The organism is Paraburkholderia sp. UCT2, from assembly GCF_014397665.1.
Lineage (GTDB): Bacteria > Pseudomonadota > Gammaproteobacteria > Burkholderiales > Burkholderiaceae > Paraburkholderia > Paraburkholderia tuberum.
This window is the reverse complement of record NZ_VZQO01000002.1, coordinates 115,344-173,014: the sequence shown is the minus strand read 5'-3', so window position 1 is coordinate 173,014 and position 57,671 is coordinate 115,344. Positions and strand designations below refer to the sequence as shown.

Annotated in this window: 52 protein-coding genes (2 of these 52 cut by a window edge); 42 read left to right on the top strand and 10 right to left on the bottom strand. The window is 65.0% G+C overall.

Annotated features, from left to right (window positions below):
- The 3 genes from hscA to iscX all read left to right on the top strand — a co-directional run.
- Positions 1-1,494: the 3' portion of a Fe-S protein assembly chaperone HscA gene (gene hscA / locus F6X39_RS02480; protein ID WP_187615444.1), read on the top strand. 378 nt of this gene lie to the left of the window's left edge; the window shows 1,494 of its 1,872 coding nt (coding positions 379-1,872); its start codon lies beyond the left edge, outside the window; it ends in the stop codon at positions 1,492-1,494.
- Between the two features lie 188 nt (positions 1,495-1,682).
- Positions 1,683-2,024 carry an ISC system 2Fe-2S type ferredoxin gene (gene fdx / locus F6X39_RS02475; RefSeq protein WP_090800789.1) on the top strand — a complete coding sequence of 114 codons (342 nt, stop codon included), beginning with the start codon at positions 1,683-1,685 and terminating at the stop codon, positions 2,022-2,024.
- 15 nt (positions 2,025-2,039) lie between these two features.
- A complete protein-coding gene (gene iscX / locus F6X39_RS02470) occupies positions 2,040-2,237 on the top strand; it encodes a Fe-S cluster assembly protein IscX (RefSeq protein ID WP_027198111.1) in 198 nt (65 codons plus the stop codon).
- Between the two features lie 102 nt (positions 2,238-2,339).
- Here iscX and F6X39_RS02465 read toward each other — a convergent pair whose 3' ends face one another.
- The 5 genes from F6X39_RS02465 to F6X39_RS02445 form a co-directional block, all read right to left on the bottom strand.
- Positions 2,340-3,038, bottom strand: a complete 699-nt coding sequence (locus F6X39_RS02465; RefSeq protein WP_187615443.1) for a glycine zipper 2TM domain-containing protein — start codon at positions 3,036-3,038, stop codon at positions 2,340-2,342.
- A gap of 344 nt (positions 3,039-3,382) precedes the next feature.
- Complete coding sequence (gene lysS / locus F6X39_RS02460) at positions 3,383-4,909, bottom strand: lysine--tRNA ligase (RefSeq protein WP_187615442.1); 1,527 nt, start codon at positions 4,907-4,909, stop codon at positions 3,383-3,385.
- A gap of 174 nt (positions 4,910-5,083) precedes the next feature.
- Positions 5,084-6,188, bottom strand: a protein-coding gene (prfB, locus tag F6X39_RS02455; RefSeq protein ID WP_113061858.1) for a peptide chain release factor 2 whose coding sequence is annotated in 2 segments (ribosomal slippage) — positions 5,084-6,106 and positions 6,108-6,188 — 1,104 coding nt in all. Because the reading frame shifts where the segments join, the coding sequence is not laid out codon by codon here.
- Between the two features lie 109 nt (positions 6,189-6,297).
- Positions 6,298-8,004 carry a single-stranded-DNA-specific exonuclease RecJ gene (gene recJ / locus F6X39_RS02450; protein WP_187615441.1) on the bottom strand — a complete coding sequence of 569 codons (1,707 nt, stop codon included), beginning with the start codon at positions 8,002-8,004 and terminating at the stop codon, positions 6,298-6,300.
- Between the two features lie 16 nt (positions 8,005-8,020).
- Positions 8,021-9,130: a regulator gene (locus F6X39_RS02445; RefSeq protein ID WP_184022388.1), complete on the bottom strand. Its 1,110-nt coding sequence runs from the start codon at positions 9,128-9,130 to the stop codon at positions 8,021-8,023.
- A 306-nt stretch (positions 9,131-9,436) separates the two neighbouring features.
- Between F6X39_RS02445 and F6X39_RS02440 the strand changes: the two genes are divergently transcribed.
- The 9 genes from F6X39_RS02440 to ftsB all read left to right on the top strand — a co-directional run bounded on the left by F6X39_RS02440 (position 9,437) and on the right by ftsB (position 20,604).
- Positions 9,437-10,690, top strand: coding sequence for a lipoprotein-releasing ABC transporter permease subunit (locus F6X39_RS02440; protein ID WP_187615440.1), 1,254 nt, complete (start codon positions 9,437-9,439; stop codon positions 10,688-10,690).
- Between the two features lie 31 nt (positions 10,691-10,721).
- Entirely contained in the window at positions 10,722-11,438 is a 717-nt protein-coding gene (gene lolD / locus F6X39_RS02435; protein ID WP_409260126.1) for a lipoprotein-releasing ABC transporter ATP-binding protein LolD, read from the top strand.
- Positions 11,439-11,481: 43 nt separating this feature from the next.
- Complete coding sequence (locus F6X39_RS02430) at positions 11,482-12,270, top strand: TatD family hydrolase (protein WP_187615438.1); 789 nt, start codon at positions 11,482-11,484, stop codon at positions 12,268-12,270.
- Positions 12,271-12,385: 115 nt separating this feature from the next.
- On the top strand, positions 12,386-15,028 hold the full coding sequence (locus tag F6X39_RS02425) for a DNA internalization-related competence protein ComEC/Rec2 (RefSeq protein ID WP_187615437.1): 2,643 nt from the start codon (positions 12,386-12,388) through the stop codon (positions 15,026-15,028).
- Between the two features lie 116 nt (positions 15,029-15,144).
- Positions 15,145-15,948 (top strand): alpha/beta fold hydrolase, encoded by an 804-nt coding sequence (locus tag F6X39_RS02420; RefSeq protein WP_187615436.1) that lies wholly within the window; start codon positions 15,145-15,147, stop codon positions 15,946-15,948.
- A gap of 142 nt (positions 15,949-16,090) precedes the next feature.
- Positions 16,091-17,752, top strand: coding sequence for a CTP synthase (locus F6X39_RS02415; RefSeq protein WP_184022401.1), 1,662 nt, complete (start codon positions 16,091-16,093; stop codon positions 17,750-17,752).
- Complete coding sequence (gene kdsA, locus F6X39_RS02410; RefSeq protein WP_090800765.1) at positions 17,749-18,603, top strand: 3-deoxy-8-phosphooctulonate synthase; 855 nt, start codon at positions 17,749-17,751, stop codon at positions 18,601-18,603. The genes F6X39_RS02415 and kdsA overlap by 4 nt, the downstream gene beginning before the upstream one ends.
- A 165-nt stretch (positions 18,604-18,768) precedes the next feature.
- Positions 18,769-20,052: a phosphopyruvate hydratase gene (gene eno / locus F6X39_RS02405; RefSeq protein WP_018417543.1), complete on the top strand. Its 1,284-nt coding sequence runs from the start codon at positions 18,769-18,771 to the stop codon at positions 20,050-20,052.
- A gap of 114 nt (positions 20,053-20,166) precedes the next feature.
- Positions 20,167-20,604 carry a cell division protein FtsB gene (gene ftsB / locus F6X39_RS02400; RefSeq protein WP_090800763.1) on the top strand — a complete coding sequence of 146 codons (438 nt, stop codon included), beginning with the start codon at positions 20,167-20,169 and terminating at the stop codon, positions 20,602-20,604.
- 95 nt (positions 20,605-20,699) lie between these two features.
- Here the strand turns inward: ftsB and F6X39_RS02395 are convergent, their stop codons facing one another.
- The 3 genes from F6X39_RS02395 to F6X39_RS02385 all read right to left on the bottom strand — a co-directional run bounded on the left by F6X39_RS02395 (position 20,700) and on the right by F6X39_RS02385 (position 22,799).
- Positions 20,700-21,062, bottom strand: coding sequence for a hypothetical protein (locus F6X39_RS02395; protein ID WP_090800761.1), 363 nt, complete (start codon positions 21,060-21,062; stop codon positions 20,700-20,702).
- 198 nt (positions 21,063-21,260) lie between these two features.
- Positions 21,261-22,211, bottom strand: coding sequence for an Hsp33 family molecular chaperone HslO (hslO, locus tag F6X39_RS02390; RefSeq protein WP_187615435.1), 951 nt, complete (start codon positions 22,209-22,211; stop codon positions 21,261-21,263).
- 63 nt (positions 22,212-22,274) lie between these two features.
- Positions 22,275-22,799, bottom strand: coding sequence for a gamma carbonic anhydrase family protein (locus tag F6X39_RS02385; protein WP_187615434.1), 525 nt, complete (start codon positions 22,797-22,799; stop codon positions 22,275-22,277).
- 279 nt (positions 22,800-23,078) lie between these two features.
- Between F6X39_RS02385 and F6X39_RS02380 the strand changes: the two genes are divergently transcribed.
- The 10 genes from F6X39_RS02380 (at position 23,079) to F6X39_RS02335 (ending at position 32,262) form a co-directional block, all read left to right on the top strand.
- Positions 23,079-23,984, top strand: coding sequence for a ferritin-like domain-containing protein (locus tag F6X39_RS02380; RefSeq protein ID WP_187615534.1), 906 nt, complete (start codon positions 23,079-23,081; stop codon positions 23,982-23,984).
- Positions 23,985-24,054: 70 nt separating this feature from the next.
- Positions 24,055-24,939, top strand: coding sequence for an alpha/beta fold hydrolase (locus F6X39_RS02375; protein ID WP_187615433.1), 885 nt, complete (start codon positions 24,055-24,057; stop codon positions 24,937-24,939).
- A 178-nt stretch (positions 24,940-25,117) separates the two neighbouring features.
- Complete coding sequence (locus tag F6X39_RS02370) at positions 25,118-25,948, top strand: 3',5'-nucleoside bisphosphate phosphatase (RefSeq protein ID WP_184057307.1); 831 nt, start codon at positions 25,118-25,120, stop codon at positions 25,946-25,948.
- Positions 25,949-26,061: 113 nt separating this feature from the next.
- Entirely contained in the window at positions 26,062-26,697 is a 636-nt protein-coding gene (locus F6X39_RS02365) for an L-threonylcarbamoyladenylate synthase (protein ID WP_090800752.1), read from the top strand.
- Positions 26,698-26,753: 56 nt separating this feature from the next.
- Positions 26,754-27,416 (top strand): site-2 protease family protein, encoded by a 663-nt coding sequence (locus tag F6X39_RS02360; RefSeq protein ID WP_184067599.1) that lies wholly within the window; start codon positions 26,754-26,756, stop codon positions 27,414-27,416.
- 6 nt (positions 27,417-27,422) lie between these two features.
- The gene (locus tag F6X39_RS02355) at positions 27,423-28,625 is read left to right on the top strand and encodes a tryptophan--tRNA ligase (RefSeq protein WP_187615432.1); all 1,203 of its coding nucleotides are present in this window, start codon (positions 27,423-27,425) and stop codon (positions 28,623-28,625) included.
- A 28-nt stretch (positions 28,626-28,653) separates the two neighbouring features.
- Entirely contained in the window at positions 28,654-29,256 is a 603-nt protein-coding gene (locus F6X39_RS02350) for a class I SAM-dependent methyltransferase (RefSeq protein WP_187615431.1), read from the top strand.
- 43 nt (positions 29,257-29,299) lie between these two features.
- A complete protein-coding gene (gene dapA / locus F6X39_RS02345; protein WP_184004131.1) occupies positions 29,300-30,217 on the top strand; it encodes a 4-hydroxy-tetrahydrodipicolinate synthase in 918 nt (305 codons plus the stop codon).
- Positions 30,218-30,340: 123 nt separating this feature from the next.
- Positions 30,341-31,480: an outer membrane protein assembly factor BamC gene (bamC, locus tag F6X39_RS02340; protein WP_184022417.1), complete on the top strand. Its 1,140-nt coding sequence runs from the start codon at positions 30,341-30,343 to the stop codon at positions 31,478-31,480.
- Positions 31,481-31,488: 8 nt separating this feature from the next.
- On the top strand, positions 31,489-32,262 hold the full coding sequence (locus F6X39_RS02335; protein ID WP_090800741.1) for an MBL fold metallo-hydrolase: 774 nt from the start codon (positions 31,489-31,491) through the stop codon (positions 32,260-32,262).
- A gap of 145 nt (positions 32,263-32,407) precedes the next feature.
- Here the strand turns inward: F6X39_RS02335 and F6X39_RS02330 are convergent, their stop codons facing one another.
- Positions 32,408-33,106, bottom strand: a complete 699-nt coding sequence (locus tag F6X39_RS02330; protein ID WP_018417558.1) for a Bax inhibitor-1/YccA family protein — start codon at positions 33,104-33,106, stop codon at positions 32,408-32,410.
- 268 nt (positions 33,107-33,374) lie between these two features.
- On the opposite strand from F6X39_RS02330, the gene ndk reads away from it, so the two are divergent.
- From ndk to F6X39_RS02245, 17 genes are all read left to right on the top strand, one after another.
- On the top strand, positions 33,375-33,800 hold the full coding sequence (ndk, locus tag F6X39_RS02325; RefSeq protein WP_187615430.1) for a nucleoside-diphosphate kinase: 426 nt from the start codon (positions 33,375-33,377) through the stop codon (positions 33,798-33,800).
- Positions 33,801-34,010: 210 nt separating this feature from the next.
- Positions 34,011-35,162 carry a 23S rRNA (adenine(2503)-C(2))-methyltransferase RlmN gene (gene rlmN / locus F6X39_RS02320; protein ID WP_184067611.1) on the top strand — a complete coding sequence of 384 codons (1,152 nt, stop codon included), beginning with the start codon at positions 34,011-34,013 and terminating at the stop codon, positions 35,160-35,162.
- A 212-nt stretch (positions 35,163-35,374) separates the two neighbouring features.
- Entirely contained in the window at positions 35,375-36,499 is a 1,125-nt protein-coding gene (locus F6X39_RS02315; protein ID WP_187615429.1) for a helix-turn-helix domain-containing protein, read from the top strand.
- An 85-nt stretch (positions 36,500-36,584) separates the two neighbouring features.
- The gene (gene ispG, locus F6X39_RS02310) at positions 36,585-37,901 is read left to right on the top strand and encodes a flavodoxin-dependent (E)-4-hydroxy-3-methylbut-2-enyl-diphosphate synthase (protein ID WP_187615428.1); all 1,317 of its coding nucleotides are present in this window, start codon (positions 36,585-36,587) and stop codon (positions 37,899-37,901) included.
- 21 nt (positions 37,902-37,922) lie between these two features.
- Entirely contained in the window at positions 37,923-39,263 is a 1,341-nt protein-coding gene (gene hisS, locus F6X39_RS02305; RefSeq protein ID WP_090800731.1) for a histidine--tRNA ligase, read from the top strand.
- Between the two features lie 66 nt (positions 39,264-39,329).
- Positions 39,330-39,959, top strand: coding sequence for a YfgM family protein (locus F6X39_RS02300; protein ID WP_090800729.1), 630 nt, complete (start codon positions 39,330-39,332; stop codon positions 39,957-39,959).
- Between the two features lie 79 nt (positions 39,960-40,038).
- Positions 40,039-41,184 carry an outer membrane protein assembly factor BamB gene (bamB, locus tag F6X39_RS02295; protein ID WP_184067625.1) on the top strand — a complete coding sequence of 382 codons (1,146 nt, stop codon included), beginning with the start codon at positions 40,039-40,041 and terminating at the stop codon, positions 41,182-41,184.
- Positions 41,185-41,654: 470 nt separating this feature from the next.
- The gene (gene der, locus F6X39_RS02290) at positions 41,655-42,992 is read left to right on the top strand and encodes a ribosome biogenesis GTPase Der (protein ID WP_187615427.1); all 1,338 of its coding nucleotides are present in this window, start codon (positions 41,655-41,657) and stop codon (positions 42,990-42,992) included.
- Between the two features lie 175 nt (positions 42,993-43,167).
- The gene (gene hfq / locus F6X39_RS02285) at positions 43,168-43,404 is read left to right on the top strand and encodes an RNA chaperone Hfq (protein ID WP_006051315.1); all 237 of its coding nucleotides are present in this window, start codon (positions 43,168-43,170) and stop codon (positions 43,402-43,404) included.
- 30 nt (positions 43,405-43,434) lie between these two features.
- A complete protein-coding gene (gene hflX / locus F6X39_RS02280) occupies positions 43,435-44,649 on the top strand; it encodes a GTPase HflX (protein ID WP_410449873.1) in 1,215 nt (404 codons plus the stop codon).
- 51 nt (positions 44,650-44,700) lie between these two features.
- Positions 44,701-46,104, top strand: a complete 1,404-nt coding sequence (hflK, locus tag F6X39_RS02275; RefSeq protein ID WP_187615425.1) for an FtsH protease activity modulator HflK — start codon at positions 44,701-44,703, stop codon at positions 46,102-46,104.
- A 15-nt stretch (positions 46,105-46,119) separates the two neighbouring features.
- Positions 46,120-47,025, top strand: coding sequence for a protease modulator HflC (gene hflC / locus F6X39_RS02270; protein ID WP_187615424.1), 906 nt, complete (start codon positions 46,120-46,122; stop codon positions 47,023-47,025).
- 43 nt (positions 47,026-47,068) lie between these two features.
- Positions 47,069-47,260 (top strand): DUF2065 domain-containing protein, encoded by a 192-nt coding sequence (locus F6X39_RS02265; protein ID WP_090800720.1) that lies wholly within the window; start codon positions 47,069-47,071, stop codon positions 47,258-47,260.
- A gap of 217 nt (positions 47,261-47,477) precedes the next feature.
- Positions 47,478-48,629, top strand: a complete 1,152-nt coding sequence (locus F6X39_RS02260; protein ID WP_090800718.1) for an ATP phosphoribosyltransferase regulatory subunit — start codon at positions 47,478-47,480, stop codon at positions 48,627-48,629.
- 221 nt (positions 48,630-48,850) lie between these two features.
- Complete coding sequence (locus F6X39_RS02255; RefSeq protein ID WP_187615423.1) at positions 48,851-50,197, top strand: adenylosuccinate synthase; 1,347 nt, start codon at positions 48,851-48,853, stop codon at positions 50,195-50,197.
- Between the two features lie 18 nt (positions 50,198-50,215).
- Positions 50,216-50,788 carry a phosphoribosyltransferase gene (locus F6X39_RS02250; RefSeq protein WP_167368598.1) on the top strand — a complete coding sequence of 191 codons (573 nt, stop codon included), beginning with the start codon at positions 50,216-50,218 and terminating at the stop codon, positions 50,786-50,788.
- Positions 50,789-51,050: 262 nt separating this feature from the next.
- On the top strand, positions 51,051-52,937 hold the full coding sequence (locus F6X39_RS02245; RefSeq protein WP_187615422.1) for a potassium transporter Kup: 1,887 nt from the start codon (positions 51,051-51,053) through the stop codon (positions 52,935-52,937).
- A 149-nt stretch (positions 52,938-53,086) separates the two neighbouring features.
- Here the strand turns inward: F6X39_RS02245 and F6X39_RS02240 are convergent, their stop codons facing one another.
- Complete coding sequence (locus F6X39_RS02240; protein WP_187615421.1) at positions 53,087-55,441, bottom strand: Tex family protein; 2,355 nt, start codon at positions 55,439-55,441, stop codon at positions 53,087-53,089.
- A gap of 319 nt (positions 55,442-55,760) precedes the next feature.
- On the opposite strand from F6X39_RS02240, the gene F6X39_RS02235 reads away from it, so the two are divergent.
- The 3 genes from F6X39_RS02235 to F6X39_RS02225 form a co-directional block, all read left to right on the top strand.
- Positions 55,761-56,708 (top strand): hypothetical protein, encoded by a 948-nt coding sequence (locus tag F6X39_RS02235; RefSeq protein WP_187615420.1) that lies wholly within the window; start codon positions 55,761-55,763, stop codon positions 56,706-56,708.
- A 149-nt stretch (positions 56,709-56,857) separates the two neighbouring features.
- Positions 56,858-57,076 (top strand): DUF465 domain-containing protein, encoded by a 219-nt coding sequence (locus tag F6X39_RS02230; RefSeq protein WP_013089766.1) that lies wholly within the window; start codon positions 56,858-56,860, stop codon positions 57,074-57,076.
- A gap of 63 nt (positions 57,077-57,139) precedes the next feature.
- Positions 57,140-57,671 carry the 5' end (the start) of an ATP-dependent DNA helicase gene (locus F6X39_RS02225; protein WP_187615419.1) on the top strand. It continues 1,733 nt past the right edge of the window, so only the first 532 of its 2,265 coding nucleotides appear in the window; the start codon lies at positions 57,140-57,142; its stop codon lies beyond the right edge, outside the window.

The window sequence follows — 57,671 nt, the reverse complement described above, 5'->3', positions numbered from 1 at the left end:
GAGGTATCGGCTGAAATTCTCGCGACGCTGCGCCAGCGCGCCGAAGACACGCTCGGCGACGAGCTCGTCGGCGCGGTAATCACGGTGCCCGCTTACTTCGACGAAGCGCAGCGCCAGGCGACCAAGGACGCCGCGCGCCTCGCGGGGCTGAACGTGCTGCGTCTGCTCAACGAACCGACCGCTGCGGCGATCGCCTACGGTCTCGACAACGGCGCGGAAGGTTTGTACGCGGTCTACGACCTCGGCGGCGGCACCTTCGACCTGTCGATCCTGAAGCTCACCAAGGGCGTTTTCGAAGTGCTCGCGGCGGGCGGCGATTCCGCGCTCGGCGGCGACGACTTCGACCATGCGCTATATCGCCATGTGCTCGAACAGGCCGGCATCGCGTCTCAGACGCTCGCGCCGCACGACGTGCGCCTGCTGCTCGATAGCGTGCGCGAGGCCAAGGAGGCGCTGTCGAGCGCGTCGCAAACTACCCTCGAGCTCACGCTTGCCAACGGCACCGCGCTCGATCTGACGATCGACGAAGCCACTTTCGAGACCATCACGGCCGCGCTGGTGCAACGCACGCTGGGCCCGACAAAAAAGGCGCTGCGCGACGCGAAGGTCACCACGAAGGAAATCAAGGGCGTCGTGCTGGTCGGCGGCGCGACGCGCATGCCGGTGATCCGCCGCGCGGTCGAGGCGTTCTTCGGCCAGCCGCCGCTCGTCAATCTCGATCCGGATCAGGTCGTCGCACTCGGCGCCGCGATCCAGGCCGATCTGCTCGCCGGCAACCGCGGGGCGGAAGGCGACGAATGGCTACTGCTCGACGTGATTCCGCTGTCGCTCGGCGTCGAGACGATGGGTGGCCTCACCGAAAAGATCATTCCGCGCAACTCGACGATTCCAGTCGCGCGCGCGCAGGATTTCACGACCTTCAAGGACGGCCAGACTGCGATGGCGATTCACGTCGTCCAAGGCGAGCGCGAGCTCGTCAGTGATTGCCGTTCGCTCGCGCGCTTCGAGCTGCGCGGCATTCCGCCGATGGCCGCCGGCGCCGCGCGCATTCGCGTGACCTATCAGGTCGACGCCGACGGCCTGCTGTCGGTGTTTGCGCGCGAGCTGGCGTCGGGTGTGGAGGCATCGGTCGTCGTGAAGCCTTCGTATGGCCTCGCCGACGACGACATCGCGCGCATGCTCGAAGACAGCTTTTCGACCGCTGAAATCGACATGCGCGCGCGCGCATTGCGCGAGGCGCAGGTCGAAGCGCAGCGTCTCGTCGAAGCGACCGACGCAGCGCTCGCCGCCGACGCCGAGCTGCTCGACGACAGCGAACGCGCCGAACTCGACGCGCTGCTCGCCGCGCTGCGCAACGTCGCGCCAGGCGAAGACGTCGGCGCGATCGAAGCCGCGACGAAGGCGCTCGCCGAAGGCACCGACGAATTCGCCGCGCGCCGCATGAACAAGGGAATTCGCCGCGCGCTGTCGGGCCGCAAGCTCGACGAGATCTGAACGGGCGAGCGTAGCGACAGCAACGTGCACGCGACGCGCGCTCAGGCCACGCACGAACTGCGCTCCCCACGAACCACCGATCGCGCCCGCGCGGACTTAAAAAGTCCGCGCGGCGCCAGTAAAATGGCACGGAGCCTGCACCCGGCATTGCTGGCAGCCGCCGTGCCTCAGACCCAAACGGAAACTGTATGCCTCAAATCGTTGTGCTGCCTCACGTCGAACTGTGCCCGGAAGGCGCGGTGATCGACGCCGTTCCCGGCAAGAGCATCTGCGACAACCTGCTCGATAACGGTATCGAAATCGAGCATGCGTGCGAGAAGTCGTGCGCGTGTACGACCTGCCACGTAATCGTGCGTGAGGGTTTCGCCGCCTTGACGCCATCCGAGGAAGACGAGGACGATCTGTTGGACAAGGCATGGGGGCTGGAACCGGCTTCGCGCCTGTCGTGTCAGGCGGTCATGCCGGACGAGCAGGATCTGGTCGTCGAAATTCCGCGTTACTCGATCAATCACGCGAAGGAAAATCACTAACAGGAGGGTGCCGCCATGAAGTGGACCGATACGCAAGACATCGCGATGGCTCTGACGGACAAGCATCAGGACGTCGATCCACAGCAGGTGCGTTTCACCGACCTGCACCGCTGGGTGACCGAGCTCGAAGGCTTCGACGACGATCCGAACCGTTCGAGCGAAAAGATTCTCGAAGCGATTCAGGCGGCATGGATCGAAGACGCGGATTATTGAACGCGTGTTCGAACGGGTGCATTGAACTCCAAAGAAAAGGCGATTCCGATGGAATCGCCTTTTTTCATGGCGCGTCGACGAACGTTGGGCGCCGAGCTCAGCTCAGTCGGCGACGAGGCCGCCGTTCTGAACGCGCACGCGCTCGCCGTCGCGCAACGGCGGCGCCTCGCTATAGGTGAAGTAGCGCGTCTTGCCGTCTTCCATGTGCACGCGCACCGAATACGACGTCGTGCTGCGCAGATGTTTTTCGACCGAGTTGCCGGCGAACCCGCCGCCCAGCGCGCCGAGCAGCGTCATCGCGGTACGCCCGCCGCCGGCGCCGAATTGATTACCGACGACGCCCCCGGCCACCGCACCGCCGACCGCGCCAATGCCGGTGCCATGTCCTTCATGCCGAACCGCCGAGATCGCGACGACGGTGCCGCAAGTCGAGCAATAAGCGGCATGCGGCGCCGGCTGCTGCGCATACTGCGGCGCGGCCTGTGCCTGCTGTTGCTGCGCGTATTGCTGCTGGGTCGGAGCGGCGGCAGGGGCGGCCGGCACCGCTTGCTGAGCCTGATCCTGCCGCTGTTGCGCAGATGGCTGGACCGGCGCGGCCGAATCGACGACGCCCGGCGCTTGCGTGCTGACCTGCGCGGCCTGCGTCCGATCGTTCTGTGCGCCGTTACCCGACGCCTTCGGGAACACGCCGGTGATCGCCGCGGTAGCGACGAGACTCGCGACGAGCACCGCGCCGGCGGCCACCGCGATCAACGGATGAAGACGACGTGGCTGCGTGGGTTGATGAGTAGGGGTGTCCATGTAGGGCCTCCGTTTCTGACAGAGCCGACTTCTTGTGAGACTGAGTGTCGGGCAATTCGATCCGGCCAGCGTTTCTATTTGTAACCGCTCAGGTGGCGCCCTCGGGCGGTGGGTAGGCGCCCTTCACGCGGTGCGCTTTGGTGTCAACAAACTTCTAAGACCATCGAGTCCGCGGCGACTTGCGCGCGAACGAGCAGCTTTTACCGCTGGTTACAAACGATGAGAAGCAGAAAACGGTCCCGCAAAGCGAAAGCGCGCGCATAAGAAAACGCCCGGCATCAACCGGGCGCTCTTCAAACCATCGCATTGCGCGAAGCACAACGAGCGCTCGCGCCCAGCGTCGCTCAGTCTTCGCGACGCAGATGCGGGAACAGAATCACGTCGCGGATGCTCGGGCTATCGGTCAGCATCATGACCAGACGATCGATGCCGATACCGCAGCCGCCCGCCGGCGGCATGCCGTACTCGAGCGCGCGGATGTAGTCGGCGTCGTAGAACATCGCTTCCTCGTCGCCGGCGTCTTTCTGGTCGACCTGTTTCCTGAAGCGCGCGGCCTGATCTTCCGGATCGTTGAGCTCCGAGAACCCGTTGGCGATTTCGCGGCCGGTGATGAACAGCTCGAAACGCTCGGTGATGCCTGCCACCTTGTCCGACGCACGCGCGAGCGGCGACACCTCGATCGGGTAGTCGATGATGTAGGTCGGCTCCCACAGTTGCGACTCGGCGGTCTCTTCGAACAGCGCCAGTTGCAGCGAGCCGACGCCCGCGTTGAGGAACTGCGGCTGCGACGCATCGACGCCGAACTTCTTCAGCTCGGCGCGCAGGAACGTGCCGTCGGCGAGCTGCTCGTTCGTGTATTGCGGCGCGTATTTCTGGATCGCCTGCGTGATCGTGAGCCGATGGAACGGCTTCGACAGATCGAGTTCGCGACCCTGATAAGTGATGGTGGCCGTGCCGAGCGCATCGATCGCCGCCTGGCGAATCAGCTGCTCGGTGAAGTCCATCAGCCACTTGTAATCGGTGTAGGCCGCGTAGAACTCGATCATCGTGAATTCCGGGTTGTGGCGCACGGATACGCCCTCGTTGCGGAAATTACGATTGATCTCGAACACGCGCTCGAAGCCGCCCACCACCAGCCGCTTCAGGTACAGCTCCGGCGCGATGCGCAGGAACATCTGCATGTCGAGCGCGTTGTGGTGCGTCGAGAACGGCTTGGCCGCCGCGCCGCCCGGAATCGGGTGCAGCATCGGTGTTTCGACTTCCATGAAGTTCGCGTCGGCCATGTACTTGCGGATCGACGAAATCGCCTTCGTGCGCGCGACGAACGTGCGGCGCGTTTCCGGCGTGACGATCAGATCGACATAGCGCTGGCGGTACTTCATTTCCTGGTCGGCGAGACCGTGGAACTTGTCCGGCAGCGGACGCAGCGACTTCGACAGCAGACGCAGCTCCGTGCAGCGCACCGATAGCTCGCCCTTGTTGGTGCGGAACAGCACGCCGCGCGCGGCGACGATGTCGCCCATGTCCCACTTCTTGAACGCGTCGTAGGTCTCCTGACCGACGTCGGCCGGTGTGATGAAGAACTGGATCTGACCCGAGCCGTCGCGCACGGTCGCGAAACTTGCCTTGCCCATCACGCGTTTCAGCATCATGCGGCCAGCGATCGCGACTTCGAGCGAATGCGCTTCGAGCGCTTCCTTGTCGGCGTGCTCGTACTGCGCCTGCAGATCTTCGGCGTGGTGGGTGGGACGGAAATCGTTCGGATAGGCGACGCCTCGCTCACGCAGTTCGCGCAGCTTTTCGCGGCGCTCGGCGATGATCTTGTTGTCGTCCGCTTCGGGCACGACAGTCGGCTGGGTCGGTTCAGTCATGATGATTTGGTATTCGGTGGCCCGCCGCGGAGTGCTCCGCTGGCGGGAAGCCAGTCAGTGTAAAAACCTCAGGCGGTACTGGAAAAACGGCGAATAAATAGCGTGGAGGCAACGCAAAAGCAGCAATGAAGAAGGCGCGGTCCCGATCGGTGAACGGGGCCGCGCCGTGCGCGCCTAGACGCCCTGTTTCAGGCTCGCGCTGATGAACGGATCGAGGTCACCGTCGAGCACGCTCTTCGTATTGCTGATTTCGACGTTGGTGCGCAGATCCTTGATGCGGCTGTTGTCGAGCACGTACGAACGGATCTGATGGCCCCAACCCACATCGGTCTTGCCGGCTTCGAGCTTGTCCTGCTCGGCCTGACGCTTGCGGATTTCCGCTTCGTACAGGCGCGATTTCAGCATCGCCATGGCTTCGGCGCGGTTGCGGTGCTGCGAGCGGTCGTTCTGGCACTGCACGACGATGCCCGACGGCATGTGCGTGATACGCACCGCGGAGTCGGTCTTGTTGATGTGCTGACCGCCCGCGCCCGAAGCACGGTAAGTGTCGATGCGCAGGTCGGCCGGGTTGATGTCGACTTCGATCGAGTCGTCGATTTCCGGGTACACGAACACCGACGAGAACGACGTGTGACGACCGCCCGACGAGTCGAACGGCGACTTGCGCACGAGCCGGTGCACGCCGGTTTCGGTACGCAGGAAGCCGTACGCGTATTCGCCTTCGATCTTGATCGTAGCGTTCTTGATGCCGGCGACGTCGCCTTCGGTCTGCTCGAGCACTTCGGTCTTGAAGCCCTTGCGCTCGCAATAACGCAGATACTGGCGCAGCAGCATCGACGCCCAGTCGCACGCCTCGGTGCCGCCGGCGCCGGCCTGGATGTCGAGAAAGGCGTTGTTGGGGTCGGCCGGGTTCGCGAACATCCGGCGGAATTCCATGTCGGCGACGCGTGCCTCGATCGCCTGGGCGTCACCCTCGCAGGCGAGCAGCGTGTCGTCGTCGGCTTCTTCGCGTGCCATCTCGAACAGGTCTTGAGCGTCGCGCACGTCGTTCGTGATCGACGTGAGCTTGCCGACCGTGTCGTCGAGCAGCTTCTTTTCCTTACCGAGCGCCTGGGCGTGCTTCGAGTCGTTCCAGACGTCCGGGTCTTCGAGTTCCCGGTTGACTTCGATTAGACGCAGTGCTTTGTCGTCGTAGTCAAAGATACCCCCGTAGGTCGTCCGCGCGCTTGCGCAGGTCGGCCAGAGAGGCTTCGATCGCGTTGAGACGTTCCGCTTCCATGTCGATCTTCTATTCTGCGTAAAAAGCAGAAATTATAGCCGATCGGCACGCCGCGCCGGAGCCTCGCGGGCGATCCGGCGCGTGTTCGCGATTGATTTTGCGGAAGATTTCAGCTCACCGCGTGCTCGACGATCAGTTGCACGCGCGACACGCCGTTCCATGTATCGCTCGCGAGCCGGTAGGCGACGGTGGTGCGCGCGGGCAGCGTGTCGGTGTGATTGAACCAGATCGCGTTGAAGCGCTGGCGGCCGCGCAGCAGTTGCAGCTTCAGGTGCTTGTCCTTCACCAACGCCTGCGAGGCGACCTCGAATTCGCCGGAGAACACCGGCGCCGGAAATCCCTGGCCCCAGACGGCCGCGTCGAGCATTTCGACGAATTGCGGCGTGAAGTACGCGTCTTCCAGCTCGCCGTCGGTTTCGATCGTGCGCGCGAGCGCCTGCGCGGACAGCCACTCGCGGCCGACCGCCTCGAACGCGGCGGTGAAGCGCGGCACGTCGGCGGCGGCGATCGTCAGGCCCGCGGCCATCGCGTGGCCGCCGAATTTGACGATCAGGTCCGGCTCGCGCTTCGAGATCAGATCGAGCGCGTCGCGCAGGTGGAAGCCCGCGATCGAGCGCCCCGAGCCCTTGACGAGCACGCCGGTACCGTCGGCCGGCGCGAACGTGAACGACGGGCGGTGGAACTTCTCTTTCAGCCGTCCCGCGACGATGCCGATCACGCCCTGATGCCAGCCCGGATTGAACAACGTGATCGTGGTCGCGCCGTCGGGATCGACCGTCGACAGGTCGTCCAGCGCCTGCTGCTGCATGCCGGCCTCGATTTCGCGGCGCTCGCGGTTCATCGTGTCGAGCTGCTGCGCGAGTTCCCATGCACGGCCGACGTCGTCGGTGGTCAGGCATTCGATGCCGAGCGACATGTCCGACAGCCGACCCGCCGCGTTCAGGCGCGGTCCCAGCGCGAAGCCGAGGTCGAAGCCGGAGGCGTTGCGCGCATCGCGCGCGGCGGCGCGAAACAGCGCGGCGATGCCAGGCTGCATGCGGCCGCGGCGGATGCGCTGCAGACCTTGCGCGACCAGCACGCGGTTGTTGCCGTCGAGTTTGACGACATCGGCGACGGTGCCGAGCGCGACCAGATCGAGCAGGCCGTCGAGGCGCGGCTCGGGCAGCGCGTCGCCGAACGCCCCACGGCGGCGCAGTTCGGCGCGCAGCGCGAGCAGCACGTAGAACATCACGCCGACGCCGGCGAGGCACTTGCTCGGGAACGTGCAGCCCGGCTGGTTCGGATTGACGATTGCGCGCGCGGCGGGCAGTTCGTCGCCGGGCAGGTGGTGGTCGGTGACGAGCACGTCGATGCCAAGGGCGTTGGCCGCCGCGACGCCGTCGACGCTCGCGATGCCGTTGTCGACGGTGATCAGCAGATCGGGCTTGCCGGCCGCGCTACGCGCCGCCAGCTCGACGATGTCCGGCGTGAGCCCGTAGCCGTGCTCCATGCGGTTCGGCACCAGATAGTCGATGCGCGCGCCGAACATGCGCAGCCCGCGCACCGCGACCGCGCAGGCGGTCGCGCCGTCGCAGTCGTAGTCGGCGACGACCAGCATGCGGCGCTGCTGCTGGAGCGCGTCGGCGAGCAGCGCGGCGGCCGCGTCGCAGCCCTTCAGTTCGGCGGGCGGCACGAGCCGCGCGAGGCCGGTTTCGACGTCCTCGGGCAGGCACACGCCGCGCGCTGCGTACAGGCGCGCGAGCACCGGATGCAGGCCGCAGCGGGTCAGCACTTCGGCGTCGACGGGGGAGCAGGGGCGTGTAACGATTCGGGTCATGCGGAAGGGCCGTGGATCATTCGATGAAAAGCGAGGCCAGCACGCGCCGCCGCCAGAATTTGCGCAGATCGCCGCGCGTGACCGTCAGCGTCACCGAGCCGGTGTCGCCGCACAGCGTGAGGCCGAGCTCGGCGAGTTCGCCCGACTGCAATGCCGCGAGCGCGGGCGCGAACCAGTCGGTCTGCAGCGCGGCGAATGCCTGGTTCCAGCGCGCCCAGTCCTGTTCGATGTAGGGCGCGGAGAAGGGGTCGAGTTCGACGAGCGTTGCGCCGCTGCCGTTGGTGGTGCCGCGCAGCGCCGCGGCCAGTTCGCGATACGACGCCGGCGGCGCGCCTGTCGCGACCCCCGCGCTGAGCGCGAGACCGCGCGTTGCGGCGGCATCGGACAGCACCTGCGCGAACGGACTGCGCACGCTCCGCGCGGCGCCTTGCGCGTGAAACCAGATCGAGTTGACGGCCGGCAGCCCGCGCGCCTCCCGCGCTTCGTTGACCGGATGCTCGAACCACGCCATCTGCACTTCGTTCTGCAGCTTCATCCACGCGCGAGAGCGTTCGCCGGAATGCGCTTCGTGCGGCAACCAGATCTCGATGTTGCGGCCGCTCGCGCGCAACGGCGACGCGCCCGCGAGCGAGCCGAAAGCGTCGCTCGACAGATACCAGCGGATTGGCTTGGGCGCCTCGATGCGCACGCCGAGTTCCTCGATCAGCGGACGCGCAAGCGCGAGCAGCGTGCTCGCTTCGGCGTCCGACAGATTGAGCGACGCCGGGTCGATTAGCACCAGATGGTCGTGCGCGATGTGCACGTGTACCGGCTGCACGCAGGCCCACGTCGCGTTGCCGGGTTCGCCGCCGTCGGCGCGCAGCATGTAGGGCGCGAGCGGGGCTTCGTCGGCGGCGGCCGAGGCGCCGTCGGGCAGCGCGCCGAATTGTCGCGCGACCCAGCGCTCGTGCGGCAGCGTGCGCTGAAAATCCTCGCCGATCACGCGTTCGATCAGCGTCGCGCGCGCGATCAGCCGGTCGAGAGCGGGACACTGGATGTCGTGAAGCGCGGTGGAGGCGTCGGCCGCGGCAGGCAGCGCGAAGGGCAGCAGAAGATGGAGGCGGTCGGCAGGCATGATGCTGCGCATTGTAGGGCAAACGGTGCGAGTATTTCGACGAAGCGCGGCCGGTTCGTCGAGGGCGCGGCCGAGGCACGTCCTTTGCGCGAGCCGGCGGCATTGTGTGGCAAACTTCGCGCTTGATCGCCGGACCCGGCAGGGTGGCGCACCGCGGCGCGGCGCCTCTATGCGCCGGCAGTGCCGCACAGCGGCCGGGAGCGCGAGGAACGATCCGCGCCGCCGCGAGCCCAACGATCACGACGCTCGGGCCGCACGGCGGACGCTCGATGTCCGCCGGTCCCGACATACAGTCGAAGAACGCACAAAAGGATTCGCTTGAAATTTCCCTATGAATGGCAGATTGGCTGGCGCTACACACGCGCCGGCAAACGCACGACCGGTAACGGCTTCATTTCGTTCATCGCACTGGTGTCGATGTCTGGGATCGCGCTTGGCGTCGCGGCGCTGATCGTCGTGTTGTCGGTGATGAACGGCTTTCAGAAAGAGGTGCGCGACCGCATGCTGTCGGTGCTCGCGCACGTCGAGATCTTTTCGCCGACCGGTTCGATGCCCGACTGGCAACTGACCGCGAAGGAGGCGCGCCAGAACAAGGAGGTGATCGGCGCGGCGCCTTACGTCGAGGCCCAGGCGCTGCTGACGCGCCAGGACGCGGTGAGCGGCGTCGCGTTGCGTGGCATCGAGCCGACGCTCGAGCCTGAAGTGTCCGACATCGGCAAGGAAATGAAAGGCGGCAAGCTGGCCGACCTCGTGCCCGGCGGCTTCGGCATCGTGCTCGGCGCCGATCTGGCGGCCAATCTCGGCGTGCAGTTGAACGACAAGATCACGCTCGTCGCGCCCGAAGGCACGATCACGCCGGCCGGCATGCTGCCGCGCCTGAAGCAGTTCACGGTGGTCGGCATCTTCGAGTCGGGCCATTACGAATACGACAGCACGCTCGCGCTGATCAACATCAAGGACGCAGAGGCGCTGTTCCGGCTGCCCGCACCGACCGGCGTGCGGCTGCGCCTCACCGACATGCAGCGCGCGCCGGAAGTCGCGCATCAGCTCGCGCGCACGCTGTCGGGCGATCTGTACATCCGCGACTGGACCCAGCAGAACAAGACCTGGTTCTCGGCGGTGCAGATCGAGAAGCGCATGATGTTCATCATCCTGACGCTGATCATTGCGGTGGCCGCGTTCAATCTGGTGTCGTCGCTGGTGATGACGGTGACCAACAAGCAGGCCGATATCGCGATCCTGCGCACGCTCGGCGCGCAACCCGGCTCGATCATGAAGATCTTCGTCGTGCAAGGCGTGACGATCGGCTTCATCGGCACGGCGACCGGTGTCGTGCTCGGCTGTCTGATCGCGTGGAGCATTCCGTGGCTCGTGCCGATGATCGAGCATCTGCTCGGCGTGCAATTCCTGCCGCCGTCGGTGTACTTCATCAGCGAGCTGCCGTCGGAGCTGGTTCCGGCGGACGTCGCGCGCATCGGCATCATCGCGTTCGTGCTGTCGGCGCTCGCGACGCTCTATCCGAGCTGGCGCGGCGCGAAGGTCCGTCCGGCGGAGGCGCTGCGCTATGAATGACCGCCTCGTCCATCCCTCAATCGATTCATCCATGACCGCTCAGGACTCCGCGTCGCATCCGTTCGTGCTCGAAGCCACCGGCATTTCCAAAGCGTTCGTGCAGGGCGGGCTGAACGTGCAGGTGCTCAACAATGCGCAACTCGCCGTGCGGCGCGGCGAGAAGCTCGCGATCGTCGGCGCGTCGGGCTCCGGCAAGAGCACGCTGCTGCACGTGCTCGGCGGTCTCGACGATCCGAGCGCGGGCCACGTGTCGGTGCTCGGCAAGCCGTTCACGAAACTCTCCGAGCGCGAGCGCAACGTCCTGCGCAATCGCGCGCTGGGTTTCGTGTATCAGTTTCACCATCTGCTGCCGGAGTTTTCCGCCCTCGATAACGTCGCGATGCCGCTGCGGATTCGTCGCGAGACGACCGAAGTCGCGCGCCGCGAGGCCATGGCGGTGCTGGAGCGCGTCGGCATGGGGCATCGCGCGAAGCATCGGCCGGGCGAGCTGTCGGGCGGCGAGCGTCAGCGTGTCGCGATCGCGCGTGCGCTCGTCACGAAGCCCGCCTGCGTGCTCGCCGACGAGCCGACCGGTAACCTTGACGGCGGCACCGCCGACACGGTCTTCAACCTGATGCTCGAACTGTCGCGCACGCTCGAGACGAGCTTCGTGATCGTCACGCACGACCCGGAGCTGGCGGGCCGCTGTGATCGCATCATGCGGTTGCGCGACGGCGTGCTGCACGAAGAGCCGCCGGTGCCGGTCTGAGTGCGGGCCGGCACGGTCCGTCCTCTTGCCAGCGAGATAACCCATGTGGATCGACACGCACTGCCATCTCGACGCTTCGGAGTTCGACGCCGACCGTGATGCGGTTGCGGCGTCCGCGCGCCATGCGGGGGTGTCGCGCATCGTGATTCCGGCGATCGGGCGACAGAACTTCGCGGCGGTGCGCGAGCTCGCGCATCGCGTCGACGGCGGCGCGTACGCGCTCGGCATTCATCCGCTGTTCACGCCGCACGCCGTCGATGCCGACCTCGACCTGTTGCGCGTGGAGATCGAGGCGAGTCTCGACGATCCGCGCTTCGTCGGCATCGGCGAGATCGGACTCGACTATTTCGTCGACGGTCTCGACGATGCGCGCCAGCAGTTTTTCTACAACGGCCAGTTGCAGCTCGCGCGCGAATTCGATTTGCCGGTCATCTGCCATGTGCGCAAATCGCAGGATCAGGTGATCAAAGGGCTGCGCCGGCATCAGATTCATCGCGGCATCGCGCACGCATTCAATGGCAGTTTCCAGCAGGCGCAGGCGTACATCGATCAGGGCATGCATCTTGGGTTTGGCGGCAACCTCACGTTCGAGCGCGCCCGGCAGATCCGGCGACTCGCCGAACAGCTGCCGTTCGATGCGCTGGTCGTCGAGACCGACGCGCCGGATATCGCGCCGTCGTGGATGTACAGGCAGCGCAATTCACCCGAGCAGATTCCGGCGATCGGCGCGAGCCTCGCGCGACTGCGCGGTGTCACTTCCGACGCAGCCGCCCTTGGCACAACGGCTAACGCGCTCGCCGCTCTGCCGCGACTCGCGCTTTCCTCTGCATAATCGATTCCGTTGATCGAAAGGGTTCGCGTCGGGCGTTCCCCACGCCCGGCGGGCTCGCTGCTGCCCGTTCGCTGGCGCGGTGACGAGGCCCGGCGCCAGCGGGTACGGAGGGCGGATGCGGGCGGTCTGGTGTGGATTTGCGTTGGGGGTGGTCTGGCTGCAGCGACAGGCGGTGTTGCCGGATACAGGCGCATGGTGCGCGTTGATACTGGTCGGCTGCACGGCGGCCGGCGTTGCGGTGTGGGGTTTGCGTGGCGGCGGAGCGGCTGCGGCGGCGGGTGTGACAGGTGCGGCAGGTGCGGCGCTCCAGCGCGAATACGAACGGGGCTTCTCGCACCAGCTCGCTCGCCGCGTATGGCGCGACGCTCGCATGCGGCGGGTGGCCGGTTGGGGCGCGGTGTGGTGCGCGGCGATCTGCGTCGGCTTCGGCTACGCGGCCGTGCGCGCGCAAACGCGGCTCGCGGTGAGCCTGCCGCAGGAGTGGGAAGGGCGCGATATCGAGGTGGTCGGCACGATCAAGGGATTGCCGACGCGTGACGACAAAGGCGCGCGCTTCCTGTTCGACGTCGATACGAACGGTGCGCGGCTCGCCGCTTTCCCGCGCGTGATCCAGCTAGCCTGGATCGCGCGCGACGCCGCGGCGCCGCGGCTCGAACCGGGCGAACGCTGGCGTCTGACCGTGCGCCTGAAGCGCCCGCACGGCAACGCGAATTTCGGCGTGCGCGATGCAGAGGCGAGTCTGCTCGCGCGCAACGTCCGCGCGACCGGCTACGTGAGCGTGCCGGACCATGCGCGGCGCCTGACCGGTCACGCGCGCGGGCTCGCCGTGCTGGTCGACCGCTGGCGCGCCGGGTTGCGTGCGCGTATCGACACGGTGCTTGCCGATGCGCCGCATCGCGGCATCGTCGTCGCGCTCGCGATCGGCGCGCAGGACGAAGTGAGCCCCGCCGACTGGCAATTGATGCGCGGCACCGGCACGAGTCATCTGGTGGCGATTTCGGGCTTGCATCTCGGCCTGGTCGCGGGGCTGACCGGCTGGCTCGCGGCGGCAATCTGGAGACGGTCGGGGTGGCTCGGCAGCAACTGGCCGCTGCGCTTGCCCGCGCAGCTCGTCGGCGTGACGGCGGGTGCGATGTTCGCCGCACTGCATGCCGCGCTCGCGGGCTTCAACGTGCCAGCGCAACGCGCGCTGTGGATGGCCGCGCTCGTCGCGCTGGCGTTCGTCGGCGGCCGGCGGCTAGCGCGCTCCACGGTGCTCGCGTGGGCGCTCGGGCTCGTGCTGCTGGTCGATCCGTGGGCGGTCGTGTCGGCCGGATTCTGGCTGTCGTTTTGCGCAGTCGGCGCGATCCTGTTCGCAATGTCGGGGCGGCCGCGCATGCGGGTTCCACTGGCGTCCCGTCATCATGAAGACGAGGAGGGCAGCGCGGCGCGTCCCGTATCGATCCGGCGTCTGCGCGTGCTCGCCGAACGGTTGCGCAGCGCCGCTCACGCGCAGTTCGCGGTGACGGTCGCGCTGGCGCCGCTGACCGCCTACTGGTTCGCGCAAATTCCGCTCGCCGGTCCGCTCGCGAACGCGTTCGCGATTCCCTGGGTGAGCCTGCTCGTCACGCCGACGGTGCTCGCGGGCGTCGCATTGCCCGCGCCGCTCGATGCGTTCGCGTGGCGCGCCGCGCACACGCTGCTCGATGGTCTCGCGGCCGGCCTGCAACTGGCGTCGGGACCGCGCTGGACGCTGTGGTGGCTGCCGCAGCCGCATGCGTGGGCGCTGGCCGCGGCGGCGCTCGGTGTGCTGTGGTGTCTCGCGCCGCGCGGCTGGCCACTGCGCTGGGCGGCGCCGCTGTCGTGGCTGCCGCTGCTGATGCCCAGCGCAAGCGGCGCACTCGCCGAGCCATCAGGCGCGTTCCGTCTGACTGCGCTCGATGTCGGGCAGGGCTCGTCGGTGCTCGTGCAGACCGCGCATCACGCGTTGCTGTTCGATGCGGGTCCCGGTCCGGAATCGAGCCACGCTGGCGAGCGCGTGGTGGTGCCGTTCCTGCGGGCGCAAGGCGTGACAACGCTCGATACGCTGATGATCAGTCACGGCGACTCGGATCATGCGGGCGGCGCCCCTGCCGTTTTCGATGCGATCGAGGTGCGTCAGCTGGTGGCTGCTCTGGAGCCGGACAATCCGCTGTGGCCGAAGGCAAAACAGCATGGCACGCAGACGCTGCCGTGCGTGGCGGGGCAGCGCTGGCAGTGGGATGGTGTTGAGTTCGCCGTGCTGTGGCCTGACGTCGGGGCACTCACGGGCAAGGCGAACGAGCATTGCTGCGTGTTGAGGGTCAGCACGTTGCCGCCCACCAACGCAAGCCAGGCGGCGGCGTTCGTCGGTGCGAACGCGCCGCGTTTCACGGCCTTGCTGACCGCCGACATCGAAGCGCCGACCGAACGCGCGCTGCTCGCGCGCGATCCCGCTATGCTGCGCGCGCAAGTGTTGATGGTGCCGCATCATGGCAGCAAAACGTCGTCGACCGAGCCGTTCCTCGACTCTATCGATCCGTCCATCGCGTTATTTCAGGTAGGCTACGAGAATCGCTTCCATCATCCGAATGCGGGCGTGTTCGCGCGCTACGCGGCGCGTCATATCGAACTCGGGCGCAGCGATCGCGATGGCGCCGTGAGGGTCGACGTCGATCCGGGCGTGCGCGGTGAGGAGGGCGCCGCGCTCACGCTCGAGCGCTATCGGGACACGCAGCACCGCTACTGGATGGAGCCCTGAGCGCGTCGTGGCCCGATGAGTGCAACAGCGCAGACAACAGGCGCAAGCAGCGGTATAAGCAGCGGCACAGGCAAAGCACCGCCCACGCGTAAAAAACACAACGGAGATCGCCGCAGTTGAAAAACATCATCCATTTCTCGCATGCGAACGGCTTTCCGGCCTCGACTTACCGGACGATCTTCGCCGAGCTCTCCGACGACTACGACGTGCGCTCGATCGAGCGGATCGGCCATGATGCGCGCTTTCCGGTCACGCAGGACTGGCCCCATCTGGTCGAGCAACTGCTTGACGATATCGCCCGCAAGTACGAGCAGCCGGTGTGGCTCGTCGGGCATTCGCTCGGCGGTTATCTGTCGCTGATGGCGGCGCTGAAAAAGCCGCAGTGGGTGAGGGGCGTCGTGATGCTCGACTCGCCGGTGATCGCCGGCTGGCGCAGCAGCATGCTGCGCGTGTCGCAATGGACCGGGCTCGACGAGCGGCTGTCGCCCGCCGCCGCGACGCGCAAGCGGCGCACGCAATGGACGAGCCGTGACGAAGCATGGCGGCACTTCCATTCGAAGCCCGCGTTCGCGCGCTGGGACGAGCGCATGCTGTCCGACTACATCGACTTCGGCATTCCGCAGAGTTCGCCCGACGGCACCCGGGTGCTCGCGTTCGATCGTCGCATCGAATACTTGATCTACCGGACGCTGCCGCATACGCTCGGCGCGCGGCTCGCGCGCGGCGCGCCGGTGCCGGTCGGGTTCATCGCCGGGACACGCTCGAAGGAAATCCGCCAGGCCGGGCTCGACGCGACGCGACGCGCGACCGGCGGGCATGTCGAGTGGATCGAGGGCAGCCATCTGTATCCGATGGAAAAGCCGATCGAAACCGCGCGCGCGGTGCAACGCATGCTGCGTGAGCTGGAGCGAACCGCCTGACGTGCTGCGCGCACGAAGCGGGCCCCAAACCGCTGCGCCGGCTGCCACGCGAGGCGGCCTCGGCACGCGTGGGTCGGCCGTTTTTTGCTGGGTCGGGACCATCCTTTACGGTATAATCCGTTTTTCCCGCGAGCATCCAGCGATGACCAAATATGTTTTCGTCACCGGCGGCGTAGTATCTTCCCTCGGCAAGGGTATTGCCGCCGCTTCCCTCGCCGCGATCCTCGAATCGCGCGGTCTTAAAGTCACCCTCCTCAAACTCGATCCCTACATCAACGTCGACCCCGGCACGATGAGCCCGTTTCAGCACGGCGAAGTGTTCGTGACGGAAGACGGAGCGGAAACCGACCTCGACCTCGGCCACTACGAGCGCTTCATCAGCACGAAGATGCGCAAGGCCAACAACTTCACCACGGGCCAGATTTACGAGTCGGTAATCCGCAAGGAACGCCGCGGCGATTATCTCGGCAAGACCGTGCAGGTCATCCCGCACATCACGAACGAAATCCAGGCATTCGTCGAGCGCGGCGCAGCGTCTGCGACGTGCGGCGAGCCGGATGTCGCGATCGTCGAAGTGGGTGGCACGGTGGGTGACATCGAATCGCTGCCGTTCCTCGAAGCCGCGCGCCAGATGAGCCTGCGCCTCGGCCGCAACAGCGCGTGCTTCGTGCACCTGACGCTGGTGCCCTGGGTCGCCACGGCCGGCGAACTCAAAACCAAGCCCACCCAGCACAGCGTGCAGAAGCTGCGCGAAATCGGCATTTCGCCGCACGTGCTGCTGTGCCGTGCCGACCGCCGCATTCCGGACGACGAGCGCGCGAAGATCTCGCTGTTCTCGAACGTGCCCGAAGACGCGGTGATTTCCGTGTGGGACGCGGACAGCATCTACAAGATTCCGCAGATGCTGCACGACCAGGGTCTCGACGCGATCATCTGCGAAGAGCTGAAGCTCACGCCGAAGGCGGCGGACCTGTCCATGTGGTCGGACCTCGTCGAGAAGCTGCAGAACCCGAAGCACGAAGTGACGATCGGCATGGTCGGCAAGTACGTCGATCTGACCGAGTCGTACAAGTCGCTGATCGAAGCGCTGCGTCATGCGTCGATGCATACGTCGACGCGCGTGAATATCGAGTACATCGACTCCGAAGAAATCGAAACGCAAGGCGTCGGGAGCCTCAAGCATCTCGACGCAGTGCTCGTGCCGGGCGGCTTCGGCCGTCGCGGCACCGAAGGCAAGATCGCCGCGATCCGTTATGCGCGCGAAGCGAAGGTGCCGTATCTCGGCATCTGCCTCGGCATGCAGCTCGCCGTGATCGAATTCGCCCGCGACGTCGTCGGCCTGAAGGACGCGAACAGCACCGAATTCGATCAGGAAACGAAGAACCGCGTGGTCGCGCTGATCACCGAGTGGTACGACCGCGAAGGCCGAGTCGAGAAGCGTACCGAAGAGTCGGATCTCGGCGGCACGATGCGCCTCGGCTCGCAGCGCTGCCCGATCAAGCCCGGCACGCTCGCCGAAGAGATCTACGGCACCGATGTGAACGAACGCCACCGTCACCGTTATGAGGTGAATAACCGTTTCGTGCCCCAACTCGAAGGCGGTGGCCTCATCATTAGCGCCCGTACCCCGAGCGAGGATTTGCCGGAAATGATGGAGCTGCCGCGCAGCATGCACCCGTGGTTCGTCGGCGTCCAGTTCCACCCTGAATTCACGTCTACGCCGCGTGACGGTCATCCGCTGTTCAAGTCGTTCGTCGAAGCGGCGCTCGCGCATCAGCAGTCGAGGGTCGAGGAGAAAGCATGAAACTGGGCGATTTCGACGTCGGGCTCGACAAGCCGTTTTTTCTGATCGCCGGTACCTGTGTCGTCGAATCCGAACAGATGACGATCGACACGGCCGGCCGCCTGAAGGAAATCTGCGCGAAGCTGAACATTCCGTTCATCTACAAATCGTCGTACGACAAGGCCAATCGCAGCAGCGGCAAGTCGTTTCGCGGTCTGGGCATGGACGAAGGTCTGCGCATCCTGTCGGAAGTGAAGCGCCAGCTCGGTCTGCCGGTGCTGACCGACGTGCACGCCGAACACGAGATCGAGCAGGTGGCGTCGGTCGTCGACGTGCTGCAAACGCCCGCGTTCCTGTGCCGTCAGACCGACTTCATCCACGCGTGCGCGCGCTCGGGCAAGCCGGTCAACATCAAGAAGGGCCAATTTCTCGCGCCGCACGACATGAAGAACGTGATCGACAAGGCGCGCGACGCCGCGCGTGAAGCGGGTCTGTCCGAAGACCGCTTCATGGCGTGCGAGCGCGGCGTGTCGTTCGGCTATAACAACCTCGTGTCGGACATGCGTTCGCTCGCGATCATGCGCGAGACCAACGCGCCGGTCGTGTTCGACGCGACGCATTCGGTGCAGTTGCCGGGCGGTCAGGGCACGAGCTCGGGCGGCCAGCGCGAATTCGTGCCGGTGCTCGCGCGCGCCGCGGTCGCGGTCGGGGTCGCCGGTCTGTTCATGGAAACGCACCCGAATCCGGCGCAAGCGAAGTCGGACGGCCCGAACGCGGTGCCGCTCAATCGCATGGCCGACCTGCTCGAGACGCTCGTCACGCTCGACCGGGCCGTCAAGCGCGGGCCGTTCCTCGAAAGCGATTTCAACTGATTCAGGTGTGCGCCGCGTGTCACGATTGCCCTCGATAATCGACCCGCGGCGTTTTCGCATAATGGTCGTCGAACGTATCGGCGCGCGAGCTGTCTGTCGGGGAGACCGGCAGGCACGCGATGCAAGGTCACAGTAAAGAATTCAACGTCATCCTTTGAGGAAACCATGAGTGCTATCGTAGACATCATCGGTCGAGAGATTCTCGATTCGCGAGGCAACCCCACCGTCGAATGCGACGTGCTGCTCGAGTCAGGCACGATGGGGCGCGCGGCCGTGCCGTCGGGCGCGTCGACCGGCTCGCGCGAAGCGATCGAACTGCGCGACGGCGAAGCCGGCCGCTACGGCGGCAAGGGTGTGCTGAAGGCCGTCGAGCACATCAACACGGAAATCTCCGAAGCGATCATGGGTCTCGACGCTTCCGAGCAGGCGTTCCTCGACAAGACGCTGCTCGAGCTCGACGGCACCGACAACAAGTCGCGCCTCGGCGCGAACGCGATGCTGGCCGTGTCGATGGCCGTCGCGAAGGCCGCGGCCGAGGAGGCCGGTCTGCCGCTGTACCGCTACTTCGGCGGCTCGGGCGCCATGCAACTGCCGGTGCCGATGATGAACATCGTCAACGGCGGCGCGCATGCGAACAACAGCCTGGACATCCAGGAATTCATGATCGTGCCGGTCAGCCAGCCGAGCTTCCGCGAAGCACTGCGCTGCGGCGCCGAAGTGTTCCACGCGCTGAAGAAAATCCTGTCGGATCGCGGCATGAGCACGGCGGTCGGCGACGAAGGCGGCTTCGCACCGAACTTCGGCAGCAACGAGGAATGCCTGTCCACTATTTTGCAAGCCATCGAGAAAGCAGGCTACCGCGCCGGTGAAGACGTGCTGCTCGCGCTCGACTGCGCGGCCAGCGAGTTCTACCACGACGGCAAGTACCAGCTCGCGGGCGAAGGCCTGCAGCTGTCGTCGACGGAATTCGCGGACTACCTCGCGAACCTCGCCGACAAGTTCCCGATCGTGTCGATCGAAGACGGCATGCACGAGGGCGACTGGGAAGGCTGGAAGACGCTGACCGACAAGCTCGGCAACAAGGTCCAGCTGGTCGGCGACGACCTGTTCGTGACGAACACGCGCATCCTGAAGGAAGGCATCGAGAAGGGCATCGCGAACTCGATCCTGATCAAGATCAACCAGATCGGCACGCTGACGGAAACCTTCGCGGCGATCGAAATGGCCAAGCGCGCGGGCTACACGGCGGTGATTTCGCACCGTTCGGGCGAGACTGAAGACTCGACGATCGCGGACATCGCCGTCGGTCTGAACGCCGGCCAGATCAAGACAGGTTCGCTGTCGCGTTCCGACCGCATCTCGAAGTACAACCAGTTGCTGCGTATCGAGGAAGATCTCGGCGATATCGCGAGCTACCCGGGCAAGTCGGCCTTCTACAATCTGCGCTAAGCGGTCTTCGCCAGATTGTTCACGCCGATCGATGAGCCGGTTATCCTTCGTTTCTGATTGACCTCGCCGCCCTGCGTATAGCGCAGGGCGGCGCGTATTTATTGTGCTTACTTCATGCGGCTTGTCACTGCTGTCCTGATCGTTCTGCTGGCGTTGATCCAGTACCCGCTCTGGTGGGGGCACGGCGGCTGGCTGCGCGTGCATGAGTTGCAGGGACAACTCGCGCAGCAACTGCAGAAGAATGCCGACGCGAAGCTGCGCAACGAGCGCATCCAGGGCGAAGTGCAGGACCTGCAGAATGGCACGGCCGCGGTCGAAGAGCGGGCGCGCTACGAAATGGGCATGGTCAAGGACGGCGAAGTGTTCGTGCAGTTCGTGTCGCCGAACCAGCCGTTGCCGTTGGCGAATACGCCGTCGGCGAACACCTCGACGCGCGGTGAGGTGTCGGCCGCGCCGCTGCATGTGGTGCCGAATCCGGAGTCGCGCGCGAAGCCGGATCGCAAGCATGGCGGGAAGGCAGCGGCTGCGAAGGAGAAGAAGCCGGTGCACTGAGGTTCGATATTTCGCATCGGCCTCGCAGGAAGGCGCAAAAAAAGCGCGGTTCATCTTGAACCGCGCTTTTTTGTTTTTATGCTGCCGTGTTCGCCCTACCAGCCCCAATACGGCCCGAACCCGACGCCGATCCCGGTTCCCCAGCCACGTCCCCAGCCGCCGCTCGAGAAGCCCGCGGAAAACCTCACGGGCGGCGAACGCGAGTAATAGCGCGACCAGGCTTGCGCGGCGGCGTCCGCGGCCATCGTCTGATTCTGTTCGAACATGACCTGTTGCTCGATCGCGTCATAGCGCGCGCGTTCCTCTGGTGTCAGCGTCTGCGTATGACTGATGGCTTCGGCCTGATCGGGCGGCAGACGGCTCAGAATCGGCGCTGGGCCACGCGGATCGATCGAGCAGCCGGCCAGCACCGCGCTGCCGGTGAGGACGGCAAGGATCAACGAAAGCGTGTGCTTCATGGTCGAATCTCCATCGGTCCGAGGCTCGAGCAAGCGTCTTCCAACGCGCGGCGCCGCATCCTTCCAAAGTATCAACGCCGCGCTCAAAAGCAACGCGCCGCCCGAGCCGTGACGAGGCATGGGGCGGCGCGGTCAGGACTTGCGTTGAAGAGCGCGATCAGTTCACGGGCACGTACTCCGCTTCGGCGAAAGCGCGGTCTAGTGCCGCTGCGTGGCCGCCGGCGTCACACCCTGTGAGAGTCCACCGGCCACGAAAAGTTGCGCGACGTCGACCGGGTCGAACTCGTAGCGCTGATTACAAAACTCGCAGTGAATCTCGACGTGGCCGCGTTCCTCGATCACGCTGTCGACTTCATCGCGGCCAAGCATCTTCAGCATCGCGCCGACTTTTTCGCGCGAGCACGTGCATTCGAAGCGCGCGGTAACCGGCTCGAAATGCTGGACGTTTTCCTGCCAGAACAGGCGTCGGAACACCGTCTCAGGTTCTTCCTTCAGCAGTTCGTCGTGCGACAGCGTGCCGCCGAGCGTGCACACGCGTTCCCACGTATCCGCGTCGAGCTCGCCCGGATGCGGGACGATGCCGCCGTCGCCCGGCAGTTTCTGCAGCAGCATGCCGACCGCGCGCTCGGTGTTCGCCGCGAGCCACATGCGCGTGTCGAGCTGCTCGGAGTGATGCATATAGTGCTCGAGCACCTCGGCGATCGACTTCAGCGCTCCGTCCACGCCCGACAGCGGCACGATACTCTGGTACGGCTGCTGGCCGGGCTGCTTGGCGGCCGGGTCGAGCGTGATCACGCAGCGGCCGTAGCCGCTCGCGTTCACCAGATCGATGAGCGAGGTCGTGTCGTCGATCGTATGGGCGGCTTCGCCGGACAGCTTCGCGGTGGCGCGCATCGTCAGGTTCGAGCTGCACTGCACGACCAGCATCTTGACCGGGCCATCGCCGAAAATCTGCATGACGAGCGTGCCGTCGAACTTCAGGTTCGCCGACAGCAGCGCGCACGCGGCCATCATTTCGCCCAGAATCGTTCGCACGGGCGCCGGATAATCGCGGCGCGTCAGCACGTCCTGCCAGGTATTGCGCAGGGAAACGATCTCGCCGCGCACCGGCGCCGCGCTGAACATGAATTTTTGCAACTGGTCGCTCACAACTTTTCCTCGCTGGAATGACGCGGCATGACGCCGCGCCTTTGCGCACCGCGCGCCGGCCGTCTAGCCGATGCGTACGAGCTGCGCCTTGAAATACTCGCGGCGCCCGGCATAGCTTGCCGCGCCGCGCTGCATGTTGGCGATATCCGCTTCCGTCAGTTCGCGCACCGCCTTCGCGGGCGCGCCGAGGATCAGCGTATTGTCGGGAAACACCTTGCCCTCGGTGACGATGGCGCCCGCTCCGACCAGACAGTTGCGGCCGATCACCGCGCCATTCAAGACCACCGCCTGAATTCCGATCAACGCGCCTTCCTTGATCGTGCAGCCGTGCAGCATCGCCTGATGGCCGATCGTCACGTTCGACTCGACCGTCAGCGGATAGCCGGGGTCGGTGTGCAGCACCGCGCTTTCCTGCACGTTGCTGCCGGCGCCGATCGTGATCGGCTCGTTGTCGCCGCGCAGTGTCGCGCCGAACCACACGCTCGCGTTCTCCTCGAGCGTTACGTTGCCAATGATGTTCGCCGAATCCGCGACGAACACGCTTTCATGAATGATCGGGGCGGCTTCGGCCAGCTTGTAAATCGTCACAATGTCTCCTTGTTGGTCAGAGCCGGGCCTTCGGTGACTCCGATCCTGTGCACGATGATGGTCTGATCGGTTGCCACGCAACGGCGGGGCGGCGCGCAGCCGGCGCGGTGCGAGGTTGGCGGTCTTGCGTCGCCGACTGATGGGCGTGCCCGAAAGCGCGCCGGTTGGTCGAATCGGGTATTGTAAACGGTTGTGTGCATGAGCCGCTTGGCCGCTCGCGCGCGGCTCAGCCGCCGTCTGTCCGCCGTCTTTACCGCTTCCAACGCCGATCCGTTTGTCATGACGTCCGCCGCTTCGCCCGTTTCTGTCGCTTCTCCCGCATCGAATTCTCACGACGAGCCGCCGTGCGCGCGCCGCGCCGCGCTCGCCGCGTTGCGCGAGCGGGATCCGGCCGCGAAGGCCGCGGCTGCCCGCGAGCTGTACGCTGCGGTACTCGACGGTCGCGCGCTCTGTGACTCCGGCCTCGATCTCGCCGAGCCCGCTGGCCTGCCGGGCCGCCCCGAACGGCCCGAACTGGTCGAACCGCGCCAACTCGGTCGACGCAGCATGCAGTCGCCGCAGGGCCGCGCGGTGCTGCTCCACGCGCTCGCGCACATCGAGTTCAATGCGATCAATCTGGCGCTCGACGCCGTCTGGCGTTTCCCCGGCATGCCCGCCGGGTTCTATACCGACTGGCTCAAAGTCGCCGCCGAAGAGGCGTATCACTACTCGCTGCTCGCCGCGCGTCTTGCCGAATATGGCCACGCGTACGGCGACTTCCCGGCGCACGGCGGCCTATGGGACATGTGCGAGCGCACCCGTGGCGACGTGCTCGCGCGCATGGCGCTCGTGCCGCGTACGCTCGAAGCGCGCGGCCTCGACGCGTCGCCGCCGATCCGCGCGCGTTTGCAGCAGGCCGGCGATCACGCGTCGGCGGCGATTCTCGACGTGATCCTGCGCGATGAAATCGGCCATGTGCTGATCGGCAACCGCTGGTTTCGTCACCTGTGCGACGCGGACGGCCTCGATCCGCACCACACCTATCTGCGTCTCGCCGACCAGTATCACGCGCCGAAACTGCGTGGCCCGTTCAATTTCGAAGCGCGCCGCGACGCTGGTTTCGACGATGCCGAACTCGCCGCGCTCGCGAGTCAGGATGCGCAGCAAGCCATGCAGGCAACGGACGACCGAGCATCGCGTCAATAAACCGTTACCACTTCTTGCGCCGCTGTTCCTATAATCGAACGACCATTCTTTTTTTACGGGTGCGCCGTTCATGAATACATCCCGCTCCGAGTTCGTTGCCGCGCGCGGCGTCCGGCTGCACGTGCGGCGCTGGGGCCATCCCGATGCGCGGATACTGTTCATGCTGCACGGCTGGATGGACGTCGGCGCGTCGTTCCAGTTCGTCGTCGATGCGCTCGGCGGCGACTGGCAGGTGATCGCGCCCGACATGCGCGGCTTCGGTCTGTCCGACTGGCCGGTCGCCGAGCGCGGCGGCGGCAGCTACCGGGTGCAGGACTATCTCGGCGATCTCGATGCGCTGATCGACCACTACGCGCCCGACGGCCAGGTGAACCTCGTCGGTCACAGCATGGGCGCGAACGTCGTGTGCCTGTATGCGGGCGTGCGGCCGCAGCGGGTACGGCGCGTGGTCGATCTGGAAGGCTTCGGGCTCGCGCCATCGCATTCGGCGCAGGCGCCGAAGCGCCTGCTCAATTGGCTCGACGACTTGCGCGATCCACCGCAGCTCAAGCGCTACGCGTCGCTCGACGAGGTCGCCGCGCGCCTGATCAAAACCAATCCGCGCCTCGATCCGCGGCGTGCGCAGTTTCTCGCGCAGCACTGGTCGAAGCCGGATGGCGAAGGGCGCTTCATGCTGCTCGCCGATCCGGCGCACAAGGTCCGCGGCCCGACGCTGTATCGCCTCGACGAGGTGATGGCGGTGTGGCGTAAGGTCAGCGCGAAGGTGCTGCACGTCGAGGCCGCCGGCTCGCCGACGCTCGCGCAGATCGCCGGCGACATTCCGCTCGACGAATTCAAGGCGCGTTTCCAGGCGTTTCCCGATTGGCGCGAGAAGATCATCAACGGCGCGGGGCACATGGTGCATCACGACCAGCCGGAGCAGATCGCCGCGTTGATCGAGGGGTTCTGCGCCTGACACCGCGCCTGAAGCGCCGTTTGAAACGGCGCTCGTGGGTCGCCCGGAGGTCGCGGGATCGGCGCTGACTGGTCTTGACCTCGCGGCACGCCGGCAACCGGCACTGGCGTCGCGAGATACCCCTGCGGCCCCTTACTGCATTGCAGTAAAATGCCCCCAGAACCCTTCCAGGACCACGATGAACGCCGATCTTCACTGCCACTCCACCGTTTCCGACGGCCAGTTCGCGCCGGCCGACGTCGCGCGCCGCGCGCACGCTAACGGCGTGACGCTGTGGGCGCTCACCGATCACGACGAAGTGGGCGGCCAGCACGAGGCGCGCACCGCGGCCGAGGCTCTCGGCATGGATTACCTGAGCGGCGTCGAGATTTCGGTCACGTGGGCGGGGCGCACCGTGCACATCGTCGGACTCGGTATCGATCCGGGCAGCCAGATCCTGATCGACGGTCTCGCCCGCACGCGCGACGGCCGCGCCGCGCGCGCCGAAGCAATCGGCGAGCAACTGGCCACGCTCGGCATTCCGGACGCGTACGAGGGCGCGCTGCATTACGTATCGAATCCCGACATGATGTCGCGCACGCATTTCGCGCGCTTCCTGGTCGAGCACGGCCACTGCGCAAACACCCAGGAAGTGTTCGACCGCTATCTCGGCGACGGCAAGCCGGCTTACGTCGCGCACCGCTGGGCCAGGCTCGCCGACGCACTCGGCTGGATCCAGGCCGCGGGCGGCGTCGCGATCGTCGCGCATCCCGGTCGCTACGCATATTCGCAACTCGAATTCGATGCGTTCTTTGGCGAATTCATCGACCTCGGCGGCGAGGCGATCGAGGTCGTGACTGGCAGCCACACGCCCGACCAGTACCGCGAATATGCGGACGTCGCGCGTCGCTATGGCTTCGAGGCCTCGCGCGGTTCCGACTTCCATGCGCCTGGCGAAGGCCGCATCGAACTCGGTGCACTGCCGCCGCTACCCGCCGATCTGAAGCCCGTTTGGGAACGCTGGCTGTGACCGCGCGCCGTGCCGGAGCGGCACGGCGCGCGCGCGGGCCGGCTGGATGCGGCACGCGCTCTGCTCGCCGCAGCCCATCCGCCGCAGTTCGTCTGCCGCCATCGTGAGTCTCCATGTCCCAATACTTTCGGCTTCACCCCGACAATCCGCAACCGCGTCTCGTCAAGCAGGCCGTGCAGATCATCAACGGCGGCGGCGTGGTCGCCTTGCCGACCGATTCGACCTACGCGCTCGCCTGCCGTCTCGACGACAAGGATGCGGTCGAACGCCTGCGGCGCATCCGCGGACTCGACGAAAAGCAACTACTGTCGCTGCTCGTGCGCGATCTGTCGGAGCTCGCCAATTTTGCTATGGTGGACAACTGGCAGTACAGGCTGCTTAAGTCGGTGACCCCGGGTCCGTACGTGTTCGTGCTGCAGGCCACCAAGGAAGTGCCGCGGCGCGTGTCGCATCCGTCGCGCAAGACGATCGGCCTGCGCGTGCCGGATCACGCGATCACGCTCGCGATTCTCGAGGAGCTCGGCCAGCCGCTGCTCGGCTCGACACTGATCATGCCCGGCGAAACCGAGCCGCTGAACGACCCCGAGGAAATCCGCGCGCGGCTCGAAAAGCAGCTCGATCTGGTGATCGACGGCGGCGCGTGTGTGTGCGAGCCGTCCACAGTAATCGATCTGACCGGCTCGGAGCCGGTGCTGGTGCGGGCAGGGCGCGGCTCGCTCGCGCCGTTCGGTCTCGAGGAAACGGCGTGAGCGTCGTGAGCGAAAGCGGACAGACGCGCGCGAGCGCGTTGTTACAATAGCGAGTTATGGATTCTTCCCTGATACAAACCATTGCGGTGTACGCGCTGCCGGTGATCTTCGCGATTACGCTGCACGAGGCTGCGCATGGCTACGTCGCGCGCTGGCTCGGCGACAACACCGCGTACGTGCTCGGCCGCGTGTCGCTGAACCCGATGCGGCACATCGATCCGCTCGGCACGATCGCCATTCCGCTGCTGCTGTACTTCGCGACGAGCGGCGCGTTCGTGTTCGGCTATGCGAAGCCGGTGCCGGTCGCGTTCGGCAATCTGCGCAACCCGCGCTGGGGCAGCCTATGGGTCGCGGCGGCCGGGCCCGTGTGCAATTTCATCCAGGCGCTGTTCTGGGGCGTGTTCGGCGTTGCGCTCGCGGGGCTCAATGTCAACGAACCGTTTTTCACGCGCATGGCGGGCGCGGGCGTCGGCGTCAATCTCGTGCTCGGCGTGCTGAACCTGTTTCCACTGCCGCCGCTCGATGGCGGCCGCGTGGTGATGGCCCTGTTGCCGCCGAAGCAATCGATCGCGTTGTCGCGGCTCGAGCCGTACGGCTTTTTCATCGTGATGGCGCTGGTGATGACGGGTACGCTCACGCGTTTCTGGTTGAGGCCACTCGTGACGCTCGGGTATAGCGCGATCACCGCAATTCTGACTCCACTTGTTTCGCTTTTCTAAATAACCATGTTCCCAGACCGTATCTTCTCCGGCATGCGGCCCACCGGGTCGCTGCACCTCGGCCACTATCATGGCGTGCTGAAAAACTGGGTGCGGCTGCAGTCCGAATACCCGTGCTTCTTCTGCGTGGTCGACTGGCATGCACTGACGACGCACTACGAAACGCCCGAAGTGATCGAAAAGAACGTGTGGGACGTGCTGATCGACTGGCTCGCTTCCGGCATCGATCCGGCGCAGGCGACGCTGTTCATCCAGAGCAAGGTGCCCGAGCATGCCGAGCTGGCGCTGCTGCTCGGCATGAGCACGCCGCTCGGCTGGCTCGAACGCGTGCCGACCTACAAGGAGCAGATGGAAAAGCTGAAGGACAAGGACCTGTCCACCTACGGCTTCCTCGGCTATCCGGTGCTGATGGCGGCGGACATTCTGCTGTATCGCGGCTCGCTCGTGCCGGTCGGTGAAGACCAGGTGCCGCACGTCGAGATGACGCGCGAAATCGCCCGTCGTTTCAACTACTTGTACGGCCGTGAGCCGGGCTTCGAGGAGAAGGCGAACGAAGCCGCGAAGAAGCTCGGCGGCAAGCGCTCGAAGCTGTATCACGAGTTGCGCAACGCGTATCAGCAGGAAGGCGACGACGAAGCGCTCGAACGTGCGCGGGCGATGCTGCAGGAATCGCAAAGCCTGTCGATGAGCGATCGCGAGCGCCTGTTCGGCTATCTCGAAGGTTCGCGCAAGATCATCCTCGTCGAGCCGCAGGCGATGCTGACCGAGGCGTCGCGCATGCCGGGTCTCGACGGCCAGAAGATGTCGAAGTCGTACGGCAACACGATCGGCCTGCGCGAAGACGCGGAAACCATCACGAAGAAGGTCCGCACGATGCCGACCGACCCCGCGCGCGTGCGCCGCACCGATCCGGGCGATCCCGACAAGTGCCCGGTGTGGCAGTTGCATCAGGTCTATACCGACGAAGCGACCCACGAGTGGGTGCAGAAGGGCTGCCGCTCGGCAGGCATCGGTTGCCTCGATTGCAAGCAGCCGGTCATCGAAGGGATTCTGCGCGAGCAGCAGCCGATGCTCGAGCGCGCGCAGAAGTACATGGACGACCCGTCGCTGTTGCGCGCGATCGTCGCCGATGGCTGCGACAAGGCACGCCGGTTCGCGACCGAAACGATGCGCGACGTCCGTGAGGCGATGGGGCTGTCGTACAACTGATGCGCACCCGACGCACCGCGGTGCAGCGATGAGCACGCCCGTTACCAGTGGCTTGCATGGCCTCGGTGAACCGTCGCGCTGGGTGCGTCACTGGGCGCACCTGATCGCGCCGGGCGGCGCGGTGCTCGACGTCGCGTCGGGGGCCGGGCGGCATGCGCGCTTTTTTGCGTCGCTCGGCCATCCGGTCACCGCGATCGATCGCGACGCGGCTGCTCTCGACCTGCTGCGCGACGCGCCGCTCGTCACACCGCTCGTGGCTGATCTCGAAGGCGCGACGTGGCCACTACCGGCCGATGCGGCGTTCGCCGCCGTCGTGGTCACCAACTACCTGCACCGGCCGCTTTTTCCGCGGTTGCTGCGCGCGCTCGCGCCCGGCGGCGTACTGGTTTACGAGACCTTCGCGCAAGGAAACGAAAGCGTCGGCAAACCCTCCAATCCGGCGTTTTTGCTCGCGCCTGGCGAGCTGCTCGACACCGTGCGGGGCCACCTGCGGGTGATCGCATTTCAGGACGGATTTCTCGCCGAGCCGCGTCCGGCCTACGTTCAGCGCATCTGCGCGGTTCGGGAAACGGCCCGGGCGCATGATCCCGCACGGGCAACAGCGCCACCTTGTTACGAGTTGGCTGGCTAATCCGCTACAATCGCGGTTTACCTGATCATATTCATGGCGTTTCATGACTAACGGCAACCACAGCGGTCACCAGGACGGCGTTCAGATCCGCGGCAGCATTCCTGCCATCATCACTCCGATGCTCGAAGACGGCAGCCTCGATCTGCCGGCGTTTCGCAAACTGATCGACTGGCACGTCGAGGAAGGCACGAATGCGCTCGTCGTGGTCGGCACGAGCGGCGAGTCGGCCACGCTGTCGGTCGAAGAACACGTGCTGATGGTCAAGACCGCGGTTGAGCACACCGCTGGACGCATTCCTGTCATCGCGGGCGCGGGTGCCAATTCCACCGCTGAGGCGATCGAACTCACGCAACACGCGAAGGACGTCGGCGCGGATGCCACGCTGCAGGTCGTGCCGTACTACAACAAGCCGACCCAGGAAGGCATCTACCGCCATTTCGCGAAGATCGCCGAAACCGTCGATCTGCCAGTGATTCTGTACAACGTGCCGGGCCGCACCGTCGCCGACATGAGCAACGAGACCATCCTGCGCTGCGCACAGGTGCCGGGCATCGTCGGCGTGAAGGAGGCCACGGGCAACATCGACCGCGCCGCGCATCTGATCAAGTCGGCGCCGGCGCATTTCGGCATCTATAGCGGCGACGACCCCACCGCGATCGCGCTGATGCTGCTCGGCGGTCACGGCAATATTTCAGTCACCGCGAACGTCGCGCCGCGCGCAATGAGCGAACTGTGCAAGGCCGCGCTCGCCGCGGACGTGAAGACCGCGCGCGACATTCATCTGAAACTCCTGTCACTGCACAAGTACCTGTTTGCCGAAGCGAATCCGATTCCGGCGAAGTGGGCGCTGCAGCAACTGGGGCGTGTGCAGGGCGGCATCCGCCTGCCGCTCACGCCGCTCGACGCGCAATACCACGAAGTGGTGCGCGGCGCGCTGCGCGAAGCGGGCCTGCTCGGCTGAACGGGCCGACCGTCCCGCCGCCCACGCAAGACCGCCACCGGCATTTCATTAACCGACGTCGCTTCAGCCCACGTTCCCGGCAGATCGAACGAGGCATCGCGTTCCAGCATCACGAAGGACCTCATGAAACGTTCCGCACTTTCCCTCCACGCAACCCGCATGGCGGCGCTGGCGCTTGCCCTGTCGACGCTCGCCGGCTGTGACACGCTGAACGACTGGTTCGCTTCCGACCGCGTCAACTACAAGGCGACCTCGAGCGCGCCGCCGCTCGCCGTGCCGAGCGATCTGAGCACGTCGCCGAACGACCAGCGCTATGTGGCACCGCCGGCCAATCTGGCGCTTGGTGGCACGCCGACGCGCGCTGTCACGGCGGCCGGCAACGCGACCGAAGGTCAGCCGAACGCGCAGGATCCGCTCGGCATGCATATCGAGCGCGACGGCGACCGTCGCTGGCTGGTGGTAGACGGCCGTTCCCCGGAACAGCTCTGGCCGCAGCTGCAGGAGTTCTGGCAGGAAAACGGCTTCGTGCTGAAGACCGATGCGCCAGCCACCGGCATCATGACGACCGACTGGGCGGAAAACCGCGCGAACATTCCGGACGACTGGTTCCGCCGCACGATCGGCAAAGTCATCGACTTCGCCTATTCGTCGGGCACCCGCGACAGTTTCCGCACGCTGGTATCGCGCGGTCCGGACAGCGCGACCGATATCTCGATCACGCACAGCGCGATGGAAGAGGTGATGACCGGGCAGGACAAGACGTCTTCGCGCTGGGAAGAGCGTCCGCGTGATCCGGCGCTCGAGGCGCTGTTTCTCGCCAAGCTGATGCAGAAGTTCGGCCTGACTGAAGCACAATCGAAGCAGCTGCTGACTGACGCGCGCACCGCCGCCGCGCCGACCACGATCGAGCAGAACGCGGGTGCGTCGACGCTCGATCTGCAGGAGTCGTTCGACCGTGCCTGGCTGCGTGTGGGCCTCGCGCTCGATCGCACCAACTTTACGGTCGACAACCGCGATCGCGAGAAGGGCATCTACTACGTGCGCTACGCGGATTCGATGCAGGAACTGAAGAAGGAAGGCCTGTTCGGCAAACTGTTCTACAGCGGCAATTCGACGCGCAAGCCGGGCCAGGAATTCCTCGTCAACGTGCGCGCGAAGGGCGACGCGGTGACGCAGGTCGCGGTCGTCGACGCGAATGGGCAGATCGACACGTCGTCGGACGCGCAGCGCATCGTGTCGCTGCTGCACGCGCAACTGAACTAAGGCGGGTCGTGCGCTTCGCAAGTCTCGGCAGCGGCAGTGAAGGCAATGCGCTGCTGGTGGAGGCGCGCAGCGGTGCGGTCACCACGCGTGTGCTGCTCGATTGCGGTTTTTCCGCGCGCGAAGTCGAGCGGCGTCTGACGCGGCTCGGCGCGAGTGCCGAGCACCTCGACGCGATCCTGATTACGCATGAACATAGCGATCACATCGGCAGCGCATTGACGCTGGCGCGCAAGTGGTCGATTCCGCTGTACATGAGCTGGGGCACCGCGCGCGCGGTGGGCGCCGACGAAGCCGATGTTGACCTGCAGGTGCTGTGGGGCGACGAGGCGGTATCGATCGGAGAGCTCAGCGTTCTCCCTTATACCGTTCCGCACGACGCCCGCGAACCGCTCCAATACGTGTTCTCGAACGGCGCGAGCCGGCTTGGCGTGCTCACCGACGTGGGCACGTCCACGCCGCATATCAGCGCGGTGCTGAGTGGCTGCGACGCGCTCGTGCTCGAATGCAATCATGACGTGCAGATGCTCGCGGGCAGTCGTTATCCGCCGTCGCTGAAGGCGCGTATCGGCGGCAATCACGGGCATCTGAACAATCACGCGGCAGCTGAAATCCTGGCGTCGCTCGACCGCTCGCGCTTGCGGCATCTGGTCGCAGCGCATCTGAGCCAGCAGAACAATCTGCCGGAACTTGCGCAGGCGGCGCTGGCGGGCGTGCTTGACGCGGCTCCCACGGAGGTGGTGGTTGCGTCGCAGAGCGAAGGTTTCGCGTGGTTGACGGTGTGACTGTGGCGCCCGGTTGGCGTCCAGTCGCGCTGCACGCCATGCGCCGGGTGGTCAGGTAATGAAAAAGCCCATAACGAGCAATCGTTATGGGCTTCTAATTTGAGCGTCGAGTGCGGCGTGGGGCGCGCCGCACGACCGGGCAAACTTAATTGCGGTTGCCGCCAAAAATGCCGAGCAGCGCAAGCAGATTGACGAACACGTTGTACAGATCCAGGTAGATCGCCAGCGTCGCCGTGATGTAATTCGTCTCGCCGCCGTTCACGACGCGCTGCACGTCGAACATGATGTAGGCGGAAAAGATCACGATTGCCATGACTGAAACCGTCAGCATCAGCGCCGGCAGTTGCAGGAACACGTTCGCGACCGAAGCCAGCAGGATCACGATCACGCCCATGAAGAGCCACTTGCCGAGGCCCGAGAAGTCGCGTTTGCTGACCGTGGCGATGGTCGCCATGGCCGCGAAGATCACACCGGTGCCACCAAAAGCGAGCATGATCAGCGACGGGCCGTTCGAGAAGCCGAGCACGAACGCGAGAATGCGCGACAGCATCAGCCCCATGAAGAACGTGAAGCCGAGCAGTACGAAGACGCCGACGGCGCTGTCCTTGGTGCGCTGGATCGCGAACATGAAACCGAAGGCGATCGCGAAGAATGCCAGCATGCTCATGGCGGGGCTGGTGGCGGCGAACAGTGAGAAGCCGGTGGCAAGACCCACCCACGCGCCGAGCACGGTCGGAATCATGGACAGCGCGAGCAGCCAGTAGGTATTCCGTAGCACGCGGTTGCGTGTTTCGACCGTGCTGACCGCGCCGTTGCGGCCAAACATATACGGATGTTCGTTCATGATCTCTCCTTACCTCGGAAGCGTGTTTCGTGATGGTGATACGGCAATTTGCGAAGCGCCGGCGGGCGCACCGTTCATCCGTAAGATTAGCGCGGCAGCACGGAGTTTCAATACCTCCAGTCACCCACATGGCCTACGCTACCAGTATTTCGCGCCCTTTGCTTTGATCCTTTCAGTGTTGTAAGGGTTCAATCGCAATGATGCACGGGAACATGCTACAATAGCGGATTCATTTGAATCTGTAACTTCTTAATTTTTTGGAGTTTTTATGGCGATCGAGCGCACCCTGTCGATTATCAAGCCGGACGCAGTGGCCAAGAACGTGATCGGCCAGATCTATACCCGTTTTGAAAGCGCTGGTCTGAAGATCGTGGCATCGCGCATGGTTCATCTGTCGCGTGCTGACGCCGAGAAGTTCTACGCCGTGCACGCAGCACGACCGTTCTTCAAGGACCTCGTCGAATTCATGATCTCGGGTCCGGTGGTCGTGCAGGCGCTGGAAGGCGAAAACGCGATCCTGAAACACCGTGATTTGATGGGGGCGACTGACCCGAAAAAGGCAGAAAAGGGCACGATCCGTGCCGACTTCGCGGACAGCATCGACGCCAACGCGGTGCACGGCTCGGACGCAGCGGAAACGGCCGCGATTGAAATCGCATTCTTCTTCCCCCAAGTCAACGTCTACTCGCGTTGAGCGCCTCGCGCTGAGGTCAGGCACTGGCCTCGGTCGTAAGCCGTGTCCGCCTGGCGCGTTTCGTGCAGCCGAATTGTTTTATCGCATGAATCGCGCGCGTTGCACGGCAAAGTAGTAAGGTAAAAGCAGCAGGAATGGGCGCGAACGGGCACGGCGTTCATGCAGCTTGTTGCATGAACGTAGTCTCGCAATGAAATGGCAGGATTCGATATGACGAGCAGTCCCTCCGTCAACCTTCTCGACCTCGACGCCCAAGGGCTCGTCGCCTATTGCGACAGCCTGGGCGAGAAACCGTTTCGCGCCAAGCAATTGCAGCGCTGGATTCATCAATACAACGCTGCCGACTTCGACGGCATGACCGATCTCGCGAAGTCCTTGCGCGAAAAGCTCAAAGGGCGCGCCGCGATCACGATGCCGGACGTCGTCAGCGACCACGTTTCGTCGGACGGCACACGCAAGTGGCTGATCGACGTCGGAAACGGCAACGCCGTTGAAACCGTCTACATCCCCGAAGAAACGCGCGGCACGCTGTGTGTGTCGTCACAGGCTGGGTGTGCGGTCAACTGCCGGTTCTGCTCGACCGGCAAGCAGGGGTTCTCCCGCAATCTCACCACCGGCGAAATCATCGGCCAGTTGCGCATGGCTGAGTTTGCGCTGCGCGCGTCGCGCGGTGATGCCGGCGGCCGCGCGATGGGGGGCGACGGCAAGGGCGAGCGCGTCGTCACGAACGTCGTGATGATGGGGATGGGCGAGCCGCTGCTCAATTACGACGCGGTCGTGCCGGCCATGCGCCTGATGCTCGACGACAATGCGTACGGCCTGTCGCGCCGGCGCGTCACGTTGTCCACTTCGGGCGTCGTACCGATGATGGACCGGCTCGGCGCGGATCTGCCCGTGGCGCTCGCGGTGTCGCTGCATGCCTCGAACGACGCGCTGCGCGACGTGCTGGTGCCGCTCAACAAAAAGTACCCGCTGCGCGAGCTGATGGCGGCGTGCGAGCGCTATCTGAAAGTCGCGCCGCGAGATTTCATTACGTTCGAATACTGCATGCTCGATGGCGTGAACGACAGCGAGGCGCACGCGCGCGAGTTGCTCGCCGTCACGCGTAACGTGCCGTGCAAGTTCAATCTGATTCCGTTCAATCCGTTCCCCGAATCGGGCCTTATCCGTTCGAAGCCGGAACAGATCAAGCGGTTTGCGCAGGTGTTGATGGACGCTGGCGTGGTCACCACTGTGCGCAAGACCCGCGGCGACGATATCGATGCTGCCTGCGGTCAGCTGGCCGGCGCGGTGAAAGACCGCACGCGTCTTGCTGAGCGCACCGGGAAGGCGGCGAAGGTGATCGAGGTTCGCGCCGTGTAATCGCGAGGGGCGGCAGGGCGTCGGCGTTCGGCGGAAAGCACCGCGAGCGCAAAAATGCTCCCATGCCACCGGCGATTAAAAGAAAGTTTGCAGAATCGATCGGGAGCGGTACACAAAGCCGCACATTTTGTTATAAACGGTCTGCGATTTGGACGTGACGCTCGAGCCCGTCCGGTCGCACGATTAAAAGAATCGACGCGAAAGGATTTGGGATGAGTGAGCCGCAGCACCCGCAGCCGCACGAGACAGACACGAGCGATGGCCATCCGGCACCCGTTGCAAGGGCGGTGGTCCAGCCTGTCGTGCAGCCGGCCCTTGATTCGTTGGCAGCGGTTGGCGCGCGCTTGACCCAGTTGCGCGAGTCGAAAGGCTGGACTATCGAGGACGTGTCGGCGCGGCTGAAGGTGTCGGTCGTCAAGCTGAGCGCGCTCGAGGCGGGCGACGTCAGCCATCTGCCGGACACGACGTTCGCACTCGGCGTCGTGCGCAGCTACGCGAAAATGCTGGGCGCCGATCCGGCGCCTTTTACGGCGGCGCTGCGTCGCGAGAAGGGCGTGCCGGCGCCGAATCTGTCGATGCCGGCGTCATCGGGCAAGGATCTGCCGCGCGGCAAGGTTTCGCTGTCGCTCGGCGACAGCGGGCATAAGAGCCGTTCGTGGCTGTGGGGCATTGCGGCGATCGTCGTCGCGGTCATCGCACTCGGGATGTGGCGCACTAACGGCGGTGATTCGTCCGCGTGGCTCGCGCGCCTGAAGGCAAGCGCGAATAGTTCGACTATCAGCGACACGGCGGCTTCGGGCGCGGTCGCTCAGGGTCCGGCGACGGCGGCGGAAGGGGCATCGGCGCCGGACGCGGCGGCCACGGCTGACAACGCGGCGAGCGCGGATAATGCGGTGTCTGCGTCGGCAACGCCGATGCCGGCTCCGCTTGCCACTGGCACCGCGCCGGGCTCGGCCCCGGCAGCGAATACAGCGGCAACGCCGGCACCGAAGGCCGGCTCGCAGGCTCAGGCACAGGCCGCCATGGAGAGCGCAAATGCACCGGCGGTCGTGGCGAACGCGTCGGCACCGGCGGTCACGCCAGCGCTCGGCGAGGCGGTCGTCGCGCTGCGCGTGACGCAGGACAGCTGGTTCAGCGTGCGAGACAAGAACGGCAAGGAACTGTTCTCCGGCCTCGTGCATGCCGGCGATCCGAAGCAAGTGACGGGTGTCGGTCCGTTCAAGGTCACGGTCGGCAACAAGGCGGGTCTCGAGTCGGTGACGCTCGACGGCCAGCCGGTCGATCCGTCGAAATATGCGACAGCCAAGGGCAACGTGGCGCGCTTTGCGCTGCCTTGACAGATACGGTATGCGCCGCGGTCAACCGGTCCGCGGCGCTTTTTCAATTCAGGCGCTGCGTTTTTGCATAGCGCGTGCGGCGTAAATGGGTTTTTCGATGCAAACCGAAGCTCAATCCCAATCCTGTAGCAAGATCGTTTCAGACGAGCCGGTGTTCGGCGGCCCCGCGATGCGGCGCAAGTCGCATGCGGTCAACGTCCGCTGGGGCGGTCAGCTCGTGACCGTCGGCGGCGATGCGCCGGTGCGCGTGCAGTCGATGACCAACACCGACACCGCCGACGCGATCGGCACCGCTATCCAGATCAAGGAACTGGCGCAAGCCGGGTCCGAACTGGTGCGTATCACCGTGAATACGCCGGAAGCGGCGGCGGCCGTGCCGGCGATCCGCGAGCAACTCGACCGCATGGGCGTGATGGTGCCGCTCGTCGGCGACTTCCATTACAACGGCCACCTGCTGCTGCGCGACTATCCGGGCTGCGCGGAATCGCTGTCGAAGTACCGGATCAATCCGGGCAACGTCGGGCACGGCGCGAAGCGCGACACGCAGTTCGCGCAGATGATCGAGACGGCGGTCAAATACGACAAGCCGGTGCGCATCGGCGTGAACTGGGGCAGCCTCGACCAGGACCTGCTCGCGAAGATGATGGACGAAAACGGCTCGCGCGCCACTCCGTGGGAAGCGCAAAGCGTGATGTACGAAGCGCTGATCCAGTCGGCGATCGGCTCGGCGGAACGTGCGGTCGAACTCGGCCTCGGGCGCGACCAGATCATCCTGTCGTGCAAGGTCAGCGGCGTGCAGGATCTGATTGCCGTGTACCGCGAACTCGCGCGCCGTTGCGATTTCGCGCTGCATCTTGGCCTGACCGAAGCGGGCATGGGCTCGAAGGGCATCGTCGCGTCAACCGCGGCGCTGTCGGTTCTGCTGCAGCAGGGCATCGGCGATACGATCCGTATTTCGCTGACGCCGGAACCGGGCGCGTCGCGCACAGGCGAAGTGATCGTCGGTCAGGAGATTTTGCAGACCATGGGCCTCCGGTCGTTCACGCCGATGGTGATCGCGTGCCCCGGCTGCGGCCGCACCACGAGCACGCTGTTCCAGGAACTCGCGTCGCAGATCCAGACCTACCTGCGTCAGCAGATGCCGGTGTGGCGCGACCAGTATCCCGGCGTCGAGCAGATGCACGTCGCGGTGATGGGCTGCATCGTCAATGGTCCGGGCGAATCGAAGCAGGCGAATATCGGCATCAGCCTGCCGGGCTCGGGCGAGAATCCGGCCGCGCCGGTGTTCATCGACGGCGAAAAGGTGAAGACGCTGCGCGGCGAGAATATCGCGCAAGAATTCCAGCAAATCGTGAGCGACTACGTCGAGCGCCGCTATGGCCGCGCCGACGCGCTCAACTAAAAACCGGCTATCGAAACACAGATGACTGAACAGAAGAAAAAGCTCGAGAAGCTGTCTGGCGTGAAGGGCATGAACGACATCCTTCCGCAGGAAGCCGGGCTCTGGGAATTTTTCGAAACCACCGTCAAGTCGATGCTGCGTTCGTACGGATACCAGAATATCCGCACGCCGATCGTCGAGCATACGCAGCTGTTCACACGCGGTATCGGCGAAGTGACCGACATCGTCGAAAAAGAGATGTACAGCTTCACCGACGCACTGAACGGCGAAAACCTGACGATGCGCCCGGAAAACACCGCGGCCGTGGTGCGCGCGTCGATCGAACACAACATGCTGTACGATGGCCCGAAGCGTCTGTGGTATATCGGTCCGATGTTCCGTCACGAGCGTCCGCAGCGCGGCCGTTATCGCCAGTTCCACCAGGTCGGTGTCGAGGCGCTCGGTTTCGCGGGTCCGGATGCGGACGCGGAAATCATCATGATGTGCCAGCGTCTGTGGGACGACCTCGGCCTGACTGGCATCAAGCTCGAAATCAACTCGTTGGGCCTCGCTGAAGAGCGCGCCGCGCATCGTGTCGAACTGATCGCGTATCTCGAAAAGCACATGGACGTGCTCGACGAAGACGCGAAGCGCCGTCTCTATACGAACCCGCTGCGCGTGCTCGATACGAAGAATCCTGCGCTGCAGGAAGTTGCGCGGAACGCGCCGAAGCTGATCGATTTTCTTGGGGAAGAATCGCGCGCGCACTTCGAAGCTCTGCAGCGTCTGCTGAAGGCGAACAACCTTCCGTTCACGATCAATCCGCGTCTCGTGCGCGGTCTCGATTACTACAATCTGACCGTGTTCGAGTGGGTGACCGACAAACTCGGCGCGCAAGGCACGGTCGCGGCGGGCGGCCGCTACGATCCGCTGATCGAACAGCTCGGCGGCAAGCCGACGGCTGCGTGCGGCTGGGCAATGGGCGTCGAGCGGATTCTCGAGCTGCTGAAGGAGGAACAGCTCGTGCCGGAAGACGAAGGTTGCGACGTGTACGTGGTCCATCAGGGCGACACCGCGCGCGAGCAGGCGTTCATCATCGCCGAGCGTCTGCGCGATACCGGTCTCGACGTGATCCTGCATTGCAGCGCGGACGGTCAGTCGGCAAGCTTCAAGTCGCAGATGAAGCGCGCCGACGCGAGCGGCGCCGCGTTCGCGGTCGTGCTCGGCGAAGATGAGATCGCCAACGGCACGGTCGGCGTGAAACCGCTGCGCGATACGCAAGCCCACGGCGGTAAGAACGAGCAACAGAACGTGCCCGCCGAAGACTTGACCGAATATCTAATCAATGCGATGGTTGCATCCGCCGAAGACGGCGACGACTGATCGCGATGTCGTTGGGCCGGCTGGCTCGACACGCACACGTAGCAAGAATGAGGAAATCGCCGGGCAATGAGTTACCACGACGAACAAGAATCGATTGAAAGTCTGAAGGCATGGTGGACGCAGTGGGGCAATGCGACCACGTGGATCGTGCTGGTGGTGTTGCTGGCAGGCGCGAGCTGGAACGGTTGGAATTTCTGGCAGCGTCGTCAGGCCGCGGAAGCCGCGGTGCTGTATGACCAGGTTCAGCAAGCCGCGGCATCGGGCGATAAGGCGCAGATTGCGCGCGTCGCCGCCGACATGGAAGACAAGTTCGGCCGTACTGCCTACGCGCAGATGACCGCGCTGGGCGCCGCCAAGGCGCTGTACGCCGCTGGCGACGAAGCCGGCGCGAAAGCGCAGCTGCAATGGACGATCGATCACGCGAAGGACGACGAGTTCAAGCAGATCGCGAAGCTGCGCATGGCATCGCTGCTGCTCGACGACAAGGCATACGACCAGGGCCTCGCGCTCCTGGCCGAGCCACAATCCGATGCCTTCAAGGGCGTCGTGGCGGACCGCCGCGGCGACCTGCTCGCCGCCCAGGGCAAGCGCGACGACGCGCGCGCGGCCTACAAGCTCGCGCTCGACTCGCTGTCGAACAGCGACAGTTCGGCGCGCCAGCTGATCCAGTTCAAGCTGGATGCGCTTGGCGGCTGAGCGTCCCGCGCAGCGCGCCGCGAGCCACGACCGCAAGGCGGTCTCCTTTAATCCAATTTCCTGAATGCTTCGTCCACCGATGAATCTGCTGAAACGTTACGCCGTGCCCGTTATCTGTGCGATGACCGTTCTCACGCTGGCGGCTTGCTCATCCACGAAAGACGAGCGCCGTGTGCCGACGCCGCTCACCGAGTTCAAACCCGTGCTCGACGTGCAGCAGTCCTGGTCGGCAAGCGTCGGCAAGGCGGGCCGCTACCTGTTCTCGCCGGTTGCGGTCGGCAATGCCGTGTATGCTGCCGGCACGAATGGCACGGTCGCCAAGATCGACGCGCAAACGGGCAAGGACGTGTGGCGCGTCAAGTTGCACGATGATCTGTCGGCGGGCGTCGGCAGCGATGGCACGCTCACCGCGGTCGGTGGCTTGAAGGGCGACGTGTACGTGCTAGGCGCGGACGGCAAGCAGCTGTGGACCGCGAAGGCGCCGGGCGAGATCATTACGCCGCCGCTCGTCGGCAACGGCCTCGTGATCGTGCGCACTATCGACGGCCAGATCGTCGCGTTCAACGCGCAAACCGGCGAGCAGAAGTGGAACTTCCGCAACCGCGCCGTGCCGCTGAACCTGCGCGTGTCGTCGGGCATGACGTTCGCAGGTGACGCGGCCGTGCTGGCCGGCTTCCCGGGCGGCTCGTTCGCCGCGATCAACTTGCAGACGGGCGACGCCTACTGGCAGACGCCGGTGTCGTATCCGAAGGGCGTGACCGAGGTCGAGCGTATCAACGACGTGACCGGCCCGCCCACGCTGGTAGGTTCGGAGACCTGCGCGGTGACGTTCCAGGGCCAGATTGGCTGTTTCGACGCCAACTCGGGCCGCGCGCTGTGGGGCAAGCCGTTCTCGAGCACGAGCGGCCTCGCGCAGGATGAGCGCAGCGTGGTCGCCGCCGACGACTGGTCGGTCGTGTCCGCATTCGACGTGAGCAACGGCTCGGTGCTGTGGAAGAACGACACGCTGAAGAACCGCGACCTGAGCGTGCCGACGCTGCTCGGCCGCGCGGCCGTGTTCGGCGACTACAAGGGCTTCGTGCATTTCCTATCGACCGTCGACGGCACGCTCGTCGCACGAGTGAAGACCGACGGCAGCGCGATTACCGCGGCGCCGGTGCTGGCTGGCGACACGCTGGTCGTACAGACGCGCGACGGCGGCCTGTTCGGCTATCGTCCGCGCTGATCGCTATAAATGATGTCAGGCGCGCAGGCCGGCTTTGCCGGCCGCGCGCTTTTTAATTGAAGTCTGCGCCGGCTTTGGCGTGCGGCTCCTGCGTCGGGTTGCCATGCTGCCCGTCGCGTGATCGGGCAGGCTCAATAGAAAAAATCGCCGGACGGGCTGGTCCGGCAAGTCGGATCGAGGCTGTGGCCGCCGGCATGCAAGGCGGCGCGTGCGCTTCGTCGACGGCCTTGCAAATTAAAGACGACCTCGAACACGAGCGCGTCAGCCGTCGAGCAGCCCGGTCTGAAGCAGGCGCCCCCGGCGGCGTCTGTGCAGCCCACGCCCGTCCGCCTGGATGCGCATATCGATCGCGCATCCGGAGCAGGCTGAATTCGTGATAATTTCGTCAGAACGCCACCCCGTGGCGGCCGCCTGGCGTCGCTACGCGCGCGATCGATTGCGATCCCGCGTTTCACCGTGAACAACATCAGATGAAACCCGTTATTGCCCTCGTTGGGCGCCCCAATGTGGGGAAATCCACGCTGTTCAACCGCCTTACGCGTTCGCGTGATGCGCTGGTTGCCGACCTGCCCGGTCTCACGCGCGATCGCCATTATGGCGAAGGACGCGCCGGCGAGCGGCCGTATCTGGTCGTCGACACCGGCGGCTTCGAGCCGGTCGCGAAAGACGGCATCCTGCACGAGATGGCGCGCCAGACCCGCCAGGCGGTCGAGGAGTCGGACGTCGTCGTGTTCATCGTCGATGGGCGCAACGGTCTCGCGCCGCAGGACAAGTCGATCGCCGACTATCTGCGCAAGGTCGGCCGGCCGATCTTCCTCGTCGTGAACAAGGCCGAGGGTATGAAGTACGCCAACGTCGCGGCCGACTTCTACGAACTCGGTCTCGGCGATCCGCGCGCGATTTCGGCCGCGCACGGCGACGGCGTCACCGACATGATCAACGAGGCGCTCGAAGTCGCGTATGCCGGTCAGCCGGAGGAGAGCGAGGAAGAAAAGGAAGCGCGCGGCGTGAAGATCGCCATCGTCGGCCGGCCGAACGTTGGTAAGTCGACGCTGATCAATGCGCTGGTCGGCGAAGAGCGCGTGATCGCGTTCGACATGCCCGGCACTACGCGCGACTCGATCTACGTCGATTTCGAGCGCAACGGCAAGCCGTATACGCTGATCGACACGGCCGGTCTGCGCCGCCGCGGCAAGGTGTTCGAGGCGATCGAAAAGTTCTCGGTCGTGAAGACGCTGCAGTCGATCTCCGATGCGAACGTCGTGATCCTGCTGCTCGACGCGCGTCAGGACATCTCGGATCAGGATGCGCACATCGCTGGCTTCGTCGTCGAGCAGGGCCGCGCGCTGGTGGTTGGCGTGAACAAATGGGACGGTCTCGATCCGCATGTGCGCGAGCGCACCAAAGCCGACCTCGAACGCAAACTAAAATTTCTGGACTTCGCCAAATTCCATTTCATTTCCGCCGCGGAAAAAACCGGAATCGGGCCGCTGATGCGTTCGGTCGACGACGCGTACACAGCCGCGATGTCGAAGCTGCCGACGCCGAAGCTGACGCGCGCGCTGATCGAGGCGGTCGAATTCCAGCAGCCGCGCCGTCGCGGTCCAGTGCGTCCGAAGCTGCGTTACGCACACCAGGGCGGACAGAATCCGCCGATTATCGTGATTCACGGCAATGCGCTCGACGCGATCACCGACACGTATAAGCGGTACCTCGAAAATCGCTTCCGGGAAACTTTCAAGCTGACGGGGACTCCATTGCGAATAGAGTTCAGATCGTCGACGAACCCTTACGCGGACAAAGGCTGAAGCAAGCTGAAGCTGGTCTTAAACCTGGGCTGAAACCCGCGTGTATGCTGGGTTTGGCCGGGGGTCCCGGGCCCGCGCGTCGAAATGAAAATCAGCTATAGTGTAGCGGTTGGCGGCGGATCTCTTTTTCTTCGCCGTCAATTCAGTCAACCTGCAAAAAAATACGGAGTTTGCTATGAGCAACAAAGGGCAATTGTTACAAGACCCGTTTTTGAACGCACTGCGTAAAGAGCATGTGCCGGTGTCGATCTACCTGGTCAACGGCATCAAGCTTCAAGGGAACATCGAATCGTTCGACCAGTACGTCGTGTTGCTCCGGAATACGGTCACCCAGATGGTCTACAAGCACGCCATTTCGACGGTCGTGCCTGCCCGTCCGGTGAATTTCCACCCGGATTCCGAACAGTCCTAACCCTCGCCGCGGCCGGCACACTGTCGCCCGTTGGCGATCACTCCCGGCCGCGTCATTTTGATACCCTCCAATTTGATCAATGCAGCGCTCGTTGGCATCGACTTCGGCAAGATCGATTTCGAAGCCAGTCTCGAAGAACTCAGCCTGCTCGCGCAAAGCGCGGGCGCGAACCCCCTGGTCACCCTCACCGGACGCCGTTCCAGTCCCGACGCGAAGATGTTCGTCGGCAGCGGCAAGGCCGAAGAATTGCGCCTTGCGTGCGAAGCAAACGACATCGAACTCGTGATCTTCAACCATGCTCTGGCGCCTGCGCAGCAGCGCAATCTGGAGCGGGCGCTTAATCGGCGCGTGGTCGATCGCACCAGTCTGATCCTCGACATTTTCGCGCAGCGCGCGCGCAGCCACGAAGGCAAGCTGCAGGTCGAACTCGCGCAGCTGCAATATCTGTCGACCCGGCTGATTCGCGCGTGGACCCACCTCGAACGTCAGAAGGGCGGTATCGGATTGCGCGGTCCAGGCGAGACGCAGCTCGAAACCGACCGCCGGCTGATCGGCGAGCGCATCAAGGCGCTCAAGATCCGCCTCGACAAGCTGCGCCGCCAGCATGGCACGCAACGCCGGGCGCGGAATCGCAACCAGACGATGTCGGTGTCGCTCGTCGGCTACACGAACGCCGGCAAATCGACGCTCTTCAACGCGCTGACCAAGGCGCAGGCGTATGCCGCCGACCAGTTGTTCGCCACGCTCGATACCACCTCGCGGCGCGTGTATCTGGGCGACGAAGCGGGGCAGGTGGTGGTGTCCGATACCGTCGGTTTCATCCGCGAGCTGCCGCACCAGCTCGTCGCCGCGTTCCGCGCGACGCTCGAGGAAACCATTCACGCGGACCTGCTGCTGCATGTCGTCGATGCATCGAGCGCGGTGCGGCTCGACCAGATCGATCAGGTCAACGAGGTGTTGCACGCGATCGGCGCGGACACGATCCGTCAGGTGCTCGTGTTCAACAAGATCGACGCGGTGCCAGAGCTGGCAGCCCGTGGCGACGCGGTCGAGCGGGACGAGTATGGTAATATTTCGCGCGTCTTTTTGAGCGCGCGCACCGGGCAGGGGCTGGATGCATTGCGCGCTGCTATCGCCGAAATCGCTACAGCCGAACCGCTTGCCGACATGCCGTTCGATGCGTCGCAAGATGACCGCCCGGCGCAACTGCGCGACGACCACAAGGTTCCAGAACTCGGGCACTGACCCGTTCCAAAATTGCACTGACCCGCTGTCTACTCTGGTGAACGAACACAGGTGAACGATTACAACGAGCGGAGTATCTGGCTGCGTATGCGCGCCTTGCTTTCACTGAACGATCCGCGTTGGGGCCGGGGCGACGGCAACGGCGACCGGCAACGGCCGAACGATCCGAAGCGACCGGCACGCGACGGTGAAGGTCCGCCCGATCTCGACGAAATGTGGCGTGATTTCAATCGCCGTCTGTCCCGGATTTTCGGGCGCAGGGGCGGCGGTGTCGGCGGTGGCCGTCCTGACAACGGCCGTGGCGCGCGCATCGGCGTCGGCATCGTGATCGGCGTGCTGATCGCGATCTATCTCGGCAGCGGTGTGTTCGTCGTGCAGGATGGCCAGGCGGCCGTCGTGCTGCAATTCGGCAAGTATCGCTATACCGCGGCGCCGGGCGTGCACTGGCGTCTGCCGTTTCCGTTCGAGTCCCACGAGTTCGTCAATGTCGGGCAGATCCGCCAGGTCGAGATCGGCCGTAGCAATGTGGTGCGTCTCGCGAACGTGAAGGACGCGTCAATGCTCACGCACGACGGCGACATCGTCGACGTGCGCTTCGCCGTGCAGTACCAGGTGCGCAATCCCTACGACTTTCTGTTTCGCAGCGTCGATCCCGATCAGAGCGTGATGCACGCCGCGCAGGCGGCGGTGCGCGGCATCGTCGGCGCGCAGAGCACTAGCGATATCCTCGATCAGGATCACGAAACTTTGCGCCAGCAGCTGATCGCGGCGATCCAGCAATCGCTCGATCAGTACCAGTCCGGTCTGGCAGTCACGGGCGTGACGATCCAGAGCGTGCAGGTGCCCGAGCAGGTGCAACCGGCGTTCGCCGACGCTGCGAAGGTGCACGACGAAAACGAACGCGCGAAACGCGATGCGCAGGCTTATGCGGCCGATCTCCTGCCGCGCGCGCAGGCCGACGTCGATCGTCAGGTCCAGGAAGCCAAAACCTATAGCCAGACCACGGTCGCGCAGGCGCAGGCCGAGGCCGAGCGCTTCAACCAGGTCTACGCCCAATACGCGAAGGCGCCGGCCGTCGTGCGCTTCCGCCTGTACATGGAAACCATGCAGCAGATTTACGCGAACGCGACCAAGGTGTTCGTCGACGCGAAGAACGGCAACAACGTGCTGTATCTGCCGCTCGACAGGCTCGTCGAGCAGAACCGCGAACGCCAGGCCGCGGCGGCGGGCACCGCCGCTTCGGGTCCTGCTGTCGCGGGCGCGCCGCAAGCGGCGAGTGCGGCCGCGCCGTCGGCCGCGTCGGCCGCTGAGACCGGTGCCGCGGCAGGCTCCGCCGCCGATGGCGCATCCGCACCCGCCGCTTCCGCGCCTGCGCCAGCGAGCCGGCCGAGCGCCGCGTCGCTGCGCTCGCGCGAAGCGTTCCGCAATCGCATGCGCGAAGACGACGTTCAATAAGGAGCGCACAAGAATATGAACCGAATCATTGCGCTCGTCGTCGCGGTCGTCATCGTGCTGTTCGCGGCATCGTCGATGGTGTTCGTCGTCGATCAACGGCATATGGCCGTGTTGTCCGCGCGCGGCGACGCGACGCCCACGCTGCTCGGCCCGGGGCTGCACGTGAAGCTGCCGCCGCCGCTACAAACGGTCACGTTCGTCGACAATCGCATCCAGTCGCTCGACGCACCCGACGAAGATCATTACGTCACGTCCGACAAAACCGATCTACTGGTCAACCCGGTCATCAAGTTCCGCGTGACCGATCCGCTGAAGCTGATCGCCGAAACGAAGGGTGATCCGCAGAGTCTGCCCGACCGGCTCGCGCTGCTGTCGCGCGGCGCGCTCGGCGACGCGTTCGGCAAGTTCACGCTGTCCGACGCGCTCGCCAAACAACCGGCGGTCGCCGAACAGGCCCGCGGTGCGATGGACAAGGGCGCGGCATCGCTCGGCGTATCGGTCGTGGATGTGCAACTCACGCGCGTCGATTTCCCGGCCGCGGTGGCCGACTCGGTATTCAAGCGCATGATCGCCGCGCGCAAGCAGGTCGCGGCGGACGAGCGAGCGAAGGGCGCCGCCGAAGCGAATCAGATCCGCGCGGACGCGCTCGCGAAGCAGCAGACGGTGCTCGCCGACGGCCTCGCGCAGGCGCAGGGCATTCGCGGCGAAGGCGATGCAAAGGCCGCGGAGATCGCTGCCGAAGCGTTCGGCAAGGATCCGCAGTTCTACCAGTTTTATCAAAGCATGCAGGCGTACCGGAAGACCTTCAAGCCGGGCGACCTGATCGTGGTCGACTCCAGTAGCGAGTTCTTCCGCTTCATGCGTAGCCCGACCGGCGGCGTCGCCCCGGACGCTTCCGCGCCTGCTGCGCGCAAACGCTGATTACCGAAGGCCGCGGCATCCGCATCGCGGCCGCTTCACTCGCATGGACATAGCTGGTTCGTTATTGCTCGCGATCGCGCTGATGCTGATTATCGAGGGGATGTTTCCGTTCGTTTTTCCAACCGCCTGGCGCGATACGTTCCGTAAAATAGCGGAACGACCGCCGCATCAGATTCGTGTCGGAGGGCTCATCGTGATGTTGCTCGGGCTGGTTCTACTGTTCATCGCGACCTGAAGCCGGCTTGCTCGTCTGACGAACGCCGCGTGTTGCGGCGTGTTTTGCCGGCCCGAGCAAGACGCGTACTGACCGGCCACGCCGCCGCGCGTCGCGCGCGCGCCGCGAAACGCCGCCCGAGCGTCTGTGTCAGCCGCCAGAATCAAGCCGCTCTAGGTCATTCACACTCATCATCGGCGCTGCAAGACGCCGTGTTCAACGCCGTAGGACTGTATCGATGTCGACCTGGTTGCTTCCTGAGAATATCGCCGACGTGCTGCCGTCGGAGGCCCGCAAGATCGAAGAATTGCGGCGTCATTTGCTGGACCGTTTCCGCTCGTACGGCTACGAGATGGTGATGCCGCCGCTGCTCGAATACCTCGAGTCGCTGCTGACGGGCGGTGGGCACGATCTGAATCTGCGCACCTTCAAGCTCGTCGATCAGCTGTCGGGCCGCACGCTCGGTCTGCGCGCCGACATCACGCCGCAGGTCGCGCGCATCGACGCGCATCTGCTGAACCGCCAGGGCGTCACGCGTCTTTGCTATGCGGGCAACGTCGCGCATACGCGCCCGCGCGGCCTGCATGCGACGCGTGAGCAGATCCAGATCGGTGCGGAAATCTACGGCCACGCGGGGCTCGAAGCGGACCTCGAAATCCAGCAGCTGATGCTCGACGCGCTGCGTCTCGCCGGCCTCGCGAAGGTGCGTCTGGACCTGTGTCACGCGGGCGTGCTGGCGGCGCTGATCGAAGCCGAGCCGGCCGCCGAGGAACTCGGCCCGGCGCTCTACGACGCGCTAGCCGGCAAGGACGTGCCGCGCCTGGTCGAGATGACCGCGCAATTCTCGCCGGTGATTCGCGATGCGCTGCGCGCGCTGCCGACGCTGTACGGCGACGCGTCGGTGCTCGAAGAGGCCCGCGCGCGTCTGCCGAATTCACCGGCGATCGCCCGCGCGCTCGACGACCTCGCGTTCCTCGCGAGCCAGGTCGACGGCGCCGAAGTGATGATCGACCTCGCCGATCTGCGCGGCTACGCGTACCACAGCGGCGTGATGTTCTCCGCTTACGTGGACGGCGTGCCGAACGCGGTCGCGCGCGGCGGCCGTTACGACCACGTCGGTCAGGCCTATGGCCGCGCTCGCGCGGCAACCGGCTTTTCGCTGGATCTGCGCGAAGTCGCGCGGATCTCGCCGGTCGAAGCGCGCAGCAGCGCGATCCTCGCGCCGTGGCGGCACGACGAAGCGTTGCGCGTGGCGGTCGCGGCATTGCGCGATGGCGGTGAAGTGGTAATCCAGGCGCTGCCTGGCCACAAGCACGATCTCGATGAATTCGCGTTCGACCGGGTGCTGGTCGAGCGCAATGGCGCATGGGTGGTTGAACCGCGCGCTTGAGCCGCGCGTTCCGATTTACGCTGCCGGGGACCCGTCCCCCGACGTTCGCACGAGGGCGGCGCAACCACCGCCCGAATCGCGCGCGGTCGAGCGACTCTTCGCGGCCGCGCATCCCTCCCAATACTCAACATAACGTGCATACCGTTGAGCGGAAACGGAAAAATTCCGGACGCTTCCGCGAACCTAGGTAAAATACGTTTTTAACCAGCTTACGAAACAACATGTCTGCCAGCGCAGTGAATGTGAACCCCGGGCGCAACGTCGTCGTCGTGGGTACCCAATGGGGTGATGAGGGCAAGGGCAAGATCGTCGACTGGCTGACGGACCACGCTCAGGGCGTCGTTCGCTTCCAGGGCGGTCACAATGCCGGTCACACGCTCATCATCGGCGGCAAGAAAACCATCTTGCGTCTGATTCCGTCGGGCATCATGCATCCCGGCGTCGCGTGCTACATCGGCAATGGCGTCGTGTTGTCGCCGGAAGCGCTGTTCAAGGAAATCGGCGAACTCGAAGCCGCCGGCATCGACGTCCAGAAGCGCCTGTTCATTTCCGAAGCCACCACGCTGATCCTGCCGTACCACATCGCGATCGACCAGGGCCGCGAAGCGCGCCGCGGCGCGAGCAAGATCGGCACGACCGGCCGCGGCATCGGCCCGGCCTACGAAGACAAGGTCGCGCGCCGCGGCCTGCGCGTGCAGGACCTGTTCGACGCGCCAGCCTTCGCCGAGCGTCTGCGCGAAAACCTCGACTATCACAACTTCGTGCTCACGCAGTACCTCGGCGCCGCCTCGGTAGACTTCCAGCAAACGCTCGACACGATGCTGAGCTACGCCGACCGACTGAAGCCGATGGTCACCGACGTGTCGCGCCGTCTCTACGACGTCAACGCGAACGGCGGCAATCTGCTGTTCGAAGGCGCGCAGGGCACGCTGCTCGACATCGACCATGGCACCTATCCGTTCGTCACCTCGAGCAACTGCGTCGCGGGTGCCGCGACGGCGGGCGCGGGCGTCGGTCCGCAGAAGCTCAACTACATCGTCGGCATCACGAAGGCGTACTGCACGCGTGTCGGTTCGGGCCCGTTCCCGAGCGAACTGTACGATGCGGACAATGCCTCGCGCCAGGACCCGATCGGCCTCGAACTCGCCACCGTCGGCAAGGAATTCGGCTCGGTCACCGGCCGTCCGCGCCGCACCGGCTGGCTCGACGTCTCCGCGCTGCGTCGCTCGATCCAGATCAACGGTGTGACGGGGCTGTGCATGACCAAGCTCGACGTGCTCGACGGTCTCGACGAAGTGAAGCTGTGCGTCGGCTACACGATCGACGGCCACAACGTCGATCTGCTGCCGCGCGGCGCGACGGAAGTCGCGCGCTGCGTACCGGTCTACGAAACCTTTGCGGGATGGAAGGAAAGCACGGTCGGCATCAAGGAGTGGGACAAGCTGCCCGCCAACGCGCGTGCGTACCTGACGCGCGTGCAGGAAGTCGCGGGCATTCCGATCGACATGGTCTCCACCGGTCCAGACCGCGACGAAACGATTCTGCTGCGTCATCCGTTCAAGGTCTAAGCGATGCAAGGTGTACCCATGATCGCGATGAAAGATCCGCGCAACGACGACAAGAACCTGTGGGTCGGCTGGGACGAATATCACCGGCTGATCGAGATGCTCGCACTTGCCGTGCACGAATCGGGCTGGAAGTTCGACAAGATCCTGTGCCTCGCGCGCGGCGGTCTGCGCGTCGGCGACCAGCTGTCGCGCATCTACGATCTGCCGTTGGCGATTCTGGCAACGAGCTCTTATCGCGAGGCAGCGGGCACGCAGCAGGGCGAACTCGACATCGCGCAATACATCACGATGACGCGCGGCGAACTGCACGGTAACGTGCTGCTCGTCGACGACCTCGTCGATTCGGGCGTCACGCTCGCGCGCGTGCAGCAGCATCTGAAGGAACGCTATCCGGCCATCACCGCGGTGCGCTCGGCCGTGCTGTGGTACAAGGGCTGCTCGAAGGTGAAGCCCGATTACCACGTGCAGTATCTGCCGACCAACCCGTGGATTCATCAGCCGTTCGAGGAGTGGGACACGGTGCGTCCGCATAACCTCGGCGCGTGGATCAAGCGCGGCATCGCCCAGGCCGATGAGGCGTCGGGCAATTGACGCGAAGCCGCGCGCCTCACGCTTTGTCGCATCGGTTCTCGCGCGTCATCGCGGTGTCACAAAACGGAGCCCAGTCGGGCTCCGTTTTTGTATGCGTCACGCGCCGCGCCGCGACGGCCGCACCACGACAGGCGCGTCCATATCGCAGTGCTACACTGCGCGGACATCCACGTGGCGTATCCACAACAAGCCGGGCGGTACCGGATGGGCAGTTTAAAATAGCGGTCGTTTTTTCCGCCCCGGAACGGATTTCCTCGCGTCCATGACAGATAACAATCACGTACACAAACAGCCACTGCCTTCCCTTGCGATTGCCGCGATCGGAGTGGTGTTCGGCGACATCGGTACGAGCCCGTTGTACGCGCTGAAGGAAGCCTTCAGTCCGTCGCACGGCATCCCGTTGACCGATCAGTCGATCCTTGGCGTTATTTCGCTGCTGTTCTGGGCGATCGTGATCGTGGTCGGCGTCAAGTACGTGCTGTTTGTGATGCGCGCCGACAACAACGGTGAGGGCGGCGTCCTCGCGCTGATGGCGCTGGCGATGCGCTCGGTCGATCAGAAATCGAAAATGGCCGGCCTTCTGATGATGCTCGGCATCTTCGGCGCCTGCATGTTTTACGGCGACGCGGTGATCACGCCGGCAATCTCGGTGATCTCGGCGGTCGAAGGTCTCGAAATCGCCGCGCCGCATCTGGCGCATCTGGTGATTCCGCTGACCGTCGTGATCCTGATCGTGCTGTTCTGGATCCAGCGGCACGGCACGGCCACGGTCGGCCGTCTGTTCGGGCCGATCATGACGCTTTGGTTCCTCGTGCTCGCCGTGCTCGGCCTGTGGCACATCATGCAGTCGCCGAATGTGATCCAGGCGCTCAATCCCTACTACGCGTACACGTTCATGGCCGCGCACGTGCTGCAGGCCTACGTGGTGCTCGGCTCGGTCGTGCTGGTGCTGACCGGCGCGGAGGCGCTGTACGCGGACATGGGCCACTTCGGCGCGCAGCCGATCCGCATGGCGTGGTACGTGCTCGTGATGCCTTCGCTCGTGCTGAACTACTTCGGCCAGGGCGCGCTGCTGATGCACGACCCAAAGGCGATCGAAAATCCGTTCTTCCTGCTCGCGCCGGACTGGGCGTTGTTGCCGCTCGTCGTGCTGTCGACGGTCGCGACGGTGATCGCGTCGCAGGCGGTGATTTCGGGCGCGTACTCGCTGACGAGCCAGGCGATCCAGCTCGGCTACGTGCCGCGCATGAAGGTCCTGCACACGTCCGAACTCGCGATCGGGCAGATCTATGTGCCGGTCGTGAACTGGATGCTGCTGTTCATCATCCTGTGCATCGTGATCGCGTTCAAGAGCTCGGACAATCTGGCGGCCGCGTACGGTATCGCGGTGACTGCAACGATGGTGATCACGACGATTCTTGCCTGCGTCGTGATGGTGAACGTGTGGAACTGGAACAAACTGCTGGTTGGGCTCATCATCGGCGTGTTCATGGTGGTCGACCTGGGCTTTTTCGGCGCAAACCTGCTGAAGGTCGAAGAGGGCGGCTGGTTGCCGCTGTGCATCGGCGGCCTGCTGTTCTTCCTGCTGATGACGTGGTTCAAGGGCAGGATGATCGTGAAGGAACGCACGGCCGCCGACGGTATTCCGCTGATGCCGTTCCTGCAAGGCCTGCTCGCGCATCCGCCGCATCGCGTGTCGGGCACTGCGATCTATCTGACCGGCAGCGATTCGCTGGTGCCGGTGAGCCTGCTGCACAATCTGAAACACAACAAGGTGCTGCACGAGCGCACGATCTTTCTGACCTTCGTCACGCGCGACATTCCGTACGTGAAGGACGCCGATCGCGTGACCGTGAAGGACATGAACGGTGGCCTGTGGCTGGTGAAGGCAGCCTACGGCTTTAACGAAACGCCCGACGTGAAGGCGGTGCTGCTCGACGTCGGCCGCACGCACGACATGAGCTTCGAATTGATGGACACGTCATTCTTCCTCGCGCGCGAAACGGTGGTACCGACGCAATTGCCGGGCATGTCGGTATGGCGCGAGCGTGTGTTCGCGTGGATGCATCAGAATGCCGCGAAGCCGACCGACTTCTTCAGCATCCCGGCTAACCGGGTCGTGGAACTGGGAACGAAGATCGAGATTTGACGGCTCGCGCGTGACGTGCGGGAGCGCAAACAAAAAGCCCACGCAATGCGTGGGCTTTTTGTTCATGCGCGCGTGCAAGCGGTTGAGCGCGCGACGCAGTCATGTCACGGACCGGAGCGCGTGCGACGGCGTGCTCCGGTCCGTGACGCTCACTTCTGCTTGAGCTTCGCAAACGCAGCCGCCATCGCGCCGCCCGGCTCCGGTTCGCGCGAGCGTTGCGGCGCACCGCGTCCCGCTCCGCCGCGATTGAAGCTGCCGCCCGAGCCACCGCGATCCTGCTGCGCACCGCCGCCGCTGCGCGCGGCCGCTGCACCGGGTTCGTCGTCGAGACGCATCGTCAGTGCGATACGCTGGCGCTTCACGTCGACTTCGAGCACCTTGACCTTGACGATCTGACCGGCTTTCACGACCTCATGCGGGTCCTTCACGAACTTCGTCGACATCGCCGACACGTGCACGAGGCCATCCTGATGCACACCGACGTCGATGAACGCGCCGAACGCCGCGACGTTCGTCACGACGCCTTCGAGCACCATGCCCGGGATCAGATCGCTGACCTTCTCGACACCTTCGCGGAACGTCGCGGTCTTGAACTCGGGACGCGGATCGCGGCCCGGCTTTTCGAGTTCGACCAGGATGTCGCGCACGGTTGGAAGACCGAAACGCTCGTCGACGAATTCGGTGGGTGACAGTCCGCGTAACGCGTCGCGATTGCCGAGCACTTCGCCGACCTGCTTACTGATCTTCGCGAGGATGCGCTGGACGACCGGATACGCTTCCGGGTGCACCGACGAACGGTCGAGCGGATTCTCGCCGTTATTGATGCGCAGGAAGCCGGCAGCCTGCTCGAAGGTCTTGTCGCCGAGACGCGGCACCTTGCGTAGATGCTCGCGCGACGGGAACGGCCCGTTCGCATCGCGATAGTCGACGATGTTGCGCGCGAGCGTTGCGTTTAAACCCGACACCCGCGCGAGCAGCGCGACCGACGCGGTGTTCGCATCGACGCCGACCGCATTCACGCAGTCTTCGACGACCGCGTCGAGCGAGCGCGCGAGTTCGCGCTGGTTCACGTCGTGCTGATACTGGCCGACGCCGATCGCCTTCGGCTCGATCTTCACGAGCTCGGCGAGCGGGTCCTGCAGACGTCGCGCGATCGACACGGCACCGCGCAGCGACACGTCCATGGCGGGGAATTCCTTCGCGGCAAGCTCGGACGCCGAGTACACCGACGCGCCGGCTTCGGACACGACGATCTTCTGCAGCTTCAGCTCCGGGTGACGCGCGATCAGTTCGCTCGCGAGCTTGTCCGTCTCACGCGACGCGGTGCCGTTGCCGATGCTGATCAGCTCGGCCTGCGTTTGCGCGGCGATTCGCGCGAGCTTCGCGAGCGAGCCGTCCCAGTCGCGGCGCGGCTCGTGCGGGTAGATCGTGTCGGTCGCGAGCACCTTGCCGGTGCGGTCGACCACCGCCACCTTCACGCCGGTGCGCAAGCCCGGATCCAGACCGATCACGGCCTTCGGACCAGCCGGCGCCGCGAGCAGCAGGTCCTTCAGATTGCGCGCGAACACGCGGATCGCTTCGTGTTCGGCTTCGTCGCGCAGATTGGTCAGCAGCTCGTTTTCGAGGTGCGGCTGCACCTTCACGCGCCAGCACCAGCGGCACACGTCGGAGAGCCACTTGTCGGCGGGGCGGTTCTGATTGGCGATGCCGAAGTGCCGCGCGATCAGCGCTTCGCCCGGGTGCGGCACCTGCGCGTCGAGCTCTTCGCCGAGGCCGAGCTTGATCATCAGCACGCCGGCATTGCGGCCGCGGAACAGTGCGAGCGCGCGATGCGACGGCACCGTGCGGATCGTTTCGGCGTAGTCGTAGTAGTCGCGGAATTTCTCTTCTTCCGCGGTTTCCTTGCCTTCCACGACCTTCGACGACACCACGCCCTGGTTGAACAGATAGTCGCGCAGCTTGCCGAGCAGTTCGGCGGTCTCGCCGAATTGTTCGGAGAGGATGTCGCGCGCGCCGTCGAGCGCGGCCTTCACATCGGCGACGCCTTTGTCCGCGTCCACGTACGCCGCGGCTTCGGCTTGCGGATCGAGCAGCGGATTGCCGAGCAGCGCGTCGGCGAGCGGCTGCAAGCCGGCTTCGCGCGCGATCTGCGCGCGCGTGCGGCGCTTCGGTTTGTATGGCAGATAGAGGTCTTCGAGCACCTGTTTGCTGTCGGCGCCTTCGATCGCGCCGCGCAGCTCGTCGGTGAGCTTGCCCTGTTCGTCGATGCTCGCGATGATCGCCGCGCGCCGGTCTTCCAGCTCGCGCAAATAGAGCAGGCGCTCCTCGAGATTGCGCAGTTGCGTGTCGTCGAGATTGCCGGTCACTTCCTTGCGATAACGGGCGATGAACGGAACGGTCGCGCCTTCGTCGAGAAGTTCCACTGCGGCCGCGACCTGGCGCGGCTGGACGGACAGTTCGGTGGCGATGCGCTGGACGATCTTGAGTGCTACGGTTTCCGTCATAAGGTCTTGGTGTTCCTGCGGACTCAGTGATGGGCCGCGCGCGGGCGGCAAATCGGGACAGGCCGGGCGTGCGCCGCGACCAGGTTGCTAGAGCGGGGCATTTTGCCATAAATGCCAAAGGGCTCAACCGTGGGGTGTTAGAATTTCGGGCATGTTCCGTTGACCCTCTACGACGTTGCCAATCTCCTTGTCCCTCAACCGCCTGGTCTCTTCGCTGGCGTCAGGTTCACTGCCGGGTTCACTGCCGGGTTCGTCTCAATTGCCGCTGGTTTCTTTGCGCTCGTTCGGTCGGTCGGCTTTAACGGCTGCCGCGTCGTGCGTGATCGCCGCAGCGCTCGTCGTGCCGGTGTCGGCCGCAGCGCAAAGCGCGACGCCCGCGCAAGGTACGGGGCCCGTCGCGGCCTCGGGCCCGCAAGCCGCCGCAACCGCCGACGGCCCTCAAAGCGCAAGTGACGTAGCCGTGCTGGACAAGTCGTTCGACGAGCGGCAACAGGTGCTCAATCAGCGCACCGACGACAACAACTATCAATTCGCTGTCGCGCAACACAACTGCTACAGCCGCTTCTTCGTCAATCACTGTCTGAACCGCGCGCGCGACGCGATGCGCAGCGTGCAGGCGGACATCCGCAAGGAACAGCTCGCGCTCGACGCCGAGCAGCGTGCGCAGCGCGCCCGTGAACGCGACGAACGCACCGCGTTGCGGCGCGCGCAAAACGAGGCGGAAGCGCCGCAACGTGCTGCCGAAGACGCGCGCAACGAGCAGGCGTATCAGGAAAAGCAGCGTCAGCACGCGCTCGATCAGGCGCAGCACAACGCCGAGGCGCCGCAGCGCGAAGCCAATGCGCAGGCCTACGCGGAGAAGCAACGTCAGCACGCGCTCGATCAGGCGCAGCGCAACGCCGCGGCACCGCAGCACGAAGCCAATGCGCAGGCCTACGAGGAGAAGCAGCGCCAGCACGCGCTCGATCAGGCGCAGCATGGTGTCACGCCTGCGCAGGCGGCGGCCAATCAGAAGGCCTACGACCAGAAGCAGAGCGACTACCAGCGCAAGCTCGAGGAAGCGCGTCGGCAGGGCGCGCAAAAGGCCGCGGAGCGCCAGCAGAAACAGGAGACTTTCGAGCGGAAGCAGGCCGAGGCCGCGCAGCACAAGCTCGATGTCGAAGCACGTCAAAAGCAGGCCGCCGAGAAGGCCGAGCAGAAGCGTCAGGACGAGCTGAAGCAGCAACAGCTCGAAGAGCAGCAAAAGCAGCAACAAGAGCAACAGTAAGCGTGCTGTAGTGGCTGTATCGTAGAGTAAGCCGTGGGCGGTCGTGGCCAGGGCCGCCGTAGTCGCCGTAATGCGTTTTGAGGCGGACAGCAACCTCAGGCATCGGACCGCGCGCACGCGGTTCGTGCCGCCGACCAGAGGAGGCGAGCATGCGCGATCGTCATCACGTCATCGACGCAAACACACTTCGCGACCGCATTCTGCAACTGGAATCGGAGCATAGTGGACTCGACCGGTTGATCGACCGGATGTCGGATGAACCCGGCATCGACGACTTCGAGTTGCAGCGCCTGAAAAAGCGCAAACTTAAAGTCAAGGACACCATCATCTTGCTGCAATTGCAGCTCGAACCGGACGCGCGCGCCTGAGTTCGCGGCCTGGCAGGCGCCGGGCGCGCAGCGCGCGAGCCGGACTTAGCAGGAACGCTTGCCTTGAATTCATCGCATGACACTTCATCCCGGGCCGCGCCGGACAACGCATCTGCTTCGGGTACGCCCGCGCCGCGCGCGGCAGCACCGGTGCCAGGTGTGTCGCTGAATCGGCGCCGCGCGAGCGAGCTCGACGACATCTTCGCCGACAACGGTCTGCTCGCACGGCAGATCGACGGTTATCGGCCGCGTGCGTCGCAGATCGAGATGGCGCGTGCGGTTGCCGCGGCGATGGAGGCGTCGGGCCGCGCGATGCCCGAGCCCGCGATGTTCGAGACGCAGAAGCGCCCGGCGCGGCGCCTGCAGCAGACCGGCGCTGAAGCCGTCTCTGAGTCGACCGGGAGCAACGCCCAAGCCGATGGCGTCGACGGTGGTGAGAATACGCTGATCGTAGAGGCGGGTACCGGCACCGGCAAGACCTATGCGTACCTCGTGCCGGCCATGCTGTGGGGCGGCAAGGTGATCGTCTCGACCGGCACCAAGCATCTGCAGGATCAGCTGTTCCAGCGCGACATTCCGACCGTGCGCGACGCGC

Bases quoted from the DNA above. Each gene is read 5' to 3' on its own strand.
- fdx (WP_090800789.1), top strand. From the start codon at position 1,683: ATGCCTCAAATCGTTGTGCTGCCTCACGTCGAACTGTGCCCGGAAGGC.
- iscX (WP_027198111.1), top strand. From the start codon at position 2,040: ATGAAGTGGACCGATACGCAAGACATCGCGATGGCTCTGACGGACAAG.
- F6X39_RS02465 (WP_187615443.1), bottom strand. From the start codon at position 3,038: ATGGACACCCCTACTCATCAACCCACGCAGCCACGTCGTCTTCATCCG.
- lysS (WP_187615442.1), bottom strand. From the start codon at position 4,909: ATGACTGAACCGACCCAGCCGACTGTCGTGCCCGAAGCGGACGACAAC.
- recJ (WP_187615441.1), bottom strand. From the start codon at position 8,004: ATGACCCGAATCGTTACACGCCCCTGCTCCCCCGTCGACGCCGAAGTG.
- F6X39_RS02445 (WP_184022388.1), bottom strand. From the start codon at position 9,130: ATGCGCAGCATCATGCCTGCCGACCGCCTCCATCTTCTGCTGCCCTTC.
- lolD (WP_409260126.1), top strand. From the start codon at position 10,722: ATGACCGCTCAGGACTCCGCGTCGCATCCGTTCGTGCTCGAAGCCACC.
- F6X39_RS02430 (WP_187615438.1), top strand. From the start codon at position 11,482: ATGTGGATCGACACGCACTGCCATCTCGACGCTTCGGAGTTCGACGCC.
- F6X39_RS02425 (WP_187615437.1), top strand. From the start codon at position 12,386: ATGCGGGCGGTCTGGTGTGGATTTGCGTTGGGGGTGGTCTGGCTGCAG.
- F6X39_RS02415 (WP_184022401.1), top strand. From the start codon at position 16,091: ATGACCAAATATGTTTTCGTCACCGGCGGCGTAGTATCTTCCCTCGGC.
- kdsA (WP_090800765.1), top strand. From the start codon at position 17,749: ATGAAACTGGGCGATTTCGACGTCGGGCTCGACAAGCCGTTTTTTCTG.
- eno (WP_018417543.1), top strand. From the start codon at position 18,769: ATGAGTGCTATCGTAGACATCATCGGTCGAGAGATTCTCGATTCGCGA.
- ftsB (WP_090800763.1), top strand. From the start codon at position 20,167: ATGCGGCTTGTCACTGCTGTCCTGATCGTTCTGCTGGCGTTGATCCAG.
- F6X39_RS02395 (WP_090800761.1), bottom strand. From the start codon at position 21,062: ATGAAGCACACGCTTTCGTTGATCCTTGCCGTCCTCACCGGCAGCGCG.
- F6X39_RS02380 (WP_187615534.1), top strand. From the start codon at position 23,079: ATGACGTCCGCCGCTTCGCCCGTTTCTGTCGCTTCTCCCGCATCGAAT.
- F6X39_RS02375 (WP_187615433.1), top strand. From the start codon at position 24,055: ATGAATACATCCCGCTCCGAGTTCGTTGCCGCGCGCGGCGTCCGGCTG.
- F6X39_RS02370 (WP_184057307.1), top strand. From the start codon at position 25,118: ATGAACGCCGATCTTCACTGCCACTCCACCGTTTCCGACGGCCAGTTC.
- F6X39_RS02365 (WP_090800752.1), top strand. From the start codon at position 26,062: ATGTCCCAATACTTTCGGCTTCACCCCGACAATCCGCAACCGCGTCTC.
- F6X39_RS02360 (WP_184067599.1), top strand. From the start codon at position 26,754: ATGGATTCTTCCCTGATACAAACCATTGCGGTGTACGCGCTGCCGGTG.
- F6X39_RS02355 (WP_187615432.1), top strand. From the start codon at position 27,423: ATGTTCCCAGACCGTATCTTCTCCGGCATGCGGCCCACCGGGTCGCTG.
- F6X39_RS02350 (WP_187615431.1), top strand. From the start codon at position 28,654: ATGAGCACGCCCGTTACCAGTGGCTTGCATGGCCTCGGTGAACCGTCG.
- dapA (WP_184004131.1), top strand. From the start codon at position 29,300: ATGACTAACGGCAACCACAGCGGTCACCAGGACGGCGTTCAGATCCGC.
- bamC (WP_184022417.1), top strand. From the start codon at position 30,341: ATGAAACGTTCCGCACTTTCCCTCCACGCAACCCGCATGGCGGCGCTG.
- F6X39_RS02330 (WP_018417558.1), bottom strand. From the start codon at position 33,106: ATGAACGAACATCCGTATATGTTTGGCCGCAACGGCGCGGTCAGCACG.
- ndk (WP_187615430.1), top strand. From the start codon at position 33,375: ATGGCGATCGAGCGCACCCTGTCGATTATCAAGCCGGACGCAGTGGCC.
- rlmN (WP_184067611.1), top strand. From the start codon at position 34,011: ATGACGAGCAGTCCCTCCGTCAACCTTCTCGACCTCGACGCCCAAGGG.
- F6X39_RS02315 (WP_187615429.1), top strand. From the start codon at position 35,375: ATGAGTGAGCCGCAGCACCCGCAGCCGCACGAGACAGACACGAGCGAT.
- ispG (WP_187615428.1), top strand. From the start codon at position 36,585: ATGGGTTTTTCGATGCAAACCGAAGCTCAATCCCAATCCTGTAGCAAG.
- hisS (WP_090800731.1), top strand. From the start codon at position 37,923: ATGACTGAACAGAAGAAAAAGCTCGAGAAGCTGTCTGGCGTGAAGGGC.
- F6X39_RS02300 (WP_090800729.1), top strand. From the start codon at position 39,330: ATGAGTTACCACGACGAACAAGAATCGATTGAAAGTCTGAAGGCATGG.
- bamB (WP_184067625.1), top strand. From the start codon at position 40,039: ATGAATCTGCTGAAACGTTACGCCGTGCCCGTTATCTGTGCGATGACC.
- der (WP_187615427.1), top strand. From the start codon at position 41,655: ATGAAACCCGTTATTGCCCTCGTTGGGCGCCCCAATGTGGGGAAATCC.
- hfq (WP_006051315.1), top strand. From the start codon at position 43,168: ATGAGCAACAAAGGGCAATTGTTACAAGACCCGTTTTTGAACGCACTG.
- hflC (WP_187615424.1), top strand. From the start codon at position 46,120: ATGAACCGAATCATTGCGCTCGTCGTCGCGGTCGTCATCGTGCTGTTC.
- F6X39_RS02265 (WP_090800720.1), top strand. From the start codon at position 47,069: ATGGACATAGCTGGTTCGTTATTGCTCGCGATCGCGCTGATGCTGATT.
- F6X39_RS02260 (WP_090800718.1), top strand. From the start codon at position 47,478: ATGTCGACCTGGTTGCTTCCTGAGAATATCGCCGACGTGCTGCCGTCG.
- F6X39_RS02255 (WP_187615423.1), top strand. From the start codon at position 48,851: ATGTCTGCCAGCGCAGTGAATGTGAACCCCGGGCGCAACGTCGTCGTC.
- F6X39_RS02250 (WP_167368598.1), top strand. From the start codon at position 50,216: ATGATCGCGATGAAAGATCCGCGCAACGACGACAAGAACCTGTGGGTC.
- F6X39_RS02245 (WP_187615422.1), top strand. From the start codon at position 51,051: ATGACAGATAACAATCACGTACACAAACAGCCACTGCCTTCCCTTGCG.
- F6X39_RS02240 (WP_187615421.1), bottom strand. From the start codon at position 55,441: ATGACGGAAACCGTAGCACTCAAGATCGTCCAGCGCATCGCCACCGAA.
- F6X39_RS02230 (WP_013089766.1), top strand. From the start codon at position 56,858: ATGCGCGATCGTCATCACGTCATCGACGCAAACACACTTCGCGACCGC.